This is a genomic window from Prosthecobacter sp. (assembly GCF_044236155.1).
GTDB lineage: Bacteria > Verrucomicrobiota > Verrucomicrobiia > Verrucomicrobiales > Verrucomicrobiaceae > Prosthecobacter.
Genome location: NZ_JBIIHA010000038.1, coordinates 1 through 41,620 on the forward strand (window position 1 = coordinate 1; position 41,620 = coordinate 41,620).

Here is a 41,620-nt window from a genome sequence, read left to right on the forward strand (position 1 = left end):
TTTAGGAATCTATGGCTCTTATAACACGGGCCAGCTTGGGCACCGCCAACTGATAGCTTGGATGTAATTCCATTCTTCTCGCTACACCAGTTGCTCTATCTGTACAATTTTAAAACACGCCCTAGAAATCTCAGCAACCGTTCATCCTCCAAACCCTCTCTTTGGGCGATTGTGGAAATCGCTCAATGAGTATGTCGAGGAGCGCAATGCCGAAAGTGTTACAGTCACAGAAGTAAACGAGAAAGGTGGCGGAATCAGCACTCAAATCGTCCAACTCATACAGGGAATACTCGCCAACCCAAATTATGAACCAGAAACAGTGCCAGCTATTGGTGACGCTGCGATATTGATGGCTGCTGATGGCTATGGCAAAGGAAAGGTTGTGGGCGAAAAAGATGGGGATGAAATTATCATCCGAACTTTAGATACCCAGAAGCACTTCAAATTCTTTAAAGATCCCGACCCGCAGGAATTGGCCGAGCGTGCCACACGAGCATTTGCATCGATAAGCTCTGAGCGAAACATGAAGCACAATGAAGGTCATTAAAGAGTATGTGCGGGCGTTTTTTGTGAGCAGCGAAGCGCTTGTGTGGGCTGTTGCTCTATGTGTGTTCGTATTCTTTGAGAATAGAATAGACGATTTACTTGCAGTTTGGGAGCCTTCTGAGGACAAGGTAATGTGGTCAGCGTCGATTCCCATTGCGATAACGGTCTGGATTATTAGCGCGTGGAAAACGACCTTGTTTCAGGATGCCGACAAACAGTTTTTGCTTCAAAAGTGGCCGGATTTTTGGCGGTTGGAGATTGTTCTAATTTGTGGCGTGATCCACGCTGTAATTTTTTGTCTTGTGGCTGTTGTTGCCGTGATGTTGCCGTCCTGGAATCCGCCTTCGTCGCTAGCAGTCATCGCTTTTCTATCAGCGGTAATAGGATTGTCGGTTGATGCCCTCACTTTTTATAAAGCAGATATTGTATTGGCAAAAGCGGTGAGAACTTTCGAAGCAAACAAAGGCTAGATTCGTGCATATTACCTAATAACTTGAAATCCGTTATTTCGGTTCCGATTCAAATAACCATGGCTGCTCCCAATCTATCCGGCAAGAAAGTCAGCATTCCAGAGTGGAAACGGTGGGCAAAGCATTGACCGGTGGGACGGTGAGGAAGCCTGAAGAAGAGGAGACGGGGAACACTGAACGCTGAATAATGAACATTGAATTCCGGACGGCCTGATGTTCCTCAGTTCCAGAATCGGGGGCGAGAAAGATTGCTTCGGACTGTTCAGGTCCGGCGGCGTGCGCGTGACGGGCGACGCGAGGAACGGCGGGGGAGGCGGGACTTGGCGAAGAGGGGGAGACTTGGGGACTGGGAGAAGAGGAGACTTGGGGACTTGGGGACGGGGAGACGGAGGGAAGTGTCAGGCTTGCCGCTTGGTGGTGGCGTTTTTTTGACTCGCCGCGTCTCACGGCTAGCTTTCCCCACATGAAGCAGCCTTCAGAAGAGCAGGACCCGGAGTTCGAGAAGGATCTCCAGAGGTTTTCATCCCCGCAGGCCTGCCATGAGTGGCTGACCCAAGATCTGGCCCATGCGGAGGCTTTCATCGAGGTGACGCGCGAGAAGATGCAGGAGCGGGGCGAAGACATGTCCGATGAGCAATGGGCCGAACTGCAAGCGCTCAGCCGACAAATGTGGGGTGAAATCGCCGATGAGATGATTCCATTGCACTACAATCCTCTCGTGGACCGGTTTTTGGAACTCATCGCTCAGACCAGCCTCAGTGATGAGGAAGAGGCTGAAGTGAAGGCCATGGCACCCAAGCTCAACCGCCTCATCGACATGGCCCTCGATCTCGCCGAACCCCGGCGCACCGAAGTGATGACCACCCTCACCGCCACTCAGCAGGAACTGAACAAGCTGCTGAAGTATCTGGAGGATTGAGGGGAGAGGCGGCTTTGGCGCGAGACGAGGAGGCTTTGAGAAGAGGAGACGTGGAGAGCCGAGGCGACTGGCGGGAGCCGAGACAGACTGAGCAAAGCGAAGCCCAAAGGGCGACACGAGCGTGAGCGCGAGGGAGTCAACGGGAGACGTGGAGAGCCGAGGCGACTGGCGGGAGCCGAGACAGACTGAGCGAAGCGAAGCCCAAAGGGCGACACGAGCGTGAGGCGCGAGGGAGTCAACGGGAGACTGGGGAGACGGGGAGACGGGGAGACGGGAAGGTTGGGATGGGATGTGAACATGTTTTTGCCAAATGCCCGGCGGCGATCCCTTGACCCGCTACAGGACAATGGGGACGAGCAGGTCGAGGACGCCCGTGGCGGCCTCTCCACCGTGGCGCTGGCTCCTTCGATCATTCTCTGCGAGTCGTTTGAGGGCATTGACGCTTTTACGACGAACCATTACCATCATGCGCATGAGCACGAAACAACTCAGCCTTGGCAGCTTTGCGGCGCATTGCATCGACGAGATCAAAGCCGTGGAGCATGGCGACACCATCATTGAGATTCTCAACAGCGGCAAAGTGGTGGCCGTGCTCAGCCCGCCGCTTGAGGAGGAGCCGGCGGGCACTTTGGCAGATTGGATCGGGAGTGGTGTTGGCACCATGTCCTACGGCCCTGACTATGATCCAGACGAGCCAGCCTTCGCTCCCGAAGAATGGGAGGCCTTCCAGGAGGCGAAAAAATGACCGGCCCGTAACTGCTCGACACCTGCGCCTGGCTGGATGCCTTCATCGCGCCTCAAAAATTGAGGCCCGAAGTCCGCTCGCTTATCAACCAGCAGCCTGTTTTCAGCATCGCTGACATCACCCTGCTGGAAGTGGTCCGCAAAGCCGAGGTTGGCGATCTGATCCTGGGCGTTTCCTTGGAGCGGTGGTTCGAGATCGCACTGCCTGCACGGCGGAGTCTTGTCCTCCCTATCACCCCCGGGATCGCCATCGAATGCTCCCGGCTTCCTGCTCCATTTCACAAAGACCCGGCCGATCGCCTCATCGTTGCCACAGCGCGGTTCCATCAGTTCACGGTCATCACATCGGATCATAAAATTCTCGATTACCCGCACGTCCGCAGTCTGTCCTCTCGATAACTCCCTCGCTCACTTTGTGCCCCATCTTCAAGTGCCTTTCTCGCGGGAGCGCTGGCCGTGGAAAACCTGAGGGTCAGCGGGGGACGATGCCAAGGTAGTTGCGGACGGTGCTCCAGCCGGGGTCGGCGTGTTCTTGTCCGTCGGCGGTGCGGTAGTAGAGGGCGGAGGAGCGGCCGCCGTCGAGGTTGAGAGCCCGATGCACCTGGAAGCCGGGCACCAGTCCGGGGGTGGCGAGGATTTCGCCGAGTTCGCCAAGACTGACGCCGTGCGCGAGGCCGAGGAGCCAGCGATGGGCGCCGTCGGTGGCGATGAAGGTGCGGGTGGTGTGCTTGACGCGTTCGAGGCCGGTGACCGGACGCGCGGCATCGACGAGGCGGGGGCCGGCCTGGAGCAGATGGCGGGCCTCCCGGGTGCGCATCTCGGCATTCCACAGCAGTTGCGGACGGGCATCGACGACGACGGCGCCGGTGAGCAGCGGGCCGGTCTGCCAGGCGCCGATCTTTTCCCCGTCGGCGATCATGAGGCCCATGGGCTTGAATTCGGGAGTGAAGAAGCCGCCGTTCACACCGGCGACGGCTCCTGCTTTGCGCATGCATTCGGTGATCTTGCCGCCGCCGGACCAGTCCTCGGGCTGGTCGATGACACGGAGGTCGCAGTCGCGGTCGTCGAAGAGGATGAGCTGCAAATCGACAGAGTGGCCGCCGCGGCTGACGCCGAGCGTCATGGCCGTGGCATTTCCGCTGAGCGGCTGGCCTTCGGCGGGGGCGTCAAGATGCCAGTCGGAGGGGGCGGGGACGGGAAGGTGATCCGCAGCGGGCTGCGGCAGCGATGCATCCGCGACGGGAGTGGCACGCGGAAGGTGGGCGCAACTGGCGAGCGTGAGCGTGACCGTGATGACAAGGAGGCGGCGCATGGGATCAGCGCAAAGAGGCGAGCTTCTTTTTCATCGCGGCGAGGGCGCGTGCGCGGTGGCTGAGCTGGTTTTTCGTCTCCGCCGGAAGGGTGCCGAAGGTCTCCGTGAAACCGTTGGGGATGAAGAGGGAGTCGTAACCGAAGCCGCCTTCGCCTTCCTCGCGGGTGATGAGGGAGCCTTCGACTGCGCCGTGGGTGACGTGCAGGACTTCGCCATCGCGGGCGAGCACCATGCAGCAGCGGAAGCGGCCTGCGAAGCGTGAGTACATGGCTCTGCGGGCGAGCTCTGCCTTGAGCTTGGCGCGGTTGTCGGCGGCGGTGGCGTTTTCGCCGGCGTAGCGGGCGCTGCGGACACCGGGAGCGCCGCGAAGGGCATCGACCTCAAGGCCGGAATCGTCGGCGAGGACGAGGAGGCCGGGAAGCTGCCGGCTGCCGCTGACGGCCTTGATGATGGCGTTTTCCTCAAAGGTGTCGCCTGTTTCCTCGTCGAGCACGATGCCGGGATGGGCGCGGAGATCCTCGACCTGCCATGCGCCGCCGAGGATGGCGGCGACTTCTTCGGTCTTGTGCGAGTTGGAGGTGGCGAAGACGAGGCGCATGCGGAAATGACGAATGACGAAACCAGAATGACGGAAGAAACCCGAATGACAAATGCCAAAAGTCCGGGCTCGTCCACCCGTCTCCGACCCTTTTCGTCATTGGATCGTGACCATGAGTCTGTCATTCTTCCACATGCCGGGCGCGTTCATGGCCCTGCTGCTCAACGCATGAGCGGCTCCAGCAGGCGCTCCTCGGTGACGAGGCCGAGCGGGGAGTGCCGTGCATCGACGACGATGGCGAGGCGGCGGCCCTGCTTGCGCATGCGCTGCAGGGCGTGGAGGGCGGGGAGCGCGGCGGGGAAAGTGTCGAGCGTCCGCATGTGCTGGCGCACGAGGCGGTCCGCAGGGATTTCGGCGGGCAGCGCGGTGGTGTCGAGCACGCCGATGAAGGCGCCGTTTTCCCCGAGCACGGGGAGCAGGCTGCTATTCTGCTCGCGCGCGATGATGAGCGCGGTGCGCACGGGCATCTCGGCGGAGAGGGCGATGCTGCGTGTGAGGGGCTGCATCACATCGGCAGCACGCAGTTTTTTGTAGTCGAGCACACGCTCGATCAAATGGGTCGCGATGGGGGAGAGCTGCTGCTGGGAGGCGAGCTCGTTCGCCAGCGCCTTCAAGTCATCGCGTCCGCGTGACTGGCGGGCCTCGCTGGGCGCTTCCGCGGTCTCGGCGGCGCTCTTTCCCGTTGCAAAAGCGCGGAACAAAGGCCGCGCAAGCCCAACGAGGTGCACCAAAGGCGAGACGCTGCGCAGCGAACGGAACGGGTAGCGGCGGAAGAGTTTTTTCGGCATGACCTCCAGTCCGATGAGGAGCACCGGGAGCGCGAGCACGAAGGCGATGGCGTAATGCCACACGCTCGCGTTTCGCAGCAGGGAGAGCGCCAGGATCGCGAACGCGGCGAGGTTCGTCATGTGGTTGGCGACGGTGATGCAGCCGATGAGCGCGTCGCGGTCCTCCAGCAGGGGCAGCAGACGGCGCGCGCGGCGGTCTCCTTCGCTGGCAGCGTGGCGTACGCGCACGCGGCTGACGGCCAGCACCGCGCTCTCCAGCCCCGAGAGCATGAAGGAGAGGGCGAGGCAGCCGATGAGGAGAATCCAGATCATGATGAAATCAGAATGAGGAATGACGAAACCAGAATGAGGAATGACGAAGTTCAGAATGGGGGAAGGGGCATCATATCTCGCCGGACTCGTCGGCGGGGCGTGCTTTGAGGCGGAGCTCGAGCTCCTGGATGCGTGCGCGGACAACGCGGCGGACTTTGATGTCGGCCTCGGCGACGGTGATGCGCTCGCCGGGTTTCGGGACGTGGCCGAGCTGGTTGAAGACAAATCCACCGATGGTGTCGATGCCGCCGGAGTCGAAATCGAGCTCAAGCTCTTCCTTGAGGTGATCGAGACGCGTGCCGCCGTCCAGCAGGTAACGACCGCTGCCGAGCTCGCGGATCTCCGCGGCCTCCCCGTGCCAGGGCGCGGCCTCGTAGAGCAGCCAGTCGGCGATCTCGCGGCGGGTGATCATGCCTTCGAGGCCGCCGTATTCGTCGGCGATGAGCACGGGCTGGTCGTCGCTTTGCAGGTGGTGCTCCAGCGCCTCCAGCACCGGCATGGTCTCGGGGACGAAGGATGGAGCGCGCGTGAGCGAGCGCCAGTCGGGCCGGTTGGCGAGCTTCCATGCGGTGGTGTCGATGACGCCTTCGACGGAGTCAGGCGTCTCGCCATAAACGATGACAAACCGCCCGGCGGCCTTCTCCAGCGCGCCGGTGACCTTGCTGTCCGCGTCCTCGCTGCTGATAAGGACGAGATCGACACGGGGGATCATGCAGTCGCGCACGGTGAGCGCCTCGATGTCGAGCGCCTCGTGGATCATGGCGCTCTCATCGCCATCGAGAAGTCCCTGCTCCTGGCGCATTTCGACGAGGGTCTCAAACTCGTCCCGCGTGACGGGCAGGCGCGTCTTCACATGACGGGTGACGAATTTTTGCAGCAGCAGGTCCGTGGCGCGGTCCGCAAAGGCGGTGAAGGGATCGAGGACGACGCGCAGCGGGTTCAGCAAACGCAGGCTGCCGAGCAGGACCACGGAGGGATTGCGCGCGGCGAAAAATTTCGGGGCCATGTCTCCTAGCAGGACCGTTGCCAAAAACAGCACGGATGACGTCAGCCACGGATTCCAGCCCAGCGTACGCAGCGGACCGGTGACGATCCACAGGCCGAGCGCGGCGAGGGCGAGATTCAGCGCGGCGGAGAGCAGCAGCGCGCGGTGGAGATGGGCGAAGGGATTCGCGGTGACGGCGCGGAGTTTTTTCGCCACGGAGCCCTCGCCCGCCGCGAGGAGCTGGGCCTCGACATCGCGCGCGCTGTGAATCGCCGTTTCCGAGGCGGAGACGACCGCGAGGATCAGCAGCAGATTCAAATAAATCAGGAGGGCGACGAACAGGGACATCGAGGGGAGACGTCTCAGAGTCAGCGGAGGCGGCCCGGAGGGTCAAGGTGAATTACGGGACCGGGTTCTGTGTCTTCGTGCTTGCCAATGTTGCGGCTAATTGATAGCAACTGCGTACCACCATGCGCTCCATCCTTTTTTCACTGCTCGTTTTCACCGCCGCCGGCCTGCAGGCCGCGGACAAGCTCAAAGTCCTCATCGTGGACGGCCAGAACAACCACAAGTGGGACATCACCACGCCGGTTTTGAAGCATGCGCTGGAGAGCAGCGATGCCTTCACGGTCGAGGTGAGCACGACGCCGCCGAAAGGAGCGCCGAAGGAGGCATGGCAGGCGTGGAAGCCGGTGTTCAGCGAGTACGCGGCCGTGGTGAGCAACTACAACGGCGAGCCGTGGCCGCAGGCTGTGCGTGACGCGTTCACGAAGTATGTCGCGGATGGCGGCGGCTTCGTCTCCGTGCATGCGGCGAACAATTCCTTCCCGGACTGGAAGGAGTACAACGACATGATCGGCGTGGGCGGCTGGGGCGGGCGCAACGAGAAGTCCGGTCCGTGGCTCTATGTGAAGGACGGGAAGCTGTTCCGCGACACGAGCGCGGGCAACGGCGGCGCACACGGCCCGCAGCATGAGTTTATCGTCGAAATCCAGAGTCCCGATCATCCGATCACGCGCGGCCTGCCGAAACGCTGGCTGCATGCGAAGGACGAGCTTTACAGCAAGCTGCGCGGACCTGCGGAAAACGTTGAGGTGCTGAGCACGGCGGTTTCCGACCTCACGGCGGTGAACGAACCGAACAACATGGTGCTCGCCTACCACAAGGGCCGTGTGTTTCACACGACGCTCGGTCATGCGGACTACTCGATGCTGGACCGCGGCTTCTACACGCTGCTGCAACGCGGCACCGAGTGGGTGGCGACCGGCAACGTGGAGCGCACGGCAGCGGTGCCCGCGGATTTTCCGACGGAAACGACCGTGAGCGTGGTGAAGCTGGAAGGCTATCCGAAGCAGGAAGCGCCGAAGCCGAAGAAGAAATAAGAGCACAACAGACACACTTGTGTGTCGTGTGAGAAGCGAATGCGTGGAACCGACGAACAAGAGTGTCGTCGTACTTTCAAGCTCGCGCGGCTCCGATATCGCGGGCGATCTGCGCCTTGAGTTCGTCGAGGCCGTTGAATTTCATCTCAGGGCGCAGGAATCGCGTGAAGCGAACTTCGAGGTCTTGGCCGTAGAGATCGCCGCTCCAGTCGAGGAGATGGACTTCGAGCGAGGGATCGGCGTTGTCGGCGATCGTGGGTTTGCGCCCGAGATTGGCGACGGCTGGCAGCCATTCACCGCCGAGGCGCGCTTCCACGGCGTAAACGCCGAGCGGCGGCAGTTGCTCGTTTTCGATCTCGACATTGGCCGTGGGGAAGCCGAGCTGGCGTCCAAGTTTGCGCCCTTCGACGACGGTGCCGAAGACAGAATACCGGCGTCCGAGAAAAAGCGCGGCTCTGGCAAGGTCCCCCGAGGACACGGCCTCCCGGATGAGCGTGCTGCTGACGACTGAGCTGTCGATTTTCAAAGGAGGCACGCCATACACGGCGAAATCGTGCCGCTGGCCCAGTTCCATGAGCAGATGAATGTCGCCTTCGCGTCGGTGACCGAAATTCCAGGTATAGCCCACGGAAATGCAGCCCAGCGGCCGGGCGGCTTGGACGAGTTGCTGGATGAACTCACGGGCAGGCGTTTTGGCCGTCTCCGTGGTGAACGGACACGTCAGCAGGAAGGGGATGCCGATCTGGGAGAGCACAAACTGCTGATGACGCGGGCCGCAGAGCAGTTTCGGCGCAGAACCAGGGCGCAGAACATGTGCGGGGTGCGGATCAAACGTGACCACGAGAGCGGTGCCATGATGCTGGGTGGCGTGCTCTTGGGCGGCTTTGATGACTTCCTGATGTCCGAGGTGGACGCCGTCAAAAACTCCGACGGCGAGCGCCAGCGGTCCTTGGATGGCGGAGAGCGCGTCAATGGAGCGGAGAACCTGCATGCGGGGAAAGCCTGCCTTCTTACCTGCGGCTCACGCAAACCGCAAGGCTGGGGCCGGTCCTGCCAGCGGGCAGAGGCGGCCGTCTTACTTCAGGTTGCTCAGGGTGCTCCAGAAGGAGGTGAGGGTGCTTTTGTGGGCCAGTTTCAGGGTGCTGGTGACGCTTGTGTGGGAGGCACCGGCCATCTTGTTCATCACTTCGCCGTAAGCAGGCATCAAGGTCCAGCCAAGGGTGATTTCTTCGTTTTGGGAGGCGGTGAGGGTGGTGTTCGTTTTCATATGATTCGTAGATTTGAGAGTTTTGAGGCTTTAGGGGAGTTGATTCGCGGATTTGAAGGGGATTTGCGTGTTCGTGAGTGAGAATCGAGTCACAAAAATGAGAATTACATGCCAAAGGGATGGCGGGGGGTGAAGCCAGCATAGCTGCGGCTCTTGGTGCGCCAGCGGGGTCCTTCGCCAGTGCATTGGCCGCTCGTGTCCATGCGAAGACCGCAGATGGTCATGAAAACATGTTCGCCAGGCTTCACCCAGATGGTGATGAAGCGGCCGACGCCAGGCTGGCCATAGCTGGCGAACTCCTTGCTGGACAGGCAGCGGTTCAGCAATCCTGCCTTGATGAGCACATAAGAAGTGCTGCTGGAGCAGTCATAAGCGCTGTCTTCGATGTTGCGATGGCCGCCGCCCAGAACGTAGGGCTTGTTCTGGAGGGTGTTGGCGGCGTAAACGGCGAATTGGAGAGCCTTCGGGGCAGTCGCTCCGACGCTGGCGAAGCGGCCGTCGAAGCGGATCTGGGCGTTGCCGACCGCAGGAGCGGCAGCGGCGGCGCGTTGAGCTGCGGCGCGCTGGGCGGCAGCCTGTTGGGCAGCCTGCTGCTGGGCGTAGTAGTTGGCCCAGGCCTGAGCGTTGGCCTGTTGAGCGTGGTAGTTGGCCCATGCTTGGGCGTTGGCCTGCTGCTGAGCGTAAGCGGCCTGGGCCTGGGGGGCGGCATAATATCCGGCGGCGTAGTAGCCATTCTGAGCGTTCGCGGCGGTGGCGGCGAGGAGGCTGGCGGCGAGAGCGAGGCGGATGATCGTTTTCATGGCTGCGTGAGTGGTTCTTGATTCTGCTAGTATTTATAACAGAAATTAGAATCACTGCAACAACCATTTCAGAAATAACTCATAAATTTGTAAATTTGATAAAACGAGGCGCTCGACTTTTACCCAATTAATTGTTTATCAATGAATTAAGGGATCCGCAAAAATGAGCCTGTGTGTCGGCTTGTTATGGAAAAAACGAAAAAACAGCGAAAAACAGGCTAAATCGGGTGCTTCTCGGCTGCATTTTCTCGAAAATTCGAGCCCAAATGCCGCATGCCCTCTCCTCAATTCTAATTCTTGCGCTCTTGAGAGCGTCTGTGAGAATCGCTGAAATGAATTCCAGATTTCTCTCCGCCTCCCTTCTCTTCCTGCTCCTGCCTTGTGCGGTCCCTTGTTGGGGTGCTGAGGAGGCACCAGCCGTCGCGCACTATTATGATGAGGTCGGCCAGCGTCATCTGGCGATTCAAAGCCTCGGCGGAACGCGGGTTAGCGTCAGCCTGCGCTGGGCGATGGATCCTGGCTCCGCGGGCACTTGGGCGGGCAATGGGGAGCGTCGCGACAACCAGATCCTCTTTGCGGCGACTGTGGATGAGGGGCAGGATCGTGGAGCCTTCTTTGTGACCAAAGGAGGCGAGTCGAAACTGGAGGTCAGTTTTCGCCCAGGGCAAAAAATGCCCCAGGACCCAGGCATTCTGGGGGTGTATCGCCGGGCGAGTGACGAGAAACGCCTGCAACTGCTGCGCAAGGAGGCGCAGGCAGCGGATGACCGCCTCGCGGCCGCGTCGAAGAATGCCAGCCGCACCTGGCCTGCGGCAGACAAGCCGGTCGCGGCTGACTGGAAGTCGAACTGGCCCGCGCTGCGTGAGCGCTGGATGAAGATCGCCTACCAGCCGCCTGAACCTGCGAAGCCGAAGCCTGGAGTGCTGATGCCTGCTCCTGCCAAGGGCGCGCTGTCTGACAAGGACCCGGATTACTGGCTGAAACTCGCCCAAGCCACCGCGCTCGGCTATTTCTTCATGCAGACACCGCCTGACGGCGCGAACACAGGCGCTTGGGATGGCGACTACGATGACGGCTTGGGCGGTCGCGTGAGCATCCGTCAGTCGAAGGATGGTAAACTTCGCGTGAATCTCTCCTGCACGCGGGTCGGGGACATGCAGGCGGCGGATTTGTCCGGCGAAGTGCCGCCTCAAGCCGTGAAATCAAAAAGTGGCGAGCATTCGGCGGAGGCGGTGTTCATGGAGCCCGAGGTGCCGGCGGATGCCAAGGAGGTGCGTGTCACCCTCCGGCGCAAAGGCGGCTTTCTATGGGTGCAAACGAGCCGCAAAGCATCCCCGCCAGGGAGTTTCGCCTGGTTTGACGGCATCTACCGCTGGATGCCCGCACCGGTGGAGTGATCAGGCCTTCTTCTCGGGCGGCGCTTCAAAGAACGAGGCCAGCGCAAGCAGGATCGCCGCGCAAACGACGCAGGAGTCGGCCACATTGAACGAAGGCCACGGATGGAACGGCGGGAAGCCGAAGTCGAACTTCAGGAAATCGACCACATAGCCGTCGAGGAAGGTGCCGGCGAACAAATGGCCGCCGTCATGCGTGCGGAACAGGCGGTCGGTGAGATTGCCGAAGATGCCGGACACCAGCAGCGCCACGGCCAGACGGCTCAGCTTGCCGGGGAAGAGCCCTTTGCCATGCATCACATAGATAAACGTGAGCGCGGCGAGCGAGACAAACGTGAACGCGTAGTTCGCATACGCCGTGCCGTTGAACATGCCGAAGGCCACGCCCGTGTTCGCGGCGTGATGCAGCCAGAAAATGCCGGGGATCACCTCCTGCTCGTTCTCATAGAGACGAAAGTTTGCCACGATCCAGCTCTTCGTGACCTGGTCGAGGATGTAGAGCGGCAGGGAGAGCAGCAGGAAGAGGCGGATCATGAAAAGAATGACGAAACCAGAATGGCGAATGAAGAATCAATGACGAAGCAACGAAGAATCAATGACGGAAAGTTGCGCCGCAGGGTGCATTTCGGGCTTCATTCCTCATTCTGGTTTCGTCATTCCGAAGAGGAGGTTTTCACGCCGGCTGCAGCACCACTTTGAGCAGTCCTTCCTTGTTGTCGTAAAGACGCTTGAACCAGCCCGCGCCTTCTTCGAGCGGGGCCACGGCGCTGAGCAGCGGCTCGACCTGAATGCTGCCATCTTGAATGCGGCGGATCGCCTCGGGATATTCTCCGGCGCAGGAGCACGAGCCTTTGATCGTGATCTGGCGAGTGACGACCTCCTGAAGAGGGAAGGGGGTGTTTGGCTGTAGATTGCCGATGAGGACGACCTGCCCGCCTTTGCGCACGCTGCGGATCGCCAGATCGAGCGGTGCCGCGGCGCCGACGACTTCAAAGCTCGCATCCGCGCCGTCACCGCCGCAGATTTTGCGGAGGTGCATCGCCAGGCCTTCCTGCTTCGCGTTGAAGACTTCCTCAGCGCCCAGCTTGCGGGCGAGTTCGAGACGCTTGTCATCGAGATCGACGGCGATCACCTTTTCCCAGCCGCGTGCCTTGAGCGCCTGGATGACAAGCAGGCCGATCAAACCGGCTCCCACCACCACGGCGGTGCCGCCGTTTGATTCGCCTTCGCAATCACACCCCTCGCAGCTCTCGTCACCGCAGGTCTTTTCCACGGTGGTGAAAGCCTCGCCCACCTCCACGCCATCGGCCAGATTCACCGCATGCAGCGCGATGGACACCGGCTCCGCAAACGCCGCCTTCTCATAAGAGAGCGCGTCGGGGATGCGATACAGGATGCGTGTCGGCAGCGCGATCTTCTCCGCAAAGCAGCCGTGGCGGCGATATTCGCCCGGCGAGACACCCAGCACACGGCGGTTCGGGCAAAGATTCACAAAGCCGGCTTTGCACTCGTCGCACTCGCCGCAGTATTCGGTGGAGTCGAAAGTGACGCGATCACCGAGATTCCAGCCGTTCACGCCTTCGCCCAGGCCGATGATTTCACCCGCGGCCTCGTGGCCCATCACGATCGGCATCTGGCGCCGTCCGCTGCGGCCGTCCATGCCGTGAATGTCGCTGCCGCAGATGCCACAGGCCTGCACTTTCACCAAAACCTCGCCTTTGCCCGGCGTCGGGTCGGGGAAGTTCAGGTCGTAATTGAACTCGGAAGGGGCGGTGAGGACGAGCGCTTTCATGGGAGCGGCGATCATGCCGCGAGTGCGCCCGCTGGCAAGGAAGTTCGCCGCTCACTCCTCGCCACCGACCTTGCCGCGCCCTTCCTTGATTTCCGCCCGGTGGCGTTTGCCCGCCACATAGCGGCGTTTCAGGCCGCGCGGACGGTCCCGCGTCTGGCGGCGCTTCTTTTCGCGCTCATTCTGCGCGTCGAGCCGCACCTTTTGAAAAATCGCCTCCAGTCGGTCGCACAGCTCGTGTCGGGCCACCAGACGGTTTTGCGACTGCGAGCGTTCGCGCTGGCAGCGCACCTCGATCCCGCTCGGAATGTGCCGCAGCACCACGGTGGAGCTTGTTTTGTTGATCTTCTGGCCGCCCGCGCCCGAACCGCGGATGAACGACTCTTCCAAGTCCTCCTCGCGGATGCGGAGCTTCTTCATGCGTGTCAGCAGCGTGCTGTCGTCGGGGAGATCGGCCATGGCGGCAGTTTCAGGGCAGGGGAGTCGTGCCGCAACTGCCACCTTCACCGTGTTTGCATCCCGCGCATGGCCCGCTATGTCTCGCGGATGGAAGAATACCACCGCCTGCTGCGCAAAGTGCTCGAACACGGAAGCTACCGTGAGGACCGCACCGGCACCGGCGCGTACTCGGTTTTCGGCGAGCAGAGCCGTTACGACATCAGCACGCATTTCCCCCTCGTCACCACGAAGAAGCTTCACCTGCGCTCGATCATTCATGAGCTGCTCTGGTTTCTGAAGGGAGACACGAACGTGAAGTATCTCCAGGATAACAAAGTCACCATCTGGGACGAATGGGCCGATGAAAACGGCGACCTCGGACCGGTTTACGGGGCGCAATGGCGTCGCTGGCAGGGCGCGCCGGATGCGGAGACACACGATCAGATCGCTCGCCTCATCCACGGCCTCAAAACGAACCCGTATTCACGCCGTCACATCGTCAGCGCCTGGAACGTGCCGCACATCGAAAAGATGGCCCTGCCGCCCTGCCACTGCCTGTTCCAATTCTTCGTCGATCGCGGCAAGCTGAGCTGCCAGCTCTACCAGCGCAGCGCCGATCTCTTCCTCGGCGTGCCCTTCAACATCGCCAGCTACGCGCTGCTCACGATGATGGTCGCGCAGGTCTGCGACCTCCAGCCCGGCGAGTTCGTCCACACCTTCGGCGATCTGCATCTCTACGCGAATCATCTTGAGCAGGCCAGACTCCAACTCACCCGCGAGCCACGTCCGTGGCCTGTGATGAAGGTCAATCCTGCCATCAAGGACATCGACGCCTTCCGCTACGAGGACTTCACCCTCGAAGGCTACGACCCGCACCCCGCCATCAAGGCCGAGATCGCGGTGTGATACGTGGCTTTTTGTCCTGCAATGAGGACGCCCTTCGTGTTTTTTCGGAAATTTAAGTACTTCCAGCCAAGCCGTATTCGAATACCCGGTCGGCTGGGCGCTGAATGATTTCCCGCAACTCATTCGGTCATTCTCTTCTGGCTTACACCATCCCCCTTTTTGTCCCCGGTCCCAACCTGTGAGGTGGACTGAGCGTGCTTTGGCATTTGTGTGGTCGGACAGACGGTTCAAGAGGCAAATACACCCTTCTTACATCATAAAAATTGTCACTCGAAGCATCAGGATGTCAGGGTCATGAAAATTCGTCTTTATGAGATTCCAATGCCTCTTTGCGGTTGTTTTATCGCTCTTTATAAATGCCCAAAGCATTTGGGCCGCCAGCGTTCTTATTGAAACGCCTGGGGCTTTGGCATCGTCAGGACTCCGCCCCATTTCCGTCCCTTACAATGCGATTGGACACATGGCTGAGGTACGCGTCGGTCCCAACCCGGTCACCATCGGTGGGATCGGCGTCATGGGGCAGCCGTTACTCACCAGTAAGATTGCCTGGGTCGTCTATTCTGACATCGATAAATCCGCGCCCATTTTTCGAACGGACGCGGTCACGCTGGCGGCTGGAGCCAGGCAATGGTACGACTCGATTGATTATGGGCAGGATTTCTCATTTACCCTTCAGGCAAGTCAAAAGTACTGGATTGGCTTTGTTTTGGACACCAGCCTGGAATCTTTCCTCTTCTTTTACAACGATAGCTTTCCACCACCAAGAGATGGTCAATCAGTCACCCAAAATGGCCTGACTCTACCGCTGGAAAATGCGGCAAATCCGATCGGGACATTTAATGATCCGCGCATCGGACTAGGAACATCCACTGCTCAACTTGGAGTGAGACTTTACGAAGGGGTGCCAGTCCCCGAGCCCGCCGGCCCATTGCTTGTGTTAACAGGTTGCACCCTGCTGGCTTTTTCGCGCCGCCGAACTCCGAGGTAAATAGGGGGGGCGCTGTTGTTAAAAAATGGCCAAATGAATTCCTGAGATCGCCGCGCACCAAACCAATCGGATTGTTCATTTCTGTTGCCCGAATGTCCTGAAGCTGGTCGCGTCCGTCATTCCTGCCTAACGCCACCGACTTTCAGCACCTGGAGCTTCTTGCCGATGGTGTGGCGCTCGAGCTCACGACCGCCGGTGGCGGCCTTGATGATGAAGGTCTGGCCGATTTTCGCGGGAACCATCACTTCTTCACCAGACTGCAGCGAGCGGACGAACTGCTCGTTCTCCGCGCCGGGTGAAAGGCCGAAGATGCGCACCGCGCCGGTGTGGTTGTTGGTCACGACGACCTCGGCGGGATCACCGGTGTTTGGCGGCGGTTTGACGGCCGTGGCGGAGGCGGGCAGAGGTTTGGGCGGTGGCATGCCGGGATTTTGCGCAGCAGGCACAGGTGTCGTCTGCGGCATGGTGCTGGCGGGCGTGACCGGGGTGATTTTGGGCAATGATCGCGATGAAGTGGATGAGGAAACCGGCAGCGTGGATGACGGACGCTTGGCGGCGAAGGCAGGTTCGACGATGGAAACGGGCATGATCGTGTTTGCGGGGCGTTTCGTGTCTTTGGCGGCCCCGCAGTCAAATTGATCGAGCAATTCCTCACGGCGCGGCTCCAGCGGCAGGTCGCAGTAGGTCTTGAGCGCGTTGCAGCGGCGGTCGAGATCATCAATCTCCGGCGTGGTGAAGGCAGCGGGATCAAACGGCGCGACGCGCTGGCGGTCGAGCGTGTCGAACTCGGCGGCCATGCGCTCACGCTGCTGGAGTTTGAGGTTCAGGCTGGCCTGCGCGGTGCCCGCCTCCCGCTGGAACTGGTTTTGCAAGTTCGCGATCTGCGCGGCCATCTGCGCGTCCTGGGTCTGGATGGCAACCATCTGCTGTTGGAGTTGTTGGATTTCGATCTGATGCTGCTGGATTTCCGCGAGGACGGCCTGCGCGTTGCCCATGCCCGGTTGCATTCCAGGCTGCATTCCAGGCTGCATGCCCGGCACCTGCGTGACCACCGGCTGCTGGGCGGCGGCGCCACGCAACTCGACCTGGTCCTGCGCCATGCAGGCGGAAATCTGCTGCATGCGTGCCTGCATGGGAGCGATCTGCGCGGCGATCTGCTGACGCTGCTGCATGAAGCCGAGAATCTGCACGCGATACTTCTGGTCGGCCGCGTTCACCGTGGCCTGCAAGGTCTGCAACTCGGCGTCGAGCGCGGCCACGTCCTTGCTGATCGCGGTCTGGCGCTCCGCGAGGCGTGCGACCTCCGCGTTGCGTTTTTCAGTGACCTCGGCCATCAGCTTGTTGCGCGCCGCGTCCTCGGCGGCCTTGAGTTTGCCGTATTCCACGGCCACATGGTCGCGCGCCTTCGCGCACTCGGTCTGCAGCCCGCCTTTGAGCGCGGAGAGCAGCTCGCTTTCGAGCAAAACGGCCTCGCCCGCACCGACCTGGTCCTTCCACGGTCCTTTGATCAAACCTAGCGCGATGCCGCACACATGCGCGGTGTCCTGCGAGGCCGGTGTGACGGTGCGTGTGGAGTAGTGGTTCTGAACCAGCGAACGAATCTCCCTCACCGCTTGCGCGGGCTGGTGCAGGCAAAGGTTCATCCACAGGCGCGCTTCGCAGGCACGGTCCCAGACCGCGCCTTCGGTTTTCTTGCCGATCGCGGCTGCGAAACTCTGCTGCGCGCCGCTGTAATCCCCGGCGCTGAGGCGGGCGAGTCCTTGCGCGTAGTTCAGACCGCAATCCACCGGCCCGGCCTTCAACGCCCGCTGCCAGGCGCGGTCGCAAGCGGCCTTTGCCTGCGCGGATGGTCCCCAGCCTTCATTTAACATCGCGCGCACATAACCGTGCTGCAGCTCGTTGCAGGGCTGGAGCTCGAAGATGACCTCGCCGTCCTTGTCACACTTCACGGTGAGCGGCCCGGTGAAGGGCTCGCACTCCGGCGCGTCGATGGCGACGGTGTAGCTGCCTTCGCCGAGCATTTTCGCCAAGTATTCGCCCTTCGCGTCGGTCACGAAGGGTTGATTCACGGGCACCGGCAGACCGCCCTGCGGTTGAAGGATGAGTTTTGCGTTCGCGACCGGAAGCCGTGCGTCATTCGCACGGTCTTTGCCGCTGCTGATCACTTTCACGACCAGGATCGCGAGATCGCAGCGGTCGCGCTTCGGCGGTGTCTTCGACAGCAGGAAATCATGCACATATTCCAGCGTGGCCTTCGGCACGGTGAAGCCGCGACCGGCGTCTTCAGTCGCAAATCCGGCGGCGCTCACGCGATAGGCATAGTCGGCAGGCGGCAGATTTTTGATCTCGTAGTAGCCGCCGGGCGAGTTTGCCGTCGCCGTGGCCACCACGGTGCCGCCGGGGCCGGAAAGCAGCTCAATCTTCGCGCCGGGGATCGGCCCGAGGTTCTCACCTTTTTCATCCTGCCCGTAAACGCGACCATGCACGGCGGGTTGGACGATGTTTGACTGCGCGGGGTTGCTGCCGGGATTCGCTTCTTTGGTAAGCAGAAAGTCATGCACAAACTCACGCGTGTCCTTCGGCATCGCGAAGCCGCGCAGTTCGTCCTCATCGCGAAAACCGGTGGCCGTGACCTTGTAACGGTACGCGCCGGCTGTCAGTGTCGCGATTTGGTAATAGCCGAAGCTGTTCGTCGTCACCGTGGCCGCCGCGCCGCCCGTCTCGCTTTTCAATTCGATCGTCGCGTTCGCCACCGGCCCCAGGTTCTCTCCTTTCTCGTCCTGGCCGTAAACACGACCGTGCACACCGCCGTCGGCGGCATTGACGAAGGAAGCGCAGAGGAGGATGAAACATGGAAGCAGCGTCTTCATGGCATGGGTGGGTCAGGGGCCGGGAACGAGACGCGCACCGATCACGCCGACAGCGTCCGTGGCATCTGTGGTGGTGAGAGTGATCATGTACGTGAGCGTGACATACATCGTGCCGGTGGCGCGCTGGGCGGCGTAAAGTGCGGGCACAAAGCCGAAGGTGGCCGCATTCCAGGGCGGTGGGGGCGGAGCCACGAATGCCCCCGGATTCAGCGGGTCCAGCGGGTAGGCATTGAAGTTCCCCACGTCCATCGCCCCGGCAAAGCGCAGCGGCATGTCCACAAGCACCAGCGGTGTGTTTTTGGCCAGCAGAAGGGGGGCGACCCCGGTTTGCAGGGTGAAAAACGGCACCGCACCTGGGGGCGGAGGCATCAGATTTCCCGCGGCACCGCGGCGCAGGGGGGCATTGCTCAGCTCAACACGCGCCAGCACGGTGCCAGTCGTCGTGGGAGAGGATCCGCCGACGAAACCCACGTGCGCCACCGCCCGCATGCCTGCCTGTGCGAGTGGTGCCGGGATTAGCCCCTCAAAACGGATCGTGATCTGCTCTGTGCCATTCCCAGTGGGCCGCACCGCCGTGCTCCACGCTGGCAGCGTGGTCGCACCAGGGATGTTTTCATGACTGGCAAACAGCAGCCCAAAGTGCGTGCCGTGCTCGGCAGTGAGACTCCAGGCGCTGCTCACCGCCAGCGGATCGGCCAGCGGCATGGCCGCCCAAGGGGTGAACGGCGGCGTTACCGCAGGCGTGACCTGAAAACTCGGAGCAGGTGCATGCGCAGCTCCAGGTGGGGGAATAATCGGGCCGCGGCGGAGGCCAAAGAGAAAGTTCGGCAGCGGCGTGCCTGCCGGGAAGAGCGGCAGGATCGAGCCGTTCGCCGCCGTCAGCACATTACCCGTGGCGCTGAGAGCGGTGACCCGCGGCTGCACGTAAAGATAGGATGCCTCCGCCGAGCCCGGGATCAGCAAAGGGGTCACCGCGGCAGCATTGATGGCTGGCATCACGACGCTCGTGGCACCTGCGGGCACACCGAGGAGAGTGGACATGGGAGTGATCAGCACCGGCACCGGCTTGTGCGGCAGCACGGCGAACAGATCGACCCGCCATGAGGCGACGTTCGAGACATTGCCGCCCGCAGTCCAGTTCACCGTCACAGAATCCCCGCCACGCACGATGGGCGTCGTGGGCGCGATGCGCACGCCGCTGATGAGCGGCGCGGCAGGCGGAGGCAGCGGGAACAGCAACTGCGCAACAGTATTGAGCAGCGGCAGCAGTCCGCCGCCTCCACCTGGCAGAGGCAGTCCGCCCGGCAAAACGGTGCGTACCGGTGGCAGCAAAGGCGGCGGTGGCAGGCCAATCGGCGGTCCGACGATCGGCGGCAGCACGGGCACCTGCGGCTCGGGTGGCAAAACGGCGGGAGCCTCCGCCAGTTTCATGCCTGAGTTCCACACTGGCACCTCGCCCGGCGTCGGTGTGGCGCGCACGAGGTCGCCATTTTCATCGAAATGCGTCGCTGGGGAGAGCCAGAGCACCGGCAGCGTCTTTTGGTCGTCGGCCTGCTTGTCACTGTCATAGACGACCTGCCCGTCCACCTCGAGCACGACGCGCTGGAACTGTGCGCGGTCGGGAATCTTGTTCATCGGCGCTCCGCTGCCCACGATGCCGATGCCCGGCGCGGCCAGCGCTTCCTTGGGAAGCGGATTCATCGCGAGTTCGAACCCCGCGATGTCAAACAAGCGCGGCTCGCTCGCATCGCCCAGCGGATCGGCCTCCGATGAGAGCAAAAATTTCCGTGCTCCGGCCACGAGATAAACCGGATTACGCGTGCCCTGCTGCGGACCTTTGCCACCGGTCAGCGTGACGCGCAGGCTCTCCACCTTGGTGCCCGGCATCGACGCGGGAGTGAACTTTTCATCCGCCTCCTCATGCCATGGCACCGCGCCGACGACACGACCGCTCAAAGCGCGCACCAGCGCGTGTTCGACCTTCAACTCGGCCTTCTCGGCATCCGTCAGCGTCGTCTTTCTAGTCTTCGCCTCATACGCCGGCAGCATCTTCATCAGGCTCTCGCGGCTGGAGGCCAGCTTCTTCTGCGCGTTCACATCCACCAGTCCGTTTGCGGCGAAAAGTTTGCCATTCACCTCGATGCGATAACCCGCCAGCACCCAGTCCGTGCGTCCTTGCGACGCGAATCCGATGCTCTGTAGGTCGCCGCACTTCACACCGGTCAAAAGCTGCTGCGACGTGCGCAGCACATCCGTTCCAGCGCCGCCTTCCTTTGCAGAAAACTCAAACGTCGCCATTTGCCCCGGCTGGATCGCCTCCGCCATGCCTTCCAGCGACGATTTGTGCGGAAACGCCGCGAACGAAGGCTCGTGCCTCACTCCACCGAGCGGGTACAAGCGCAGCGGAAAGCCAAGCCCCAGATGCACGTCCACCGGCTCGCCCAAGGCCGCGCCCTCCGTGCCAACGCCGAGCGTGATCTTGATCGACTCGATCACCTCATCTGGCGGCAGGCTGCCCATTTCAAACGGCGTGCGCGGCAGCCCCTCGTGCTTCACCGGTTCCTCGACCACATCCGCCGCGGCGGGGGTGCTTTCAGTCGTTACGGACGAAGGCTGCTGTTTCATTTTGCCCAGCAGTGAAGGATCGACCTTCATCACATAAAGTGCTCCGGCTCCAGCGGCTCCTCCAAACAGCAGTCCCAGGAACAGTTTGCCCCATCCCGATGAGGCTTTGCGTGGCAGATCCGAAGCGTCAGTGGAATCTTCTCTCATGGCAGTGTCGCGTGAAAAATCGACCGGCATCCACGCAGACCCGCCGCGTTGAATCTGGGCCGATCATAGTCTTCGGTCCTGCCCGGGCGCAATGCTTATCTCGAGCGCCAAGGCCGTGCGAAGGGACACGGCATCAATGCCGCCGGTCAAAACACCTGCTGCTCAAAACTCATCGCGCGCTCAGTCCGGCAGATTTTTGCGCACCACCTGCATGCTGGCGGCGAACTTGCCCATGACGAAGTCACGCGCCTTCGCGGCCTTCGCCTTTGATCCGGCGGGATCTTTGGCCATGGCGAGCACGGTATCGGCCACGCGGGCGAGTTCGTCCTCCTTGTCGAGGTCGAAGAGCCACTCGTTCAGGCCAATGTCGCGCCACATGAAGCCCTTGCTCGTCTGCTCGGCCCAGCGGCACACGATGGCGGGAATGCCGTTGCCGATGCACATGATCGGGCTGTGCATTTCGTGGCCGAACAGGCCCGCGCTGCGGCGATAGGTGCTGATCGCCTCGTCGGTGAGCCAGTAGTTCTCGCGCCACACGACGCGGGCCTTCACATCCTCCGGCAGTTTGTCGTAGAGCATCTCCTTGTTCACCGCCATCTGCGTTTTGTCCTCGGGACAGAGCAGGATTTTGAGGTCGGTCTGCTGGATCACCTTCACAATCGCATCGCGCAGCGGTTTGCAGTCGTGCTCCTTCATTGCCTCGTTGCGCGCGTGCTTCGTCTCGTCCTTCGCCGCCTTCTTTTCCGGCAGCGTCCAATACGGTGTGAAGCGCAGCCGGGGAATGCAGCACAGGAACTTGCCTTCTTCGAGGCCGTTGGCCTTCAGGAACGCCTCCGCCTTCGCGTCGTCCTTCAAATCGACCGCAAAGGCTCCGTCGGGGCCGAATTCCATCAGCGGGCACGTGCAGCCTTTGCTTTTCGCGAGTTCGAGCGACACGGAGTCGCGGAAATACGCGAACTTCGCGCCGCTGAGCACGTCGATGGTCGAGGAGATCGACTTGTCTGAAGACGGCGTCGTGCTGGTTGATCCCTGCGACGAGGACGTGATGCCATAGACACCGTAGGGCTTGCCGGTGGCCTTGCGCCACTTCAAGACGTCATTCTGCGCCACCAGCGAAGGCCCGGAGCCGTGCAGGAGGAAGTCGCATTCGTCGAAGGACTTCTTCACCTCCTCGCCCTGAATGATCTTCACCTTCGGAAAACGTGCCGCGAGCATCTCGGCCACGCCGTTGTCCAACTTGCTCGGCCACAGCCGCACCTCGACCTCCGGCAGATGTTTTTCCAACAGCGCCAGCACACCGGGCGTGTGCGCGATGTCGCCGATGTTCACCGTCTGCCACGATGAGCGCAGGATCAGCCGCTTCGGCTTTTCCGCCGCGATGGCGGAGATGAAAGGCAATGCGACGGCGGAACGGATGAAATGGCGGCGGTTCATGAGGTGATGAGAATGCGGCAGGTTGCCGGGCAAACACAAGTCTGAAGCAGCGTTCTTTTGGACACGGTTTGCGGCGGTTTCTCAAAAAATGACGCAACAGCCGCGTTGCACTCGCCCGCATTCCACGTTCTCATGGTGTCATGAACAGCCGATTTTTCTCCAGCCTTCTGTGCGTCCTTGTCATCGTGTCCTGCGCCACGCAGCCGGACCCGGAAACGAAGCCCATGGGCGAGAATGTGCTCACCAAGGAGCAAATCCGTGCCGCGAAGCGCGTACCGGTCGATTTCGTGACGCATGTGAAGCCGGTGCTGGAGCGAAAGTGTGTGATGTGCCATAACCGCAAGGCGCTGCCCGGTCACATCAGTCTCGAAAGCCGCCGCGAGGCGCTGCGCACAAAGACGCTGGGCACTTACATCGTGCCCGGACATCCGGAGACGAGCCTGCTGGTCGCCAACACGGCCTCCACCCATCAAAACGTCAGCGTCATGCCCGCCGTGGGCGAGCGCCTGACGAAGGATGAATACGCCATCCTCAACAAGTGGGTCAAGGAAGGCGCGAACTGGCCTTCGGGTGCCGCAGGCACGCTGGAGATCGTTCGATAATCAGATTTTCCAATCTCTGGCATTCGGATTTCGTCTTGGCCTGCCGCGTGGCGCATGCTCTACATGAAGCATGGCTGACACCCGCGCCCTCATTTCCACTCCCGCCGACCTCAAGCCTTCCACCGCCTGGAACGAGACGGTCTGGGCCTACACGAGCGAGGAGGAGCTTGTCGATCACACCACGAAGGCGCGGCTCTGCGTGGCCACGCTGCTGCCGTTCAAGGACCGAAAGCCGGACTGGGACGGCTTCAACAAGAGCGTGCGGTGGATGCAGCAATGCGCGGCTTATTATGGTGTAGAAATGGTCTTCGTGCTGAATGCGGACACGGGTTACATCTTCGATCTCAGCAATGATTTGTATGCTGAAGTGCTGAAACGCTTCCGAGCCGAGTTTCCGACGCAGCGCTTCATCGCGGGCGTCACCGCACGCGGCGCGGAGAACGACACCGCCTTCAAAGCGGAGCGCTACTGGACGCTGCTCGACATCGCGCAGGAGCATGACAACTGCGAGATGATGATCATGACCAGCAAGCTGCTCAACACGCTGGAGAACGAGCCGCGACGCGACGCCTACTTCCAGATTGCCGAGCATCTCATCCGCCCCGGCATCGCGCATGCGCTGGAGCCGTCCTTTGTGCCCTGGGCCACGCCGTTTGACCCGTGGCTGTTCCACGAAATCGCGCTGCATCCGAAGTATGTGGGCGGCAAAGTCAGCACGCTCGACGAGCCGCACTTCCATTACTGGGCGGCGATGTGCAAAGGACTCAACTTGCCCTTCTCCCCGCACAGCGGTGATGACTACGGCATCGCCACGGCGATCAAGCTCGGCCTGCCGCTGCTCATCGGCGCGGGTGTGAGCGCATGTCCGCTCATTTGCGCGGCGAAGGACATGTGGCTGCTCGACAGCGTGGCCGACAAAAAATCCAAAACCGGGACCGGTCGCTTCGACACGCGTGTGTACAAGCTCTTTGAAGCCTTTCAATCCTTCGAAGACCTCGTCTTCCGCCTCGATGAGCGAATGAGCGCTTCGCCTTACAAACACAGCACCGCGCATGTGCTGCATCAACTTGGTCTCATTGATGCGCCGGAAGCGCATCCCGACTGCAAAGATCTTCGCGGCGCTGATGAGGCCCGACGCATGGAAGAAGCCATGCGCCGACCGCTGCGTGTGGCGAAGAAGCTGGGGATTCCGTTTTTCGGGGCGTGATCGTGAAACAGGCTGCCAATTAATTTCACACGCCGTTCAGAATCGCCTCCATCATCCGCAGCGCATCGCGATTTGGTTTCACATCGTGGACGCGCACAATGCGAGCACCGTGTTCGCGGGCGTGGGCGGTGAGGGCGATGGTGGGCCAGAAGCGGTCGTCCATGGACTCCGAGTTGAGCACTTTGGCGATCATCGACTTGCGGGAGACGCCGATGAGGAGCGGGCGCAGCGTGGCGAGCTTCGGCAGTTCGCGCATGAGGGCGAGGTTATGCTCCAGCGTTTTGCCGAAGCCGAAACCGGGATCGAGCACGACGCGGTCGAGGGCGATGCCCTCGTTTTCGAGCAAGCGCAGGCGGTTTTTGAAGTAGCCGCGCACCTCGGTGACGACATCGTCGTAATGCGGGTTCGCCTGCATGGTTTGCGGGGTGCCGGTCATGTGCATGACGACAAGGCCGGCGTTGGTTTGAGCCGCGAGACGCGGCATCGCGGCATCGGCGCGCAAACCGGTGACGTCGTTGATGATGTCGGCCCCGGCATCGAGCGCGGCACGGGCGACGGCGGCCTTCATGGTGTCGATGGAGATGAGCGCCTTGGTCTGCGAGCGGACGGCACGAATCACGGGGATCACGCGCCGGAGTTCCTCGGCCTCTTCGACGGGCTCGGCGCCAGGACGCGTCGATTCGCCGCCGATGTCGAGAATATCCGCGCCTTCGGCGAGAAGCGTGAACGCATGCTCGACGGCCCGGCCGTGGTCATTGAAGCGCCCGCCGTCGGAGAAGCTGTCGGGCGTGACGTTGACGATGCCCATGATGAGGCCGCGATGCGTGAGATCGAGGTCGTGGTTGCCGAATCGCCAGCGGAGCATGCGGCATGGTGGCGCGAATTTGCATTCGTCCAATGAGAAAACTGGAGATGCGCGGCAGGTTGTTCTATGAAGACCACATGAAGCCCAACCCCGCCGTGCTGCTGCTCGTTCTTCTCGCCCTTGGAGGCATGGCGGGGCTGTTTTTGTCCGGGATGAAGCCGGAGTCACCAACGGCCAAGGAAGCACCAGCGGAGGTGATGCCAGCGCCGCTGCCGGCGGGCAGCGTTGACGACCTGCAGAAGCAGATCGTGCTGCTGCAAGGGCAGATCGAGTATCTCCAGGGGCAGAACGACGCGTTGAAGGACGAGAATGCGGCCCTGGTGCAAAAACTCGGCACGCTGGGCATGAAGAACACGCCGCCAGTGGTGATGAAGGATGACGATGTGGCTCCGGACTTCGTCGGCATGGGGCTGGAGATGATGAAGATGCGCAAACTGCACGCGCTGCCGATGGTGACGACGACGGTGAGCCAGGCGGAGGTGGAGGAGGCGATCCTGAAGTGGCTGAAGCAGCAGCAGCCGGGGGATGCGGCAAAGAAGTTGAGCCGCGGGCTCACGGCGCTTGGCTGGATTCCCGAGGCGGTCGATCCGCTGCCTCTGCGGGCGGCTCTGCTCGCACGGCAGCTTGGCGGCTGGTATGACGCGGAGTCGGAGACGATGCTCACGATTGATCCTTCGACAGCTTCCGGTGCATCGGTGACGGACAACGAACCGCTGGGCATCGCCTTCGGGCAATTGCTGCGTGAATACGGCAGCACGCTGTTTCAGCCGCAGCATGGGCCGCTGACGACGGACATGCGCATCGCGCGTGAATCTCTCATTTCAGGCGATGCAGCGTTGACGCGCTTCCTGCATTCGTTGCAAAATCCGGCCTCCGCGCCGAAGGATGATCTGCCGGCCGAAGATCCCGATCATCCGTTCAACCAGGTGCCCATGCCCGCGTTTTTGCGCGAGATGGCGCTGTTCCCGTTCAGCCGCGGGTTTGATTTCGCGCAGACGCTGCATAGCGCGGGTAATTTCGCGCAGTTGAACGCGGCCTACAGCCGTCCGCCCATCAACACGGCCGAAGTGATCGAACCGGAGGTGTATTTAAATCCCGAACGGCCTGCGCCGCAGGAGATCAAACTGGATGACGTGAAGCTCGGCGGCGCGCTGCCGTTTCTCGACGACCGGCTCGGCAAATTCGCCTGCGCGACGGCGCTACGCATGCACAACGACGACGAAGCCGCCGGCGAAGGCACGCGTGGCCTCGTGGCGGACCGCTTGCTGTGCTGGGCGGCGGATGGCGGTGCGAAACGCGACCACGCGGCATGGCAGACCTTGTTCCAGGACAAGGCAAGCGCCGACGCGTTCGTCAAAGCGATGCTCAATTCATTACGGCAGCGCTATGAAACGAAGGGCGAGGCCGAATTTACAGCTCAGGGCCGGTTTGTGGCGCTGGTGCGTAATCGCGGCGAGGCCGGTGTGGTTTTGATCGATGCGGCGAGCAATGAAGCACGCGCCGCGCTGAAACTATTGATGAAGTGATGACCGCGAGACATGTCTTTTACACCGGCCGCGTCCAGGGCGTGGGTTTCCGCTACAGCACCAAGCGCATTGCCTCCGGCTTTGACGTGACCGGATGGGTGAAAAACCTGCCGGACGGCCGCGTGGAGCTTTTTGCTCAGGCGTTTGAGGTGGAGGAACTGGAGGCGTTTTTGGAGGACATCCAGCGCAGCAGCCTCGGCTCGCACATCAAGGAGCGTGAGGTGAAGCTGGTGGCCGCAGACCCAAGCTTGCGCGGATTCAGCATCGTGCGTTGATTGGTGCCATTCTTTCCTCATGGCCGACACACCCGCCGTTTCCGTCAACCATCTGACCAAGGTCTTCAAAGGCACCTTGGTGAAGGGGGCGTTTCGCGCGGTGCATGATCTGTCACTCGAAGTCAGGGCAGGGGAGGTCTATGGCCTGATCGGACCCAATGGATCGGGTAAATCAACGACGATGAAGGTCATTCTCGGCCTGCTGAAGCCGACTGAGGGCAGCACGAGCATTTTTGGCGTGCCGAGCACGGAGGTGGGAAGCCGTCACAGCGTGGGCTTTCTGCCGGAGAATCCGTATTTCTACAAGCATCTGACCGGACGCGAGACTTTGCGCTTCTACGGCAGCCTTTGCGGCATGAGCGGCACGAGACTCAAAGACCGGACCGAGGAGATGCTGGCGCTGACGGGCCTGGAAGATGCCGCGACACGCCGCGTGGGCGGTTACTCCAAAGGCATGCTGCAACGGCTCGGCCTGGCGCAGGCGTTGATTCACGATCCACGGCTGCTCGTGCTGGATGAGCCGACGGCGGGCGTCGATCCGGCGGGTTCTCGAAAAATTCGTGATCTGATCATCGAGTTTCGCACCCGTGGCATCACGGTGCTGGTCACGTCGCACCTTTTGGAGCAGATGCAGGAGGTGTGCGACCGCGTGGGTATCATGGCGCACGGCCGCATGGTGCGTGAAGGACGGTTGGAGGACTTGATCGCCGTGGAGAACCAGACGGAGATGGTTTTGGAGAATGCGACGCCCGAGCTGCTGGCGAAGATCCGCGAGCTGGTCGTCAAAGAAGGCGGCGGATCGAAAATCCTGCACAGCGGCCATCCGCGCACGACGCTGGAACGTCTTTTCCTCGAAGCCACGAACGAAGCGAAGAAATCATGAGCGACGCGACGACAACTTCTGCCGCTTCAAAGGTCCGCTTCTCACCACGGCGGGTGTGGACGCTGGCGCTGGCGACGATGACGCAGCTCATCCGCATGAAGATCCTGGCCTTCCTGGTGGTGTTCTGCCTGCTGGCGGCGGGAGCGGGCTTCGCCTTCTCGGTGATCAATCCCGAGCAGCAGCTCAATCTCCTGAAAAGTGTGACCTTGGGCGCGCTGCAGATTTTCAGCATTGTGATCGGCGTGGTCTCCACCGCGCTGCTGCTGCCGAAGGACATGGAGGACCGCACGCTTTACACGATCTTGTCCAAACCGGTGCCACGCTTCGATTACCTGCTCGGGAAGCTGCTCGGCGTGCTGATGCTTATCGGCGGTGGTTTGATCGTGATGGACGCGGTGCTGAGTTTGATTTTATGGATGCGGCAGTCGCTGCTCTTTGAGGATGCCGTGGCACGCATGCGCCTGGAGAAAATGGACTCACCGGAGGCGGTGGCGCAGGTGCGGGAGATCGTGGCACGGCAGGGGCTCACCTGGAACCTGCACTGGGCCGTGTGGGCGATCTTTTTGAAGGCCACGGTGGTGACGACGGTGGCGCTGCTGCTCTCCAGCATCGCGAGCTCGACGCTGTTCACCATCGTGATCACGTTCTGCGTGACGATCATCGGCCACGGCGAGGCGCTGATCCGCGAGTTTTTCTTCCGTCCGTATCTCTCCAGCAGCATGGCGCGTGCGGCGTCGTTTTTTCTCGCGGCCATCGTGCCCGACCTCGCGCAGTTTGACATCGTGGACAGCGTGGTGAACGGCGAGATCGTGCCGTGGGCGGCGGTTTATGACATGACAGGCATCGCGGCTCTCTATGTGACGGTTTACCTTTTCGTCACGCATCTGCTGTTTGTGGAGAAGGAGCTATGAAACGAAAACTCCAGGCCATCGCGGTGCTGCTGGTCTTCGGCGCGGTAAAACTGCCGCTGGAGGAGCGGGTGACGCGGGATCTGCGGCAAATGAAGATGCTGGAGGAGCCGCTGCGGCTTGGCGTGGGCGAGGAGCTGGGCCAGGCGGGACTGGCGGCGGCGCTGGGCGGTTTGCGCGGGCTGGCAGCGTGCATGTTCCAACTGCGCGCGCATGTGGAGTTCACGAATGTCAATTGGGCAAAGGTGGACAGCCTCTACAAGCTGGTGACACGCTTGCAGCCGCGAAACTTCCGCTACTGGGAGGAGGCGTCGTGGCACATGGCCTACAACGCGGCCTCGCATTATCTTTACAACCAGGAGCTCAAACCCGCCTTACGCGGTCAGCTTTATCATGATCATGTGATGCGCGGCGTGGCGATCCTGGAGGAAGGGCTCAAATTCCTGCCGGACAACCCGCGGCTGTGGCAGAAGCTGGGGGAAACGCACTGGCACCGCACGAAGAACTTCAAAAAAGCGGGGGATGCCTACTGGAACTCCTTCCAGAACGGCGGCTTGGGCTTCACGGAGCGGTTTGCCGGGTACGCCTGGGCGCAGTCGAACGATCCCGAGTCATGGCGGAAGGGATATGCGCTTTTGAAGCGGCTTTACGACAAAAGCGGCCCCACTCCGGGGCTGGTGGAATATTTGAAGCTGCTGGAGCAAAACCTCAAGCTCCCTGCCGCGCAGCGCATCCCGGACGCGGTGCCGACGCGCAAAGGGCCGGACCCGCAGGCAGGGCCGTTCAGGTGACAAGGTGGGCACACTTGCATTGATTGACTTGAACTGTGTTCGGGTGAAATTTCACATGAACCCAGCCAATGCCTGCGAAAATAGACATTCCCCGCAAATCGATCTACCGCCTGTCCATCTACCAACGCTGCCTGCACCGGCTGCGTGAGAACCAAGTGGACACTGTGTCCTCGGCCGCCCTGGCAAAGGCCGCCGGGGTGAAATCCACCCAGTTGCGCAAGGATCTGGCCTATTTCGGGCAGCTTGGCACCCGTGGACTTGGCTACAATGTCGAGGCTTTGAGCAGCACGATCGGCGATGTGCTGGGGCAAAACCGTCTGCAGTCGGTGATTCTCGTCGGCGTCGGCAATCTTGGCTCGGCGTTGCTGCGTTACGGCGGCTTCCGCAAGGAGGGCTTTGAAGTCACCGCTGCGTTTGACCTCGCGCCGCGCAAACTGCCGCAGTTGACCGTGCCGATCCTGCCCATGTCGGAGATGGAGTCCTTCATCCGCCGCAACAACGTGAAGATGGCCATCCTCACCGTTCCGGCCAGCGGCGCTCAGTCCGTGGTCAATGACATGGTGCGCTTCGGCATCCAGGCCATCCTGAATTTCTCGCCAACGGTGCTCGACGTGCCGGAGCAGGTCGTCGTGAACAGCGTCGATCTGGCCGTGGAACTGGAGAATCTGAGCTACTTCATCCGCTGAACGGCGGCTGATCAGTAACTCCGCGCAAACACCACGCGGCGCGAGCTTGGTTTGCCGGTGAGGAAGCACTTGCCCTGCTCGGCATACTGTTCGCCCAGAGGGATGCAGCGGATGGTGATCTTGTTCTCCTTCGCGATCTTTTCCTCCTCCTCCATGCTGCCGGCCCAGTGCATGAGCGCGAAGCCGCCGGGGGCGTCATCAGCGAAGAAGGCTTTGAACTCGTCGAGCGTGTCGAGCTTCTTCATGTTCGTGTCTCGCAACGCGGTGGCGCGTGCAAGCAGCGCGTCCTGGATCTCCTGCAGGCGCTCGGAAACGGTTTGGATGAAGTCCTCCTTCGGGATGAACTCCTTGTCCTTCGGAGTCTTGTCGCGGCGCACCACGGCCACACTGCGGCTGGTGATGTCGCGGGGGCCCATCTCGACGCGCATCGGCACGCCTTTCTTGATCCACTCCCAGTTTTTCTGGCCGCCGGGCAGGTCGCGCTTGTCCACATGCACGCGGATCGGCTCTCCTGCGTAGGTCTGCGCGCGCAGTGTCTGCGCGAGAGCCTCGCAGGCGTCGATGATCTCCTGGCGCGTCTCCGGCTTCGGTGTGACGGGCAGAATGACGATCTGCTGCGGAGCGACGCGTGGCGGGATGATGACGCCGTCGTCATCGCCATGTGCCATGATCAACGTGCCGATCATTCGCGTGCTGACGCCCCAGCTCGTGGTGTGAACGAGTTGCCGCGTATTGTCGCGACCCAGGAACTGGATGTTCGCGGCCTTGGCGAAGTTTTGACCGAGGTAGTGCGAAGTACCGGCCTGGATGGCTTTGCGGTCCTGCACCATGGCCTCGACTGTCAAAGTGCGCACAGCGCCGGGGAAACGCTCGCGTTCCGTCTTCTCGCCGGGAATCACAGGCAGGGCCAGATGATCGCGCATGAACTCTTCATACACGCGGTGCATCAACTCCGTCTCCGCGATGGCCTCCTCTGCCGTTTCATGCGCGGTGTGGCCTTCCTGCCACAGGAACTCGGCTGTGCGCAGGAACAGACGCGGACGCATCTCCCAGCGCATCACGTTGGCCCATTGGTTGATCAGCAGCGGCAAATCACGATAGCTTTCCACCCAGCGGGCAAAAGCAGCGCCGATGATCGTCTCCGAGGTCGGGCGAATCACGAAGGGCTCGGCCAGTTCGCCGGTGGGGATCATCTTGGTCGTGCCATCCGGCTGCTTTTGCGCTTCCAGGCGGTGATGCGTGACCACGGCGCACTCGGTGGCGAAGCCCTCGGCATGCTGCGCCTCTTTTTCCAGGTAGCTCAGCGGGATCAACAGCGGGAAGTAGGCGTTCACATGCCCCGTGGCCTTGAACTTCACATCGAGCTGGCGCTGGATGTTCTCCCACAGGCCGTAGCCCCAGGGTTTGATCACCATGCAGCCGCGGACTTCGGAGTTCTCCGCCATGTCGGCGGCACGGACGACCTGCTGATACCATTCGGGAAAGTCTTTCTCGCGCGTGGGGGTGATGGCGGTGGCGTTGCTCATGGTTTTGGGGCGCGCAGAGTAGAGGCAAACCGTCCCCGGTCAAATCCGCCGAAAAGCATTCACAGGGGTCAAAATCGGCATTGCCCTGCAAGAATCCGCTCTCTTACACTGACTGTCTTCCCGTTATGCGTTCCCTCCTCAGCCTCGCTCTCATCGCCTCCGCCGCCTTCGCGGCCGACACCCACAAGTTAACCCGCGTTTATGAAAAGATCGCCACCGAGCGGCCCATCGCCGTCGTGATCCCGGACGATGGCAGCGGTCGTGAATTCCTGGCCCTGCAGCGCGGAAAGATCCTCATTCTGCCAAAGGACGAGCAGGGCACGGAGGCGAAGACCTTCCTCGATCTCTCTCCGCGCGGCATGGAGGCCAAGGACGGCCTCTTTGAAGAAGGGCTCAACGGCCTCGCCTTCCACCCGAAATTCAAGGACAACGGCCTCTTCTACCTTTGCTACACGCTGCAGAAGCCGAAACGCCTCGTCATCACCGAAATGAAGGCTGACGGGGACAAGGCCGACGAAAAAACCGAGCGCACCCTGCTTGAAATCCCGCTCGTGAACTGGAACCACCACGGCGGCAACATTCTCTTCGGCCCCGACGGCTTCCTCTATATCGGCGTCGGCGACAACTCGAAGCGCAACGGCGAATTGAAGATGTCCCAGCTCAACGCCACGCTTTACGGCAAGATTTTGCGCATCGATGTCAACAGCCGCGAGTACAGCAACGCCTACGGCATCCCTGCCGACAATCCTTATGCCAGCGGCGTCAACGCCCTCCCGCAGATCTACGCCAACGGCATCCGCAACCCTTGGGGCATGAGCTTTGACGCCAAAGGACATCTCTGGTGCGCTGATGTCGGCCAGGACATCTGGGAGGAGATCAACTGGATCACCAACGGCGGCAACTACGGCTGGCAGTATCGCGAAGGCCCCGCCCCGTTCCCGCTGAACACCGAGACGCCGCCCGCCGATGCGAAATTCGTCGAGCCCATCCATGCCTACAATCACGCGGACGGCCTCAGCATCACAGGCGGCATCGTTCACGCCGGCAAATCGCTGCCTGAACTCCAGGGCGCCTACATTTATGGCGACTTCGTGCTCGGCAAAATCTGGGCGCTCAAAACCGACGATGCAGGCAAGTTGAAGTCGAACGATCTCCTCTACACCAGCCCGCAGACTCCCGCCTCGGACCCGAAAAAGAAACCCACGGTCCTCGTCAAGCCCACCGCCTTCTGTGCCAACGCCTCCGGTGAGCTGCTGGTGCTCGACTGGAATGGTGCGATTTACAGGCTGGGCAAGTAGCGATGTCCTCGTGGAGAGCGGTCGGCACTACTTCCAGAACTTCTCCACCGCTGCCACGAGGCCTGGAATGCTGTTCTCCTTGGCTTCCACATCGACCTTGAGGCCGTGCTCCTTGATGGCGGCGCTGGTGATGGGGCCGATGCTGGCGATTTTGCACCCGGCGGGCAGGGGAACCTTCAAATTCAGAAAGTGTTCGACGGTTGAGGCGCTGGTGAAGGTGATCATGTCCGCGCCCTCGTTCTTGAGCACGGCAAGCGCCTCCAGGTTGTCCTCTGTTTCGGCGACGGTGCGGTAGCCGATGGCCTCATCGACGATCGCGCCCATGCCGGTGAGCCCGTTGGCGATGACTTCGCGCGTTTCCGCGCCACGCACCCAGAGCACGTTGACGTTTTCCATGTTCTGATGCTGGTCAAAGGCCTTCACGAGTCCTTCGGCGACGTAGTTTCCTTTGTCCGGCATCAAATCGACAGCCAGGTGACGCGCCTTCACTTTCTCCGCCGTGCCGGGGCCGACGCAGGCGATGCGAGCGCCGCCGATGCTGCGGGCGTCGTTATAGAGCTTGTCGAACATGGTGAAGAACGCGTCCACGCCGTTCGGGCTGGTGAACACGATCCAATCATAGGTATGGCAATCCTGAACGAGCTGGCCGAACTCAAGCTGGTCCGCCGCCGGCTCAATGCGGATGGTGGGCAGTTCGATGACCTCCGCGCCGAGCTGCGCGAGCTTTTTGCTCAAAACACCCGCCTGCTGCCGGGTGCGCGTGACGACGATTTTTTTTCCGAACAGCGGGCGGTCTTCAAACCAGTTCAACTGGTCGCGCTCGGTGACGACATCGCCGATCACGGCCACAGCGGGTGCTTTGAAGCCCGCGGCCTTCACTTTCGCGGCGATGTCGGCCAGCGTGCCGACAAGCGTCTGCTGGCAGCCATGCGTGGCCCAGCGAACGAGGGCGACGGGGGTCTCCGGCTTCGCGCCATGCTTCAAAAACTCACCGGTGATGGCGTCGATGCGCTCCACGCCCATGAGAAAGACCTTTGTGCCGTCGGCCTGCGCGAGCTTCGCATAATCGAGCGACGTTTCTGATTTTGTCGGATCTTCGTGGCCGGTGAAGATCGTGAGCATGGAGGCATGCGAGCGATGTGTGACGGGAATGCCCGCGTAGGCCGGTCCGGCGATGGCGGAGGTGATGCCGGGCACGATTTCGAATTTCACGCCCGCTTCGTGCAGTTCCGCCGCTTCCTCCGCGCCGCGTCCGAAGAGCACCGGATCGCCGCCTTTGAGCCGGGTGACGGTTTTGCCTTCCTGTGTGAGCTTGACGATGAGTTTGTTGATTTCCTCCTGCGGCAGTGTGTGATCACCCGCTTTCTTGCCGACGTAGATGCGCTCCGTGCCGGGCTTCGCGTAACGCAGGTGCTCAGGGTTGCACAGGTAGTCATAAACGAGCACATCGGCGGCCTCGATGCACTCCTTGCCCTTGAGCGTGAGCAAGCCAGGATCGCCCGGACCGGCGCCGACGAGGTAACAAATGCCAGGGGAGGTGGTTTTGGAGGACATGGTGTGAAAGGGCGCGCAAAGTGCCGAGAGAGCTGTTGATGGCAAGGCAGGAGCTATGGAGGGCCGACGATTCGTCGGACTGGGAATCTCTTTTGCCGACGAATCGTCGGCTCTCCATAGTCAGGCATGCCCCAAGCACCGCCCATCACGCTGAATCTTCCCGCCGCCTGCGATCCCTCGCTACCCGCCTTGCTGGCGCTTTCGGGCGGGCGCGATTCGGTGGCGCTGCTGCACCTGCTGCTGGAGGCCGGATTCACGAATCTGGTCCTCTGCCACCTCAACCACGGCCTGCGGGGCATGGAATCGGACGGCGACGCGGCGTTCGTGCGGCGTCTGGCGAAGAAGCATGGGCTGAAGTGCGAGGTCGAGGCGGAGGATGTCACCGCACTGGCCGGAAAGCGCCGGATTTCGACAGAAACCGCGGCGCGTGAGGCACGGCATGCGTTTCTGCTGCGCATGGCGGAGAAACATGACACCTGGGTCGTTTTCGTGGCGCATCATGCCGAGGACCAGGCGGAGACCATCCTCGCGAACCTGTGCCGTGGCAGTGGTGTGGCCGGTCTGGCGGGCATGCGGCTCCTGCAGCGGCTCGATTCGGGGCTGCATCTGGTGCGTCCGTTGCTTGAGGTGAGGAGGAGTGAAATCGACGCGTTCCTGAAGTCAAAGCGCATCAAATTCCGCGAGGACTCGAGCAACAGCTCGCTCAAGCACCGACGCAACCGCCTGAGACACGAGGTGCTGCCGCTGCTGAACGATGTCTTTGCCCGTGATGTGACGGCCCTCATCACACGGCTTGGCGTTCTGGCGGATCGTGATGATGATTGCCTGCAAGGCCTGGCCGTGGCGCATCTCTCGGCTCCAGGCAGCCTGAAAGATGATCGTTCGCTGCTGGTCACGAAGGAGCTGCTCGCTTTGCATCCAGCCCTTTTGTCACGCGTGATCGCCCTCTGGCTGCGTGAGGTGTGGGGGCTTCAGGGGATCGAGAGTGACGATATTGAGGCCATCATCGACATGCTGGCTCCGGGCGGGCCAGCAAAAATCAATCTACCCCATGACAAGCATCTGCGTCGCAAGGCGAAGCGATTGTGGGTGGCGTGATCTCAGCCCTCCAGCGTGTGAATGAACAGGCCTGAGCGCAGCTTGGGCTCGAACCAGGTGCTTTTCGGCGGCATGATCTGGCCGGCGTCCGAGATGGCCATGAGTTGATCGACCGTCGTCGGGAACATCGAGAAGGCGACGCTGAAATCGCGGCTGTTCACGAGTTTTTCGAGTTCGGCGGTGCCACGGATGCCACCGATGAAGTCGATGCGCTTGCTGGTGCGCGGGTCGTCGATGCCGAGCAGCGGCTTCAGCAGGCGATCCTGCAGGATGCTGACGTCGAGCTGGTCGATGGGGCTGGCATCCTTGGCCGCTTCCCACGTCAGCTCATACCACTGGTCCTTGAGGTACATGCAGCACTGGCCGGGCTTTGTCGGCGATTTGATCGTGGTGGGCTTCAGGGTGAAGATTTCACCGACTTTCTTGATGAACTCCTCGCGGTCGTTGCAGTTGAGATCTTTGACGGCGCGGTTGTAGGGCAGGATTTTCAGCTCGTTGCCGGGGAAGAGCACGCTGAGGAACCAGTTGTAGTTTTCCTCGCCGGTGTGGTTCGGATTGGCCTCCCGGCGCATTTTACTGACGCGGAAAGCGCTGGCGGCGCGATGATGGCCGTCGGCGACGTAGGCGCACGGTACCTGGCTTTCAAACAAGCCGGTCAAGGACACGCAAAGTCCAAGCGACAGGCGCCAGACCTGATGACGCACTCCATCGGGCGCGTTGATGTCGTAGATCGGCTTTTCGGCTTTCATGAAGCCATCGATCAGGGCGCTGATGCCCGGGCGCTGGCGGTAGGTGAGGAAAATGGGGCCGGTATTCGCGTCGAGCGTGTCAACGAGGCGCGTGCGGTCGTCCTCCTTGTCCTGCCGGGTCTTCTCGTGCTTCTTGATGATGTCCTTCTCGTAATCCTCGGTGTGGCAGACGGTGACGAGGCCGGTCTGGCTGTGTCCGGCGATGGTTTGACGATAAAGATACATCGCGGGTTTCGTCTCGCGGGTGAGCACACCCTCCTTCTGCATGCGCAGAAAGTTTTCCCTCGCCTTCGCATAAACAGGCGCGGAATAGGGGTCGATTTCAGGATCGAGGTCGATCTCGGCGCGGTCCACATGCAGCAGGCTGTTAGGCTTGCCTTTCGCGAGGGCGGCGGCCTCATCGCGGTTTACGACGTCGTAGGGAACGGCGGCGACTTCGGAGGCGAATTTGGGATTGGGGACGAGACCTTTGAATGTGCGGATGCGCATGGGGCGGGATAAAACGCCGCTGCATCATTGTCAATCCGCACTCTTGGCTTGATTCGCCTCGTGGTTCTCACGGGCGATCTTCCGGGCTGCCGAAACGATGTGCGTGCAGGCCTCGATGCAGAGCAGTGGAATCGAGTTTGGCGCGTGATTCGGCCGCGCTTTGTCCGCCGCGGCGGCTTCCAGCGGCTGATTGACTGTCAGCGGCCAGAGAATTCGTCGCAGGCAGTTCTCGTTCGCGCAGGTCTTCCCGACCATCGCGTGCGCCTGATCGTCGCGAATCGTGTTGGTGAAGCGATACATGCCCGTCTGGCGGCCCAGAACCTCCCGCAGCGGAACGGCGGCGAGTTTTTCACGCTCCAAAGCATGCGCCATGCCCACGGCGGCCGGGTAGAAGAAATCGAGCGCCAGACGCACCTCGTCGAGTGTGTTGAGATCGAGTTGCCAGCCGCGTTTCAGCGTCGGCGCGCTGTGCAGCGGCCGAAAAGCGCCCTTCGCGTCGTATTGCGCGATGGTGCGGGCCGCCTCGACCTCGTGATGCGGCTCCAGGCCGTCTTTGCCACGATCCGCGACATGAGAAAGCGTGAAGCTCCCATCTGCATTCGAAGCGATCGCGATCTCACCGATGGTGTCGCGGCCCTCCTTCAACCAGCGCTCCAAGGCCGGCAGCAATTCGGCATTCGGCATTCCGCATTCGGCATTGGCGATGCCGTGCTTCGCGTCGAAATCATGCACTTGGTCGAGAATGACATCCGCCATATGCGGTTCGGTGCCAATGGCTCCGCTGTAGTAAAGCAGGCGGCCTTGCAGTTCGTGCGGGTTTTGATGGAAGACACCGAGCTCGCTGAGCGCGGCGCCGGTTTCCTCTCGCATGCCCAGGAGAACGGGGATGTCCTGGAAACTGTGAAGGCCGTCGGCGATGAAGAAGGGCACGACGACAACATTCGGCGCGGTGGTGAGCTTGGCCCAATCGGCCACGAACGGCGCCTCCTCCATGTAGGCATCAGCCACTTCGGCGAAGCCGTGTCCGCCATCGCGGATCAGCGCCACCTGCGTCTCGATCACCTTGCGCGAGTTTTCATTCAGGTTTGTGCCGTGACCGACGATGATGAGGCTGGTTTTATCACGCGGCACACCGGGGGCGACTTCATCGGCCCGCTGCAGCAGCAGTCGCGTCATGTTCGGGTGGATGCCGACAGGGTCGCAGTAATGGATGGTTTTTCCATCACGACGAGTGGTCGGGCCGTCGAGGCGGAGCTCACGCGGGAGCACCTGCTGGCAGAAATAGCCCTCGCTGATGAAGTTCGGCACGATGTAGATGACTTCACTGTCGGTCATCTCATAGACCTCGCGCATGTTCGGCTCCTCCTTCCAGAAGCAGCACACAACCTCGCGAAACAGGCCTCGGCGGCGGATTTCATCGGCGTGCAGATGCGTCGGGGCGCTGGAGTCGGGATTCACCGTGGAACCATGACCGACGATGATGAGGGAGGCGTGTGAGTGCGGGCTCAAAGAGTTGATGGGGGCTGGAATGACGAAATCAGAATGATGAATGATGAATGAAGCCCGAGTTACGACGGTGGCAGGCAGTTTGGACACAATTCCTCATTCGCCATTCTGGTTTCGTCATTTTTTAAGCCTCAGCCATGTCGGAAGCGGATGTCGCGAATCTTGGCGTCGGGCAGCTTGGCTTGGAGGCGCCTGAGGATTTTTGCCTTTTCGAGCGAGAGGGCGTGATGCGCGGTGGGCTGCATGAGGCGCACGGTGAGGATGCCGCGCTCAATGGTGTCGGGGCGGGTGAGCTTGAACAGGAAGGCACCCACGATCTCCTCCCAGGCCGCGAGGACATCCTCGAGCTTCACACGATTTGTCATGCCGCACTGTGCGACGATTTTTGGGGCCAGATCGGCCACGCTGAGAGTCGGCAGGTCCATCAGCGGCCCGTCGGCCACGCCACGCCATGCCGCCACCAGGCGATGTCGCATGATCTGGCGGGCAGTGGGCTTGCGGTCGTTCACAGGGCCATGCTAGACGGCAATGGGCGCGTGCTAAATAGCAAATTTCAAATCTCGCATTCTTCTTCCTGCCCGTTAAAGATGGCGCTCCCCCGAGACCAGCCATCATGTCCGACGTTTCCATCCCCACCGAGCACACCGATCCCGTGAACGCCCAGATCCTCGCCGTGAGCGAGGACCGCGTGAAGGGTTTTCACCAGCATCCATTCCAGTTCATCTCCCAGGAGAGCGGCGTGCCGTTTGACACTGTGGTGGAGCGCATCCGTGCCATGCTGGCCGCCGGCGTGATCCGCCGCGTGCGCCAGACTTTGCTGGCAAACAAGCTCGCGGAAGGCGCGCTCGTCGCGTGGAAGGTGCCGACGGAGAAGCTCGACGCGGCATTTGAGTTCCTGTTCAAACAAGATCCGTTCAGCGGCCATGTCGTGCTGCGCAGCACTGACCGCGAGGTCAGCGGCAGTGATTTCCGCCTGTGGACGACGCTGAAGGTGCCGCAGGACCGCAACATCAACGACCACTGCGATGTTTTGAAGCGCCTCATCGGCGCCTCTGATTACTACACCATGCAGGCTCATGGCATTTTCGCCCTCGGCGTGGGGCATGTGCGTCGCAAAACGATGGAACCTGGCGAAAAAGCCGACGAGCCAGCCGTCATGATGACCACAAACATCGCCGACCTCGACGAGGAGGAGTGGAATGTGCTCCTTCACCTCAAAGGCGATCTCAAGTCCGAGGAAATCGGTCCTGAGCCATGGGCAGGCCGCGCAAAAGACGCAGGCGTGAGTTTGGAGAAGTTCTGTGAGGTGGCGAAAAGCCTCGACAAAAAAGGTGTCATCGGCCGTTTCTCGACTTTCCTCGAACATGTGAAGCCGAGTGCCAGCGGCCAGCGCGTGACCCGTTTCAACGCCCTCTTCCACTGGAAGGTGCCGAAGGGCATGGAGGAACGCGCCGGCGGCGAGGTGGGCCGTCATCCCATCATGACGCACTGCTACTGGCGTGAAGGCGGTGACCGTTTCGCCAACGTGAACATCATGGGCGTCATTCACGGCACCGACAAGGAAACCGTGCTCGCCCATAAGGCCGCCATCGACAAACACCTGGCTGACGTCGGTATCCCGTTGCTTTACACCAACGTGTTTTGGGGCGGCCGCAGCGAGATCAAGCCCAGCGAGATTTCACCGATCGTCTTCAAGGAATGGCACGCCAAATGGGCGGATGTGCCAGGCCCTGTGGTTTGAAGCAGGCTTTGATGAATGTGATTCTGAGCCGGTTCTCGTTGCCCGGATATGCGGATTTGAAGTTCTTTACTTGTCGAAGAACGACTCTTCCTCGCGGTCACCGACCTTCAGATAGCGGTAGAACACCTCGAGCTGGAGGGTGCAAAGGCACTGGCGATAGATGTCGTCGGCGGCGTCACCGGCGGGCCAGTTGGGACGGCCGCGTTTGAAGGAGCCGTCGGGCTGCTGGGCGCTGAGGATCTGCGGGAGGAACTGCTGGTTGTAGAACTTCCATTCGTCGCCTCCCTGTTGGAAGAACGCCTGGGTGTAATAATACCAGCAGTACAGATTGCAGTTCTTGTTCCAGTCGAGCGGCTCGGCCGCGAGGAAGTCATGGAGGAACTTGATGCCCTTCTTGATGGCGGTGGTCTTGCCCTTGGCCATCGTTTGCAGGCCGAGAATGCCGACACCGGAGAGAGACCACTGGTTGTAGTGCGCGTCACGGTTGGTGCCGCCGAAACCGCCGTCCTTGGTCTGCATGGTTTCGAGGTAGTCGGTCATCTTGCTGATGGAGGCGTGCAGGCCGTCGATCTTCAATCCGGTATTCTTCGCGGCCTTGAGGGCCTGGAATTGCCAGCCAACGACAGAGAGGTCGGCACCACCTGCCTTGTTGTAAACGATCTGTTCCTTGCCGCCGTAGGCCCAGGCTCCCTTGGGGGTCTGGTTTTCGATGATGACCTTCACGCCTTTTTCAAAGGCCTCACGCATCCCTGGAAGGGATTTGCTTCCTAGGCGCGCGAGCGTGTACATTTCGCCGAGCGCATAAGTCGCGATGCCGTGCTCGTAGGTGCCCGCTCCGCCTTTGCCGCCGGCGGCCTCGCCCTTCCAGTTGTCGGAGAAGATTCCATATGGGTTCTTCTTGCTGACTTCGATCAGATACATGATGCCCTTCATCACATTGTCCCCGTAGAACGGCGACTCCGGAGTCTCGCAGCGGCCCAGGTAGCACAGCAGCGCGAGACCGGTCATGGCGGCCTTGTTGCCACGGCCCCAGGAGCCGTCGGCGTTCTGCTTGCCCTTCAGCCACTCCAGCGATGCGCTCACCGCCGCCTCACACTCCGGCGTGCCGCCATTCTGACGCAGCTTCTCCAGGCGCTCCTGCGTCGAGCAGCGGCTCCTCATCGACGGTGGCAAAGTCACAAAACCCGCCGCTCCGCCCATCC

40 protein-coding genes are annotated in these 41,620 nt (G+C 61.3%); 20 read left to right on the forward strand and 20 right to left on the reverse strand.

Annotated elements, in window-relative coordinates:
• Positions 1–169: 169 nt before the first annotated feature.
• The 5 genes from ACILSE_RS21360 (at position 170) to ACILSE_RS21380 (ending at position 3,078) form a co-directional block, all read left to right on the forward strand.
• Positions 170–547: a hypothetical protein gene (locus ACILSE_RS21360; protein ID WP_395719472.1), complete on the forward strand. Its 378-nt coding sequence runs from the start codon at positions 170–172 to the stop codon at positions 545–547.
• Positions 534–1,016, forward strand: coding sequence for a hypothetical protein (locus ACILSE_RS21365; RefSeq protein ID WP_395719473.1), 483 nt, complete (start codon positions 534–536; stop codon positions 1,014–1,016). The genes ACILSE_RS21360 and ACILSE_RS21365 overlap by 14 nt, the downstream gene beginning before the upstream one ends.
• Positions 1,017–1,479: 463 nt before the next feature.
• Entirely contained in the window at positions 1,480–1,935 is a 456-nt protein-coding gene (locus ACILSE_RS21370; protein ID WP_395719474.1) for a hypothetical protein, read from the forward strand.
• A 472-nt stretch (positions 1,936–2,407) separates the two neighbouring features.
• Complete coding sequence (locus tag ACILSE_RS21375) at positions 2,408–2,680, forward strand: hypothetical protein (protein ID WP_395719475.1); 273 nt, start codon at positions 2,408–2,410, stop codon at positions 2,678–2,680.
• Between the two features lie 11 nt (positions 2,681–2,691).
• On the forward strand, positions 2,692–3,078 hold the full coding sequence (locus ACILSE_RS21380; RefSeq protein ID WP_395719510.1) for a type II toxin-antitoxin system VapC family toxin: 387 nt from the start codon (positions 2,692–2,694) through the stop codon (positions 3,076–3,078).
• A 73-nt stretch (positions 3,079–3,151) separates the two neighbouring features.
• Here ACILSE_RS21380 and ACILSE_RS21385 read toward each other — a convergent pair whose 3' ends face one another.
• From ACILSE_RS21385 to ACILSE_RS21400, 4 genes are all read right to left on the reverse strand, one after another.
• The gene (locus tag ACILSE_RS21385) at positions 3,152–3,991 is read right to left on the reverse strand and encodes a phosphodiester glycosidase family protein (RefSeq protein ID WP_395719476.1); all 840 of its coding nucleotides are present in this window, start codon (positions 3,989–3,991) and stop codon (positions 3,152–3,154) included.
• Between the two features lie 4 nt (positions 3,992–3,995).
• The gene (locus ACILSE_RS21390; RefSeq protein WP_395719477.1) at positions 3,996–4,589 is read right to left on the reverse strand and encodes a non-canonical purine NTP pyrophosphatase; all 594 of its coding nucleotides are present in this window, start codon (positions 4,587–4,589) and stop codon (positions 3,996–3,998) included.
• 161 nt (positions 4,590–4,750) lie between these two features.
• A complete protein-coding gene (locus ACILSE_RS21395) occupies positions 4,751–5,689 on the reverse strand; it encodes a CNNM domain-containing protein (RefSeq protein WP_395719478.1) in 939 nt (312 codons plus the stop codon).
• Between the two features lie 70 nt (positions 5,690–5,759).
• On the reverse strand, positions 5,760–7,022 hold the full coding sequence (locus ACILSE_RS21400; protein ID WP_395719479.1) for a CNNM domain-containing protein: 1,263 nt from the start codon (positions 7,020–7,022) through the stop codon (positions 5,760–5,762).
• 122 nt (positions 7,023–7,144) lie between these two features.
• On the opposite strand from ACILSE_RS21400, the gene ACILSE_RS21405 reads away from it, so the two are divergent.
• On the forward strand, positions 7,145–8,056 hold the full coding sequence (locus ACILSE_RS21405; protein WP_395719480.1) for a ThuA domain-containing protein: 912 nt from the start codon (positions 7,145–7,147) through the stop codon (positions 8,054–8,056).
• A 76-nt stretch (positions 8,057–8,132) separates the two neighbouring features.
• Here the strand turns inward: ACILSE_RS21405 and ACILSE_RS21410 are convergent, their stop codons facing one another.
• From ACILSE_RS21410 to ACILSE_RS21420, 3 genes are all read right to left on the reverse strand, one after another.
• On the reverse strand, positions 8,133–9,047 hold the full coding sequence (locus tag ACILSE_RS21410) for a bifunctional riboflavin kinase/FAD synthetase (RefSeq protein WP_395719481.1): 915 nt from the start codon (positions 9,045–9,047) through the stop codon (positions 8,133–8,135).
• A gap of 84 nt (positions 9,048–9,131) precedes the next feature.
• On the reverse strand, positions 9,132–9,323 hold the full coding sequence (locus ACILSE_RS21415) for a hypothetical protein (RefSeq protein WP_395719482.1): 192 nt from the start codon (positions 9,321–9,323) through the stop codon (positions 9,132–9,134).
• Between the two features lie 104 nt (positions 9,324–9,427).
• Entirely contained in the window at positions 9,428–10,123 is a 696-nt protein-coding gene (locus tag ACILSE_RS21420) for a hypothetical protein (protein WP_395719483.1), read from the reverse strand.
• A 332-nt stretch (positions 10,124–10,455) separates the two neighbouring features.
• On the opposite strand from ACILSE_RS21420, the gene ACILSE_RS21425 reads away from it, so the two are divergent.
• The gene (locus ACILSE_RS21425) at positions 10,456–11,520 is read left to right on the forward strand and encodes a hypothetical protein (protein WP_395719484.1); all 1,065 of its coding nucleotides are present in this window, start codon (positions 10,456–10,458) and stop codon (positions 11,518–11,520) included.
• On the opposite strand, the gene lspA is transcribed toward ACILSE_RS21425, so the two are convergent.
• From lspA to ACILSE_RS21440, 3 genes are all read right to left on the reverse strand, one after another.
• Positions 11,521–12,051, reverse strand: coding sequence for a signal peptidase II (gene lspA / locus ACILSE_RS21430; RefSeq protein ID WP_395719485.1), 531 nt, complete (start codon positions 12,049–12,051; stop codon positions 11,521–11,523).
• A 139-nt stretch (positions 12,052–12,190) separates the two neighbouring features.
• Positions 12,191–13,309 (reverse strand): galactitol-1-phosphate 5-dehydrogenase, encoded by a 1,119-nt coding sequence (locus ACILSE_RS21435; protein WP_395719486.1) that lies wholly within the window; start codon positions 13,307–13,309, stop codon positions 12,191–12,193.
• 51 nt (positions 13,310–13,360) lie between these two features.
• A complete protein-coding gene (locus tag ACILSE_RS21440; protein ID WP_395719487.1) occupies positions 13,361–13,765 on the reverse strand; it encodes a peptide chain release factor-like protein in 405 nt (134 codons plus the stop codon).
• Between the two features lie 87 nt (positions 13,766–13,852).
• Here ACILSE_RS21440 and ACILSE_RS21445 point away from each other — a divergent pair, with 87 nt between their 5' ends.
• Together ACILSE_RS21445 and ACILSE_RS21450 are read left to right on the forward strand one after the other, a co-directional pair.
• Positions 13,853–14,650 carry a thymidylate synthase gene (locus tag ACILSE_RS21445; protein ID WP_395719511.1) on the forward strand — a complete coding sequence of 266 codons (798 nt, stop codon included), beginning with the start codon at positions 13,853–13,855 and terminating at the stop codon, positions 14,648–14,650.
• A 310-nt stretch (positions 14,651–14,960) separates the two neighbouring features.
• Positions 14,961–15,638 carry a PEP-CTERM sorting domain-containing protein gene (locus ACILSE_RS21450; RefSeq protein ID WP_395719488.1) on the forward strand — a complete coding sequence of 226 codons (678 nt, stop codon included), beginning with the start codon at positions 14,961–14,963 and terminating at the stop codon, positions 15,636–15,638.
• Positions 15,639–15,754: 116 nt separating this feature from the next.
• On the opposite strand, the gene ACILSE_RS21455 is transcribed toward ACILSE_RS21450, so the two are convergent.
• The 3 genes from ACILSE_RS21455 to ACILSE_RS21465 all read right to left on the reverse strand — a co-directional run bounded on the left by ACILSE_RS21455 (position 15,755) and on the right by ACILSE_RS21465 (position 22,714).
• Complete coding sequence (locus ACILSE_RS21455; RefSeq protein WP_395719489.1) at positions 15,755–18,508, reverse strand: collagen binding domain-containing protein; 2,754 nt, start codon at positions 18,506–18,508, stop codon at positions 15,755–15,757.
• 12 nt (positions 18,509–18,520) lie between these two features.
• Positions 18,521–21,280, reverse strand: a complete 2,760-nt coding sequence (locus ACILSE_RS21460; protein ID WP_395719490.1) for a hypothetical protein — start codon at positions 21,278–21,280, stop codon at positions 18,521–18,523.
• Positions 21,281–21,460: 180 nt separating this feature from the next.
• Positions 21,461–22,714, reverse strand: a complete 1,254-nt coding sequence (locus ACILSE_RS21465; protein WP_395719491.1) for a polysaccharide pyruvyl transferase family protein — start codon at positions 22,712–22,714, stop codon at positions 21,461–21,463.
• Between the two features lie 140 nt (positions 22,715–22,854).
• On the opposite strand from ACILSE_RS21465, the gene ACILSE_RS21470 reads away from it, so the two are divergent.
• A complete protein-coding gene (locus ACILSE_RS21470) occupies positions 22,855–23,316 on the forward strand; it encodes a c-type cytochrome domain-containing protein (protein WP_395719492.1) in 462 nt (153 codons plus the stop codon).
• A 70-nt stretch (positions 23,317–23,386) separates the two neighbouring features.
• Positions 23,387–24,523 (forward strand): hypothetical protein, encoded by a 1,137-nt coding sequence (locus ACILSE_RS21475; RefSeq protein ID WP_395719493.1) that lies wholly within the window; start codon positions 23,387–23,389, stop codon positions 24,521–24,523.
• A gap of 25 nt (positions 24,524–24,548) precedes the next feature.
• On the opposite strand, the gene folP is transcribed toward ACILSE_RS21475, so the two are convergent.
• Positions 24,549–25,388: a dihydropteroate synthase gene (gene folP / locus ACILSE_RS21480; RefSeq protein WP_395719494.1), complete on the reverse strand. Its 840-nt coding sequence runs from the start codon at positions 25,386–25,388 to the stop codon at positions 24,549–24,551.
• Between the two features lie 77 nt (positions 25,389–25,465).
• Between folP and ACILSE_RS21485 the strand changes: the two genes are divergently transcribed.
• The 6 genes from ACILSE_RS21485 (at position 25,466) to ACILSE_RS21510 (ending at position 30,457) form a co-directional block, all read left to right on the forward strand.
• Positions 25,466–26,914 carry a hypothetical protein gene (locus ACILSE_RS21485; protein ID WP_395719495.1) on the forward strand — a complete coding sequence of 483 codons (1,449 nt, stop codon included), beginning with the start codon at positions 25,466–25,468 and terminating at the stop codon, positions 26,912–26,914.
• On the forward strand, positions 26,914–27,189 hold the full coding sequence (locus ACILSE_RS21490; protein ID WP_395719496.1) for an acylphosphatase: 276 nt from the start codon (positions 26,914–26,916) through the stop codon (positions 27,187–27,189). The genes ACILSE_RS21485 and ACILSE_RS21490 overlap by 1 nt, the downstream gene beginning before the upstream one ends.
• A gap of 19 nt (positions 27,190–27,208) precedes the next feature.
• Positions 27,209–28,072 (forward strand): ABC transporter ATP-binding protein, encoded by an 864-nt coding sequence (locus ACILSE_RS21495; RefSeq protein ID WP_395719497.1) that lies wholly within the window; start codon positions 27,209–27,211, stop codon positions 28,070–28,072.
• Positions 28,069–28,983, forward strand: a complete 915-nt coding sequence (locus ACILSE_RS21500) for a hypothetical protein (RefSeq protein WP_395719498.1) — start codon at positions 28,069–28,071, stop codon at positions 28,981–28,983. The genes ACILSE_RS21495 and ACILSE_RS21500 overlap by 4 nt, the downstream gene beginning before the upstream one ends.
• Entirely contained in the window at positions 28,980–29,771 is a 792-nt protein-coding gene (locus ACILSE_RS21505; RefSeq protein WP_395719499.1) for a hypothetical protein, read from the forward strand. Before ACILSE_RS21500 ends, ACILSE_RS21505 begins: the two co-directional genes overlap by 4 nt.
• 68 nt (positions 29,772–29,839) lie before the next feature.
• Positions 29,840–30,457 (forward strand): redox-sensing transcriptional repressor Rex, encoded by a 618-nt coding sequence (locus ACILSE_RS21510; RefSeq protein WP_395719500.1) that lies wholly within the window; start codon positions 29,840–29,842, stop codon positions 30,455–30,457.
• An 11-nt stretch (positions 30,458–30,468) separates the two neighbouring features.
• On the opposite strand, the gene proS is transcribed toward ACILSE_RS21510, so the two are convergent.
• Positions 30,469–31,983 (reverse strand): proline--tRNA ligase, encoded by a 1,515-nt coding sequence (proS, locus tag ACILSE_RS21515; RefSeq protein ID WP_395719501.1) that lies wholly within the window; start codon positions 31,981–31,983, stop codon positions 30,469–30,471.
• A gap of 125 nt (positions 31,984–32,108) precedes the next feature.
• Between proS and ACILSE_RS21520 the strand changes: the two genes are divergently transcribed.
• Positions 32,109–33,281 carry a PQQ-dependent sugar dehydrogenase gene (locus ACILSE_RS21520; RefSeq protein WP_395719502.1) on the forward strand — a complete coding sequence of 391 codons (1,173 nt, stop codon included), beginning with the start codon at positions 32,109–32,111 and terminating at the stop codon, positions 33,279–33,281.
• A gap of 27 nt (positions 33,282–33,308) precedes the next feature.
• Here the strand turns inward: ACILSE_RS21520 and cobA are convergent, their stop codons facing one another.
• Positions 33,309–34,835 (reverse strand): uroporphyrinogen-III C-methyltransferase, encoded by a 1,527-nt coding sequence (gene cobA / locus ACILSE_RS21525; RefSeq protein ID WP_395719503.1) that lies wholly within the window; start codon positions 34,833–34,835, stop codon positions 33,309–33,311.
• A 126-nt stretch (positions 34,836–34,961) separates the two neighbouring features.
• On the opposite strand from cobA, the gene tilS reads away from it, so the two are divergent.
• Positions 34,962–35,933, forward strand: a complete 972-nt coding sequence (tilS, locus tag ACILSE_RS21530) for a tRNA lysidine(34) synthetase TilS (protein WP_395719504.1) — start codon at positions 34,962–34,964, stop codon at positions 35,931–35,933.
• 2 nt (positions 35,934–35,935) lie between these two features.
• Here the strand turns inward: tilS and ACILSE_RS21535 are convergent, their stop codons facing one another.
• The 3 genes from ACILSE_RS21535 to ACILSE_RS21545 form a co-directional block, all read right to left on the reverse strand.
• Positions 35,936–37,171, reverse strand: coding sequence for a DUF1015 domain-containing protein (locus ACILSE_RS21535; RefSeq protein ID WP_395719505.1), 1,236 nt, complete (start codon positions 37,169–37,171; stop codon positions 35,936–35,938).
• A gap of 30 nt (positions 37,172–37,201) precedes the next feature.
• On the reverse strand, positions 37,202–38,680 hold the full coding sequence (locus ACILSE_RS21540; RefSeq protein ID WP_395719506.1) for a CbiX/SirB N-terminal domain-containing protein: 1,479 nt from the start codon (positions 38,678–38,680) through the stop codon (positions 37,202–37,204).
• A gap of 128 nt (positions 38,681–38,808) precedes the next feature.
• Positions 38,809–39,153 carry a DUF721 domain-containing protein gene (locus tag ACILSE_RS21545; RefSeq protein ID WP_395719507.1) on the reverse strand — a complete coding sequence of 115 codons (345 nt, stop codon included), beginning with the start codon at positions 39,151–39,153 and terminating at the stop codon, positions 38,809–38,811.
• A gap of 137 nt (positions 39,154–39,290) precedes the next feature.
• Between ACILSE_RS21545 and ACILSE_RS21550 the strand changes: the two genes are divergently transcribed.
• The gene (locus ACILSE_RS21550) at positions 39,291–40,418 is read left to right on the forward strand and encodes an Lrp/AsnC family transcriptional regulator (protein WP_395719508.1); all 1,128 of its coding nucleotides are present in this window, start codon (positions 39,291–39,293) and stop codon (positions 40,416–40,418) included.
• Positions 40,419–40,484: 66 nt separating this feature from the next.
• Here the strand turns inward: ACILSE_RS21550 and ACILSE_RS21555 are convergent.
• On the reverse strand, positions 40,485–41,620 hold a 1,136-nt coding region (locus ACILSE_RS21555), incomplete at its 5' end, for a prenyltransferase/squalene oxidase repeat-containing protein (RefSeq protein ID WP_395719509.1).

What these genes read in the sequence shown, in the direction of transcription:
- ACILSE_RS21365 (WP_395719473.1), top strand. Translation starts at nt 534, where the DNA reads ATGAAGGTCATTAAAGAGTATGTGCGGGCGTTTTTTGTGAGCAGCGAA.
- ACILSE_RS21370 (WP_395719474.1), top strand. Translation starts at nt 1,480, where the DNA reads ATGAAGCAGCCTTCAGAAGAGCAGGACCCGGAGTTCGAGAAGGATCTC.
- ACILSE_RS21375 (WP_395719475.1), top strand. Translation starts at nt 2,408, where the DNA reads ATGAGCACGAAACAACTCAGCCTTGGCAGCTTTGCGGCGCATTGCATC.
- ACILSE_RS21385 (WP_395719476.1), bottom strand. Translation starts at nt 3,991, where the DNA reads ATGCGCCGCCTCCTTGTCATCACGGTCACGCTCACGCTCGCCAGTTGC.
- ACILSE_RS21390 (WP_395719477.1), bottom strand. Translation starts at nt 4,589, where the DNA reads ATGCGCCTCGTCTTCGCCACCTCCAACTCGCACAAGACCGAAGAAGTC.
- ACILSE_RS21395 (WP_395719478.1), bottom strand. Translation starts at nt 5,689, where the DNA reads ATGATCTGGATTCTCCTCATCGGCTGCCTCGCCCTCTCCTTCATGCTC.
- ACILSE_RS21400 (WP_395719479.1), bottom strand. Translation starts at nt 7,022, where the DNA reads ATGTCCCTGTTCGTCGCCCTCCTGATTTATTTGAATCTGCTGCTGATC.
- ACILSE_RS21405 (WP_395719480.1), top strand. Translation starts at nt 7,145, where the DNA reads ATGCGCTCCATCCTTTTTTCACTGCTCGTTTTCACCGCCGCCGGCCTG.
- ACILSE_RS21410 (WP_395719481.1), bottom strand. Translation starts at nt 9,047, where the DNA reads ATGCAGGTTCTCCGCTCCATTGACGCGCTCTCCGCCATCCAAGGACCG.
- ACILSE_RS21415 (WP_395719482.1), bottom strand. Translation starts at nt 9,323, where the DNA reads ATGAAAACGAACACCACCCTCACCGCCTCCCAAAACGAAGAAATCACC.
- ACILSE_RS21420 (WP_395719483.1), bottom strand. Translation starts at nt 10,123, where the DNA reads ATGAAAACGATCATCCGCCTCGCTCTCGCCGCCAGCCTCCTCGCCGCC.
- ACILSE_RS21425 (WP_395719484.1), top strand. Translation starts at nt 10,456, where the DNA reads ATGAATTCCAGATTTCTCTCCGCCTCCCTTCTCTTCCTGCTCCTGCCT.
- lspA (WP_395719485.1), bottom strand. Translation starts at nt 12,051, where the DNA reads ATGATCCGCCTCTTCCTGCTGCTCTCCCTGCCGCTCTACATCCTCGAC.
- ACILSE_RS21435 (WP_395719486.1), bottom strand. Translation starts at nt 13,309, where the DNA reads ATGAAAGCGCTCGTCCTCACCGCCCCTTCCGAGTTCAATTACGACCTG.
- ACILSE_RS21440 (WP_395719487.1), bottom strand. Translation starts at nt 13,765, where the DNA reads ATGGCCGATCTCCCCGACGACAGCACGCTGCTGACACGCATGAAGAAG.
- ACILSE_RS21445 (WP_395719511.1), top strand. Translation starts at nt 13,853, where the DNA reads ATGGAAGAATACCACCGCCTGCTGCGCAAAGTGCTCGAACACGGAAGC.
- ACILSE_RS21450 (WP_395719488.1), top strand. Translation starts at nt 14,961, where the DNA reads ATGAGATTCCAATGCCTCTTTGCGGTTGTTTTATCGCTCTTTATAAAT.
- ACILSE_RS21455 (WP_395719489.1), bottom strand. Translation starts at nt 18,508, where the DNA reads ATGAAGACGCTGCTTCCATGTTTCATCCTCCTCTGCGCTTCCTTCGTC.
- ACILSE_RS21460 (WP_395719490.1), bottom strand. Translation starts at nt 21,280, where the DNA reads ATGAGAGAAGATTCCACTGACGCTTCGGATCTGCCACGCAAAGCCTCA.
- ACILSE_RS21465 (WP_395719491.1), bottom strand. Translation starts at nt 22,714, where the DNA reads ATGAACCGCCGCCATTTCATCCGTTCCGCCGTCGCATTGCCTTTCATC.
- ACILSE_RS21470 (WP_395719492.1), top strand. Translation starts at nt 22,855, where the DNA reads ATGAACAGCCGATTTTTCTCCAGCCTTCTGTGCGTCCTTGTCATCGTG.
- ACILSE_RS21475 (WP_395719493.1), top strand. Translation starts at nt 23,387, where the DNA reads ATGGCTGACACCCGCGCCCTCATTTCCACTCCCGCCGACCTCAAGCCT.
- folP (WP_395719494.1), bottom strand. Translation starts at nt 25,388, where the DNA reads ATGCTCCGCTGGCGATTCGGCAACCACGACCTCGATCTCACGCATCGC.
- ACILSE_RS21485 (WP_395719495.1), top strand. Translation starts at nt 25,466, where the DNA reads ATGAAGCCCAACCCCGCCGTGCTGCTGCTCGTTCTTCTCGCCCTTGGA.
- ACILSE_RS21490 (WP_395719496.1), top strand. Translation starts at nt 26,914, where the DNA reads ATGACCGCGAGACATGTCTTTTACACCGGCCGCGTCCAGGGCGTGGGT.
- ACILSE_RS21495 (WP_395719497.1), top strand. Translation starts at nt 27,209, where the DNA reads ATGGCCGACACACCCGCCGTTTCCGTCAACCATCTGACCAAGGTCTTC.
- ACILSE_RS21500 (WP_395719498.1), top strand. Translation starts at nt 28,069, where the DNA reads ATGAGCGACGCGACGACAACTTCTGCCGCTTCAAAGGTCCGCTTCTCA.
- ACILSE_RS21505 (WP_395719499.1), top strand. Translation starts at nt 28,980, where the DNA reads ATGAAACGAAAACTCCAGGCCATCGCGGTGCTGCTGGTCTTCGGCGCG.
- ACILSE_RS21510 (WP_395719500.1), top strand. Translation starts at nt 29,840, where the DNA reads ATGCCTGCGAAAATAGACATTCCCCGCAAATCGATCTACCGCCTGTCC.
- proS (WP_395719501.1), bottom strand. Translation starts at nt 31,983, where the DNA reads ATGAGCAACGCCACCGCCATCACCCCCACGCGCGAGAAAGACTTTCCC.
- ACILSE_RS21520 (WP_395719502.1), top strand. Translation starts at nt 32,109, where the DNA reads ATGCGTTCCCTCCTCAGCCTCGCTCTCATCGCCTCCGCCGCCTTCGCG.
- cobA (WP_395719503.1), bottom strand. Translation starts at nt 34,835, where the DNA reads ATGTCCTCCAAAACCACCTCCCCTGGCATTTGTTACCTCGTCGGCGCC.
- tilS (WP_395719504.1), top strand. Translation starts at nt 34,962, where the DNA reads ATGCCCCAAGCACCGCCCATCACGCTGAATCTTCCCGCCGCCTGCGAT.
- ACILSE_RS21535 (WP_395719505.1), bottom strand. Translation starts at nt 37,171, where the DNA reads ATGCGCATCCGCACATTCAAAGGTCTCGTCCCCAATCCCAAATTCGCC.
- ACILSE_RS21545 (WP_395719507.1), bottom strand. Translation starts at nt 39,153, where the DNA reads ATGCGACATCGCCTGGTGGCGGCATGGCGTGGCGTGGCCGACGGGCCG.
- ACILSE_RS21550 (WP_395719508.1), top strand. Translation starts at nt 39,291, where the DNA reads ATGTCCGACGTTTCCATCCCCACCGAGCACACCGATCCCGTGAACGCC.